Raw genomic sequence first — 57,671 nt, forward strand, 5'->3', positions numbered from 1 at the left:
CGTACACCTGCTCGCCGGGCGCAAAGCGCGGACCCCACGAGTTGCGCGTGGTGGGGTCGAACACGCCACCTGCGCCTTGCTTGTACTGGTCTTGCAGCTTGGGCAGGCGGTTTACCTCATCTACCGAAAACTGCGTGCGGTAGCTGATGCTGGTAGCACCTGCCCGGCCGCGCTTGGTGGTAATGATAACGGCGCCATTGCCGGCGCGCGAGCCATAAAGTGCCGCGGCGGCTGGGCCTTTCAGCACCGTCATGCTTTCAATATCCTCGGGGTTGATGTCGGCTGCCCGGTTGGTGGAGGCTACCGAACGACCTAGGATGCCGTTGAAGGCCGAGCCCCCGCCCGGCGCCGTCGACTCCACAAAGGAGGAGTTATCCATGATAATCCCGTCGATAACGAACAGCGGTTGGTTGTCGCCATCAAGCGAGTTGCCACCCCGGATTACGATGCTGGCGCCTTCGCCGGCGCCACCGCCCGAAGAGGTAATCTGCACGCCGGCCACCTTGCCCTGCAGGGCGTTTACAATGTTGGTCTGGCGCGTTTCAATGATATCCTTCGAGGTTACCTGCTGCGCGGCGTAGTTTACCTCGCGGCGCTCCTGCTGAATGCCGTAGGCCGTGGTAATTTGTACTTCCTGCAGGGTAGTGGAGGAGGCTTCCAGGGATACGTCGATGTTGCCATCGGCCCCCACGGTGCGCTCCAGCGTATTGTAGCCAATGAAGCTGAACACCAGCGTGGCGCCCGGGGCTACCTGCAGCGAGTAGCTGCCATCGGCCCCGGTTTGGGCACCTGTGGTGCCGCCCTTTACCACCACGTTCACCCCGGGTAGGGGCGTGCGGTCGGCCGCGGCCGTTACCACGCCGGTAACGGTGCGCGTTTGCTGGGCCTGCACCTGCTGCGCCAGCAGTACGCCGGGCAGCATGATAGACCATAAAGATTTCTTCATTGAGTGGAGGGGGGAATAGGTGGGGAAAAAGGCCAAAATGAAAAGCGCGCGACTATATAGCCGCGCGCAGGTGCGCTTCAGAACAAGCAGGTGCCGCAATACAACAAGGGATGAAAACAGCTGACATAGAGGCGAATCAGCAAGAAAATGAGAAATCAACCGTGTATAAGGCGAGTTGAAAACTGCACCCAAGAAACCCAATGCGGCACAAAAGTGGGTTTAAAGCTAAGCCCGCAGTTGGGTTAAGTCAAGGTTAAATATGGGGTTGACTCAACAGAAGTATGCAAACGGTTGCGGAGGGCACCCAAAAGCGTTTACATTACCGGCGTCTACCATCCCCCACTTCGTTATGCATCCCGTAATCACCCCCGAGCGCGTACCCGTAAGTATCTACTCCGATTCGGAGCAGGCATCGGTAGCAGTGGCCCAGCAAATCGCCGATCTTATCCGGCAGCGCCACGGCGAAGGCCGGCCTTGCGTACTAGGTTTGGCTACTGGCTCGTCGCCCACGCGGGTGTACGAGGAGCTCGTGCGCATGCACCGCGAAGAGGGGCTGTCGTTCCGCAACGTCATCACCTTCAACCTCGACGAGTACTACCCCATGCAGCCCGATTCGCTGCAGAGCTACGTGCGCTTTATGCACGAGTACTTGTTCGACCACGTCGACATTCCGGCCGAGAATATCCACATCCCCAACGGCACCATTCGGCAGGAGGAGGTAGCCGAGTATTGCCGCCGCTACGAGGCCGATATCGAAGAAGCTGGCGGCATCGATTTGCAGCTGCTAGGCATTGGCCGCACGGGCCATATCGGCTTCAACGAGCCGGGCTCGGGAGCTAGCTCGCGCACCCGCCTTATCACGCTCGACCACATTACGCGCACCGATGCGGCCTCCGATTTCTATGGCGAGGAAAATGTGCCGCGCCGCGCCCTCACGATGGGTGTAGGCACCATCCTGGAGGCGCGGCAAATTGTGCTAATGGCCTGGGGCGAAGGCAAAGCCGCCGTAATCAAGCGCATGGTCGAAGGCGAACCCACCGACTCGGTACCCGCCACTTACCTGCAGCGCCACCCCGCCGTGCAGGTGGTGCTCGATGAGGCCGCCGCCGCCGAGCTGAGCCCCCGCAAAACGCCGTGGCTGGCGGGCATTAGCTCGAACTGGCAACACGAAGCCACGGTGCGCAAAGCCGTAACCTGGCTGGCGCGCCACCTGCAAAAACCCATTCTGAAGCTCACCGACGAGGATTACAACGAAAACGGCCTGTCGGATTTGCTGGCCGAATCGGGCCAAGCGTACGGCATCAACATTCGGGTGTTCAACCAGCTGCAGCACACCATTACCGGCTGGCCTGGCGGCAAACCCAACGCCGACGACTCGCACCGGCCCGAGCGAGCTACGCCGTTCCCCAAACGCGTGCTCATCTTCTCGCCGCACCCCGACGACGACGTAATTTCGATGGGCGGCACGTTGCTGCGCCTCGTCGACCAGGGCCACGACGTGCACGTGGCTTACCAGACCTCAGGCAACATTGCCGTGTTCGACGACGAGGCTATTCGCTTTGCCGAGTTTGTGGCCGATTACGACGCCGCCCTAGGTTTGCCCGGCGAGAAACCAGCCGAGAGCTTGTACAAGCGGGTGGTTGATTCGCTTCGCCAGAAAGCGCCCGGGCAGGTAGACACCCCTGAGGTGCAGCAGATTAAAGGCTTGATTCGGCGCGGCGAGGCTAAATCGGCGTGCCGCCTGGCGGGCATTCCCGACGAGAATGCGCACTTCATGGATTTGCCTTTCTACGAAACCGGCCGCGTGCGCAAAAAGCCCCTAGGTGAAGAAGACATTCAGCTGACCATCGACCTGCTGAACAAGATTCAGCCGCACCAGATCTACGCCGCCGGCGACTTATCTGATCCGCATGGCACGCACCGCGTGTGCTTGTCGGCCATTTTCCAGGCCGTGGAACGCCTGAAAGCCGAAGGCACCGAGTGGCTAAAGGATTGCTGGGTGTGGCTGTACCGCGGCGCGTGGCAGGAGTGGGACATCGACCAGATTGAAATGGCCGTACCCATATCGCCCGAAGAGCTAACGCGCAAGCGCCGCGCCATCTTCAAGCACCAGTCGCAGAAAGACCGGCCGTTGTTTCCGGGGGCCGACCAGCGCGAGTTCTGGCAGCGAGCCGAAGAGCGCAACCGCACCACCGCCAAAATTTACGACCAGTTAGGCCTGCCCGAGTACGAAGGCATTGAGGCCTTTGTACGCTGGAAATACTAGCCCCGCTGGGTGCCCCTACGCAGTAGCTCAGCAGCCCCTAGGTGCCCACCCAGCAGTGCGGTACCTAGGGGCTTTGCTCTGAAGCCGGTAGCGAAGTTACAATGCCTTGTTTAGCTGGGTTTTGGTAGCGAAAGGCCGAGCTTTTCAGTTGGTTTATTCATAATCGCAATACTTGTATTTTAAATAGGTAAAATATTATAAATTGACGGAGAGTAGCTTTTCATTCCCACACCATACTCCCTGTCAACTATGCCCAACACCTACTCGCTTTCGAGGCGGCCTCTGCTGTGGAGCTGGCTCGCAATATGCCTATTGCTCTGCCTAGGTACTACCAGCCAAGTCTACGCTCAGCAGCAGACATATACCCTGCAAGGCCGCGTTACGGATGAGCGCGGACAGGGCCTGCCCGGCACCACGGTGTTGGTGGGCGGCACCACGCAAGGCGCCTCTACCGATGCCGACGGCAATTACAGCTTCAGCGCGCAGCTGGCGCCGGGCAGCTACAGCCTCACGTTTTCGAGCATTGGCTACACGGCCCAAAGCCGCTCGCTTACCCTAGGTAGCACCACCAGCATCACCACCAACGTAACCATGCGCGAGGCCCGCCAAAGCCTCGACGACGTGGTAGTGGTGGGCTCCACGGTAAGCACCAACCGGCGCGAGTTGGGCAATGCCATCAGTACCGTATCGGGGCAGGAGCTAACGCGCAGCGGCACAGGTGCGGTGCTGAACTCGCTGCAGGGCAAAGTGCCCGGCGCGCAAATCGTGCAAAACTCCGGCGACCCATCGGGCTCTATTTCGGTGCGCCTGCGTGGCATTAAGTCGCTGTCGGGGCCTTCCGATCCGCTGTATGTAATCGATGGTGTTATCATCAGCAACAACAGCACCAACGTGTCGCAGCTGGCCTTGTCGAACGACGTGGGCACGGCGCAGGTGGGCCAAAACCGCTTGGCCGATTTGAACCCCAACGACATCGAGAGCATCAACGTCATCAACGGAGCGGCGGCGGCGGCCATCTACGGCTCGCGTGCGGCCAACGGGGTAGTGCTGATTACGACCAAGCGGGGCCGTACCGGCGAGGTGCAGGTATCGGCCTACGCCAGTGTCAACCTAAACGAGCTGCGTAAATCGGTGCCCGTAAATACCTTCGGCAAGCAATTTGGCTTCCGCGATTTGCGCCTCTACACCATTGGCGGCGTAACGCCGGCGCAAGTAGCCGCCAACCCCGGCACCACCACCATCGGCATCAACCGGGCGGGCGTAACCACGCAGCTGGCCTCTAATCTGGTAGATGTGCAGCGTTACGACTACTTCAATGACATTTTCCGCCGGGGCTACGGTACCGATAACGGGGTGTCCATATCGGGCGGTACAGAGAATACGCAGGCTCTTGTGTCGCTGGGATATTTCCAGAACCAGGGCATCATCGAAGGCACCAACTTCAGGCGCTACAACATTCGGGCACGCCTGAACCAACGCATTACCAAGTGGGCCAGCCTAACGGCCGGGGTAGCTTACAACAACAGCGACGCCGACGAAAAAGCCAACGGCAACGTGTTTTACAGCCCCATCAACTCCGTTAACATCACCAACAATATCTACGACATCAACCAGCGCGATGCCAACGGCAACCTGCAGGCCGTGGAGCCCACCCGCGTAAACCCGCTCTCGACCATCGAGGACATGACTTTCACGCAGCGCGTGAACCGCACCATCAGCGACGTGCAGCTGAAACTGACTCCTTTTAAAGGCTTTTCGGTGGACTACCTGATTGGGGCCGATGTGTACGGGCAAGCGGGGCAGAGCTACATTCGGCCGTACCCGTACCAAGCGCAAGCCGGCCTGCCACTGGCGCGCTACCCCTTCGGTTTTGCCTCGAATGCCCAAGCCAACTCGGTGCAGATCAACTCCGACCTGAACCTGGCTTACGACCGGCAAATAGGCGAACAATTTAAAGCCACCATCCTGGCCGGATACAACTACCAGTATACCAAACTGGAGCTGACGCAAGCCCGGGGCCAGAACCTTACGCCGTTTATTGGTACCATCAGCGGGGCTGCCAACAACACGCTGCAGTCAACTTTTGGCGTTCCAGAGCAATTCAGCCTGAACGGCGTTTACGTGCAAGGTACCCTGGGTTTTCGTAACCTGGCCTTTATAACTGCCGCCGTGCGGCGCGATGGGTCGTCGAAGTTTTCGCCTTCCGAAACCAACCAGTACTACCCGAAAGTCAGCGGTTCGCTGGTACTCTCGGATCTGGCGCTCTGGCAGAACGCCAGCTACGCCAAGGCCTTTAACACGCTGAAGCTGCGCGCGAGCTATGGGCAGGCGGGTAACTTGTCCGGCATCGACTCTTACGCCCGGTTCTATCAGTTTAATCCGGTGCCTTTTCTGGGGCGGAGCACGTTTCTGCCGAGCTCCCGACTCGCCAACCCCCGAGTGCGGCCCGAGCGCCTGACTGAGCTGGAAATAGGCGGGGACCTAGGGTTTTTGAACGACCGTATCGGGCTGGGCGTCACGGCCTATTGGCAAGAAACACAGGAGCTGTTGGCCAACCGCAACGTGGCGCCCTCTTCGGGCGGCCTTACCATTACAACGAACGTAGCCAGCATCGAGAACAAGGGCGTGGAGCTGCAGCTTACGGCCACGCCGGTACGCACGCCCAACTTCCGCTGGGATGTTACGGCCTTGTTTAACCGCAACCGCAACAAAATCGTGGATTTGCCCGGCTCGGGTGGGCTGCAGCAAGCCATTTCGATTGATAACGTAGCCGGGGCGCCCGTGTACCTGCTGGCCGGGCAGCCGGTGGGCGTTTTCTACGGCTCGGGCTATGCCCGCAACCCCGATGGCTCGTTGCTGCTCACGCCGCAGGGCTTTCCGCAGGACGAGCGCACCCGCGGCCAAGCAGTGGGCTCCACCACCTTCGACCCAGCCCGCGAGGGCAACGGGCAGCCCAGCTACGCCGCCGGCACGGCCATTGCCAACATTGTAATCGGCAACCCCAATCCCAAATGGACAGGCTCGTTCAGCACCAACGTAGCCTTCAAAAAGCTTTCGGCCCGCATACTGCTCGATGCAGTGCAGGGCGTGGATGTGTTTAACGCCGACTACCGCACGCGGCAGGGGGTAGGCCTAGGTGATTTGGCCGAAAAGGAGCTGCGGGGCGAGCTACCGCGCGGCTACATTTTCGCGGTGTACAACACGCAGGAGTTTCGTATTGACGACGGCTCGTTTGTGAAGCTGCGCGAAGCTTCGCTGAGCTACGACTTGCCCACGTTTACGCCGCTCATTCGCAGCCTCAACGTGTCGCTGATTGGGCGCAACCTCGTGTCGTGGGATAATTATAATGGCTTCGACCCCGAAACCAGCGCCGGCGGCACCAGCGACCTGCTGCGCGCCATCGACTTTGGCAACGTGCCCATTCCGCGCACTTACCAGCTCCGGGTTTCGGCCTCGTTCTAACTCCACCTCATTTGGCTCTTCGTCATGAAAAAATACATTCTGCTGCTGTCGCTGCTGTGCTTTGGCCTGGGTAGCTGCGACAAAGAATACCTCGACCCCAGCGCCGCCCGCCAGCAAGACGTGCTGGCTTCGTCCGACGGCCTGATTACCGTGTGCAACGCCTTGCAATACCGCTACACCGTGGGCGGCGCCCTGAGTGTGCTCTACAACAAAGTGGCCGCCGGGGGGCTCACCACCCGCGAGCTGGCCATCCTGAATGTGGGCAACATTGAGGAGTTTAACGTGAGCGAGGGCAACACCAGTTTGCGCACCGACAACGGCGTGGTGCGTAACCTCTGGAGCCAAACGCAACTGGTGCGCTCCAACGCCGATTTGGTGCTGGCCAATGCCGGCAACGCCGGCGACCTAGGCACGCGCAGCGGTATCGTGGCGTATGCGTCTATCTTCCGGGCGCTGGCCCTAGGTACCCAGGCGCAGTTTTTCGAGCAGGCACCCCTAACCACGGGCAACAATGTGCCCTTTGTACCGCGGCAGGAGGTGTTGCAATCGGCCATTACGCAACTAGAGGCCGCCGCTACCCAACTGGCTGCCAACCCCGTTTCGGCCGATTTCAACAGCAAAATTGTGCCCGGTATCGACCTGGCCAATACCCTGCAGGCGCTTATTGCCCGCTACAGCCTAATGGCCGGCGACTACGACCGCGCCATAGCAGCTGCCGGCCGCGTTTCACCTACCAGCCGCTCGGTATTCAACTTTGATGAAAACACCCGCAACCCGTTGTTCGAGGCGGCTTTTGGTAACCGCAACGTGTTCGAGCCCACCGATGCCAACCTGGGGCTAACGGGCGCGCTGGCCCCCGAAGCCGGCGACCGGCGCATTCCGTTTTATGTGCGCCTCAACCCCACGGCTACCCAAAACCGCGGCTTGGGTTTTTACACGGCTGCCAGCGCGCCCATTCCGGTGTATGTGCCCAACGAGATGCTGCTGATTCGGGCCGAAGCCTACGCCCGCAAAGGCGACCTGACCAACGCCGTAACCGAGCTCAACCGCGTGCGCACCAGCACAGCGGCCACGCAGCTGAACTCCAACAACCAGCCGATAGCGCCTCCGGGGGCCGGGCTGGCGCCTTACTCGGGGCCAATTACCCAAGAGGCCATACTGCTCGATATCTACCGCAACCGCTTAATAGAGCTGGCTTTTCAGGGCATGCGGTTCGAAGACAGCCGCCGCTTTGGGCGGCCTGGGCCTGGCGCGGCCAACACCGAGCGCAACCGCAACTTCTTCCCGTACCCGCGGGTGGAGCGCGAAAACAATTCGGCCACGCCCAACGACCCGAATATTTAACCCAGATGCCTTTGGCAACAACGGCCCGCCTGAACCTAGGCGGGCCGTTTTATTGTGGGCGGAGTAACAATCAGCAACCAATTTGTGGCACTCGGCCGCTGCTGCCGAAGTAGCCTTGGTTACCCCAACCTAGGCCCGAAACGTAACGGCGAAGCTGGAGCCCACATCGAGCTGGCTTTCCACGGCAATGCTGCCGCCAGCGTTTTCTACCAGCCGCTTCACGATGTAAAGCCCTACACCCGTGCCATCGACGTGCGTGTGCATGCGCTGAAACAGGCCGAACAGCTGACTTTGCTGTTGCTGGCTCATGCCCAGGCCGTTATCCGCAATGGTGAGCACCACGGCTTTCGGCCGCCGCTCGGCGTGCACACGCACTTGCGCCTGCCGGCTGGGCGAGCAATATTTAACGGCGTTGCTAATCAGGTTGTAAACGATGCTGCGCAGGTTGGCCGGATGAAACAACACGACCACATCGGGCGCTACCTCAATGTGGAGTTGCGCCGCGTTGGCCTTTAAGGCCGAGCCTAGATCTTGGCACACATCGGCTACTACTGCGGCTAGGTGCACCGGCTCGGTGGGGCCGGCATGCGCAAGCTGCAGCTTCGAAACATCGGTTAGCTGGGCAATGGTGTTTTGAAACCGCGCCACCGTGCTCTTCATCATATCGAGCAGCTGTGCTACCCAGGTATCTTGCTGCACAGCTGGGGGCAGCTGCTCGCGCAGGGCTAGCAAAATGCCTTCAATGTTGGCTATGGGCGCTTTTAGGTCGTGCGAGGCCGTGTACACGAATGTGTCCAAATCAACATTGGAGCGTGTAAGCAGGGCGTTGGTGTCCTGCAGCTCGTCGTTGGTGGTGCGCAGCTCTGCGTTTATGCTGGCTAACTCTTGATTTAGGGCATGCACTTGTTGCCGCGCCAGCACTTGCTCGGTTACCTCGGTAGCCACCACCGTAATGGCCGCTTCCTGGTTGTGGTCGTTCTGGTGTAGCGGCTGGTACACAAAGTTCCAGTACACCAGGTCGCGGCGGCCGTGGCGGTTGATGTAGGAGGGAAGCTCGTTGGCTACGTAGGGTACGCCGGTGGCCATTACCTGGTCGAGCAGCTCCTCAAAGCCTTGGCCGGCGGCTTCGGGCAACAGCTCGAACAGCGGCGTGCCTAGGGCTTGCTCCTGCGTACGCCCCCAAATAGCGCACACGGCTGGGTTGGCCAGCTCAATTATGTAGCGCGGGCCCCGAAAAATGGCAATGGCCACCGGCGCTTGCTGAAACAGTTCGTTCAGCTGTTGCTGGCGTTGCTCCCGCTCGCGCCGTGCCATTACACGTTGGGTTACGTCGTAGGCGTACGTCACCAAACCATCTATCTGGCCTTCTTCGTTGTGGCGGGCCTGGTAGGTGAGGTCAAAATAAGTGTCCTCCACGGGGCCACCGGCGGTATGGGCCAGCGGCACGAACACTTCCCGGCCTTCAAAGGTTTGGCCAGAGCTGTACACTTGCTGCAGAATCGCTCGGAGGGGATGGTCGGCGAATTCGGGCAGCGCATCAACCAATCGCATTCCGAGCAACTCGCGCCCCGTAAACATTGCTTGGTATACGGGGTTCACAAACTCAAACACAAACTCTGGGCCCTGCAGAATGCAGATGGCCGCCGGTGCGCGCCTGAACAGCTGCTCCCACTGCCGGCGCTGGCGCTCGGCTTCGGCCCGGGCAGCTTGCGCCTCGAGGGTGCGTTGCTGCACATGCACCTCCAGCTGCTGGTTTAGCTCTTGGGCTTGCTGGCGCGCCAACACCTGCGCAGTAACTTCGGTGCCCAACGACAAAATGCCGATAATGCTGCCATCGGAGCGGTACCGGGGCTGAAAAACGAAGTTCCAGTACACGCTTTCGCGCCGGCCATTGCGTTCGATGTACGTAAGTTGCTCCGACGACGAGTAGTGTGCGCCCGTGGTGTATACTTTATTGAAAATGGCAACGACATCGTCGGTGGCGGCTTCGGGCATCACCTCGAACACGGGCCGGTGCTGCACATCGGCTAACTGCCGGCCCCAAATGGCTAGCGCAGCGGAATTAGCCAGCTCCACGCGGAAGTCGGGGCCGGTGTACAGCACCACCGCGGCCGGAGCCTGCTCCACAAAACGCAGCAGCTCGTTGCGCTCGTGTTCAATTTCTTGCTTAATGGTTCGCTCGCGGGCCTGGCTTTCGCGCAAGGCTTTTTCCACGGGGGTGCGGTCGTGCTCGGAGGTGTCGGTAAAGCTTACCACCAGCACTTCGCCGCTGCGCTGGGCCTGCAAGTGGTAATAATTGTCGAGCCCATCGGCTTGGTAATTTACTTTGTAATGCTGCTGCTCGCCCGATTGAAAAGTGCGCTGGTAAAAACCCAGGATGCCGCAGGCCGCGCTGTACGGAAAGCGCGACATCACCGTGCCGCCCGGGTGCTCGGGCAATCCTACCATGCGCTGGCCGGCTGGGTTTAGGTACTCCAGCGCGAAATCCACGATTTCGGTGCTGGCTTCGTTGTAGATGGGACGCACTACGTGCAAGGCACTAAGCGACACCGCCACCAAAGCCGGCAGCATATCGGGGGCTAATACGTAATTAGTAGGAGGCATAGGCGCGGTAACTACGATAGTACGTGAAAGTACGCACTCAGATGTGCCAGTCTTGCCATGCGCCGCGGACGAGGTATTTAGCGGAACTCAAAAACGAAGGATATAGATAGCCGATGCTTATAGCCAAGGTAGCTACAAGCCAAGGTTGGCACCTGCCCAATGGCAACTGTGCTTGGTACAACTCCTAAGTGCCGCAGTACCCAAGGGCGGTGTGTGGCAGCAGTACCTAGGCCCAAAGTTTTGGGGTAACAAAGTCAGGGTTGCCGCAGCTTCGGCTAAGCTAATTTTCGTTCTTTACAGTATGCAAACCACCACCCAAGCCGCCCTCGATACCACCCATACCCAGCCGCTGGCCGAGGCGTCGCAGCCGGGCCGGTTGGTGTCGCTCGATGTATTTCGGGGCATCACTGTAATGGCGATGATTCTGGTGAACAACCCCGGCGACTGGGGCCATATCTACGCGCCGCTCGAGCACGCCGCCTGGAATGGCTGTACCCCCACCGACCTCATCTTCCCGTTTTTTCTGTTCATCGTGGGCGTGTCATTGGTGTATGCCCTCGATGGCGTGAAGCGGCAGGGCGGTCCGCTTGGGGCTACCACGCTGCGGGTGGTGCGGCGCGGTGCGGTGCTGTTTGCCCTAGGGCTGTTTTTGGCGCTGTTTCCCAAGTTCGAGTTTGATACGGTGCGCATTCCGGGCGTGCTGCAGCGCATTGGCTTGGTGTTCATTTTGTGCAGCACCATTTTTCTGTACACCGGGCGCCGCACGCAGCTGGGGTTGCTGGGCGCCATTTTGGTGCTCTACAACGTGCTGCTGCAGTTAGTGCCCGCGCCCGGCCTAGGTGCCGCCTCGCTGCTGCCCGGCCAAGACCTAGGCGCCTGGCTCGACCGCACTTTGCTTACCGAAGCCCACCTCTGGAAGTCGAGCAAAACCTGGGACCCCGAGGGCCTGCTGAGCACGCTCCCCGCCGTGGGTACGGGTTTGCTGGGCGTGATAACCGCCCAGTGGCTACGCCGCCGCGACGTACAACCCGCCGAAAAAGTAGCCTGGCTATTCGTCGATGGGGCCTTGCTGATTGTGCTCGGGCTGATCTGGAACGGCTGGTTCCCCATCAATAAAAGCCTCTGGACGAGCTCCTACGTGCTTTACACCGGCGGTATCGCCATCAGCGCGTTGGCCGCCCTGTACTGGATTTGCGACGTGCAGGGCTGGCGCGGCTGGATTAAGCCCTTCCTGGTGTACGGCGTCAACGCCATTACCGTGTTCTTTCTGTCGGGGCTGATACCGCGCATTCTCAACCTCATCAAGCAGCCCTTGCCCGGCAGCGGCAAAGAGGTGGGCCTGAAGGAGTGGCTGTACCAAACGTTGTTCGTGCCCAACTTCGGGGTGCCCGAAAATGCCTCGCTCGCCGGCGCCGTTACGCTTATCCTGATATGGCTGGGCATTTTGTGGTGGATGTACCACAAGCGCATCATCATTAAGGTCTGATGCCATAAGCTCCAGTAAAAAGTCCGCTCCACGTCCTGGGGCGGGCTTTTTTGTATCTAGGTGGTCCGGAATCCTCAGGCCCTAAAAGCAAAGCGGGCGGCCCGAAACGAGCCGCCTGCTTCACCATTTCACTCACTATTCGGGAGCGACTCCTAGAGCCGGTCCCACACGGTGCCGCCCGCCTCTACGAAGCGCACGACGCCGTATTCCTTGGTATAGTAAACCCGTTGCACCTGCCAGGCCGCGGCGGCTTGGTTGGCCGCTGGCTGCAGGGTGGGGTACTCCAAAACGTTATTAAAAATGCGGCCTCCTGCGGTTAGGCTCGGTAGCAGGCGCACACCCGCGGGCAGTGTCTGCTGGTTTTCGAGCTCGGCCACGGGCAGCGGCAGTTGTAGGTTGCCCCACTGCAGGGCGGCCTCCAAGGGCTGCTGCCCAGCGGCGGCACCTAGGGTAAACGAGGCTGCAAAGCGGGCGGCATCGGCACGCTCGTAGTACGCCGAATCGACGCGCTCGAGGCGGGTGCCTACCTCTTGCTGGTAGTACTGCACGCGCGCGCCTTTGCTGGCCATGCCCGGTTGGTCTTTATCAGAGAGGCCTTTTACCTGGTAGCGGCGCTCGTAGCCGGCTTGGTTTACAAAGCGCCACTCTTCGCCTAGGCGATAGGGCGTCGTCCAGGCTTGCTCTTGCTGGCTCAGCGTGTAGTGCGTCGGCTCCTCGCTCTCGGCACCCGGCATTACGCTGTCGCACGCGCCGAGCAGCAGCGTAAGCATCAGCGAGCCAAGCAGAGGCAGGCGTTGCACAAGGGGGTAGAGCAGGGGCATGGCTGGATGTTGAGGAAGGCGAGAAGCAGGCGAGCGGACGCGGGTAAAGCAACGGTACAAACATCGGCCACAAACGCACACGAGTAAATCGCATATGCATGTGAGCAAGCCAGAAAGCACAGCCGGGGTGCGCGAACGGGAGCTTGTCATGCGCCGTCAGTAAACCAGATGCTGAACCGGGGGCAAAGGTTGCTTAAGGTACTTAGCAATTGTTGAGCTTGCTACCACTTTCGCAATTGTTTGCGCCAAAAGGCTGTCCGGATTTGAAAGTTGTAGTGCTCTTAAGGATACGTACTTAGCCGCGATGCAAAGCCGCCTCTGGCACCTAGGAAAATACTTAGCAGCATGGCCGCCCTTGTGGCGTTCTGCGTAGTAAGTACCATGAAACAGCTTTTGATTCTCGCCGCTGGCTTAGTGCTGGCCGCGCCGGCCGCACTGGCCCAGACCACGGCACCGGCCCCGAGCAGCACCGCTACGGCGGCTGTTTCGGCCGGGCAGCGCAAAGCCGCCGAAGACCTGATGCTGGCCATGCAGATGGAGAAGAATACTAACTCGGCCCTCGACCAAATGCTTACGGCCCAGCTGACCCAGCGCCCCGAGCTCAAACCCGTGGAGCCCGAAATGCGCAACTTCCTGACAAAATACATGGGGTGGGCTTCGCTGAAGGAGGACATGGTGCAGCTGTACGCCAGCGAGTTCAGCGAAAAGGAGCTAAAAGACCTTACGAAGTTCTACAGCTCCTCGACGGGCCAGAAGTTCATCGGCAAGCAAAGCGCCCTAATGATAGCTGGTATGGAACTCAGCCAGCGCCGCATGCAGGAAAACCTGCCCGAACTGCAGCGCAGCATCGAGGCCAAAATGAAAACCACGCAGCAGTAAATTGCCCTAGGTGCGCACCGCTGCCAAACGCAAAACGCCCGGCCATTTGGCCGGGCGTTTTGCGTTTGGCAGCGGTAGATAAACTTACTCCTCTACCGTAGTTTCCACCTTAGGGCGGGCTGATTGCACGGCTTCAATGGCCGTTTGCAGCAGGTTCGAGCGCACGCTCATTTCGGTAATCTTATTGTTGCGGCGCGTGGGGTTCACGCGGTTCGTCAGCAGAATCACCATCAGGTCGTACTGCGGATCGACCCAGAAGTAGGTGCCGGTGTAGCCCGTATGGCCGTAGCTCAGCTGCGAGGCACTTTTGGCCGAGTTTACCGAGGGGTTGGCGGCGGGGCGGTCGAAGCCGATGGCGCGGCGGTTGTCGGGGCAGTTTTGGCATTTGGTGTACTCCTGCACGGTTTCGGGCTTGAGCAGCTGCTGGCCGCCGTACTTGCCGTTCCATGCGTAGAGCTGCACCAGCTTGGCCAAATCGTTGGCTGAGCCGAACAGACCGGCGTGGCCCGAAAGGCCGCCCAGTAGGGCGGCGCCTTCGTCGTGCACGGTGCCGTGCAGCAGCTGTTTGCGGAACAGCGAGTCGTACTCGGTGGGCACAATGCGCTGCTTGGCAAAGCGCCGCTGTGGGTGCAAACCTAGCGTGGTAGCACCTAGGGGGCGGTACAGCTCGTCGCGCAGGAACTGCTCGAACGGCTTGCCGGTTTGCTGCTGCACCAGCTGCGGGTAGAGGTAGAACGACAAATCGGAGTACACGTAGCCGGGCTTCTCGTTCAGCGGCGACTCGGCAATGGATTTCTTCAGGCGCTCCGGCATATCCTTACGGGCCCACATTTTGTCGGCTACCTGCAGTGGGAAGCGCGCCGACGAATCAGGCCGGAAGAAGCGGCGGCTCATTTCGGGCACTTCACTGGCTTTCAGCTTCAGCGGCTCGTGTGGGTACTTGGCAAACAAACGGCTGAATACACCTTTGGGGCGCGTGTAGCTCTGCCAGAACGGAATCCAGGCCTTAAGGCGAGCTTGGTGCGTCAGCACGTCGCGCATCTTCAGATCCTTTTTGTTCGAGTCTTTCAGGAAGTCGAAGTACGAGCCCATCGTTTGCTCGGGGCTGAACTTGCCTAGGTCCTGCAGCTTCATCAGGGCGGGGGTAGCGGCTGCCACTTTCGTTACCGAAGCTAGGTCGTAGAGGTCGGTGTTGCGCACGGGGCGGGCTTTGGCATCGTAGGTGTGCGTGCCGTAGCTTTTGCGCAGCACCACGGTGCCTTGACGGGCAATCAGCACCTCGGCGCCGGGGAAAGCCTTGGCCGCCAGCGCCGCGTTAATCATCGAATCGACGCGGGCTTCCAGGTTGTTGTTCATGCCCACGGCCTCAGGCTGGGCGTAGCGCAAACGGATACCGCCTTGCGTAGTCAGGCCCGTGCCAAAGCCGTAGCGTTCCGAGGCCGAAACCGGCAGCTTGCCCGTAGCGCCCACACCGCCAAAAATCACCTGCGCGGCTAGTTCCTGCGCGTTTTTGCTTTCCTGGTAAGCCAGCACAATGGCATCGGCGGTGTTCACGTCGCGCAGCTTCGACACGGCGTACGCGCTGCCAAACACCGATACCACCATCTTCTTTTTCAGGGCGGCTACTTCGCGCATCAGCACGTTTTCTTCGGGCGAAATCCCGAAGCTGGTAGCCGGGTTGCGCCCAAGGTTTTGCAGGCCTACCAGCAATAGGTTGTAGGGGCGCAGCTGCTCGCGCAGCTTGGCCAAGTCGTCGAGCGTGGCGTTGGCCGGAATGGAAAAGTGCGTTGCCGGGGCGTAGTCGGCCACCATGCGCTGGAAATCGGTGGTGTCTTTGGTACCTAGGGTTACGGTGGCGATGCGCAGGGTATCGAGGCGCTGCAGCGGCAGCAAGTTGCGCTGGTTGCGCAGCACCGTCATGCTCAGCTCCTGCAGGCGCTGCGAAACGTGCTGAGCGTGCGGGCTGTTGAGGTCGGCGGTAATGTTCTTCAGCTCGATGGGTCGGTATTTGTTCAGGCCCGCCCACTGCTTGAGCGCCAGCACGCGGCGGCACCGAATGTCGATGTCGGCCTGCTTGATGCGGCCTGAATCGATGGCGGCCCGTACCGATTGCAGGGCCTTGGGTACGTTTTTGGAGAATTCCAGAATATCGTTGCCGGCCAAAATGGCGCGCACATCGGCTTCGCCGGGCGGGTACTTGCTCGTCACGCCCTTCATGTTCATGGCATCGGTAAAGATGATGCCTTGGTAGCCCATCTGCTTCTGCACCATATCCGTTACGATGCGGCGCGACAGGGTGGAGGGCGTGCCGGTGCTATCGAGCGCCGGAATGTTGAGGTGCGCAATCATTACGCCGCCCAGGCCGCGGCTCATGAGCGAGCGGAAGGGGCGCAGCTCCAGCGAATCGAGGCGGCGGCGGTCGGCGCGGATCAGCGGCAGGGCAAAGTGCGAGTCGGCGTCGGTGTCGCCGTGGCCGGGGAAGTGCTTGGCCACGGCCATGATGCCCGCGTCCTGCATGCCCTTCATGTACTGGTAGCTTTTCTCGGTTACGTTGCCCTTGTTTTCGCCCCACGAGCGGAAGCCGATTACCGGGTTGTTGGCGTTGTTGTTCACATCGACCACCGGCGCAAAGTTTACGTGCATGCCCAAGCGGCGGAATTGGTACGCTACTTCCTGCCCCATTTCGTAGAGCAGGTGGTTGTCGCGCACGCCGCCTAGGGTCATTTGGTACGGAAAGCGCACCACGCTATCGAGGCGCATGCCCACGCCCCACTCGGCATCCATGGCCACCAGCAAGGGCACGCGGCTTTGGGCCTGGTAGCGGTTCAGTAGCTTGCTTTGGCGCACCGGGCCGCCCTGGAAGAAAATCAGCCCCCCGATGCCGTTCTGCTGGATCAGCGCCGAGATGGAGTCCTCATCCACGCGGGTACGATTGGAGTACGCGGCCACCATAAACAGCTGCGCCACGCGTTGGTCGGGGGTAAGCGTCTTCATCACCGAATCGACCCACGGCGAGTGCAGGTACTGCAGAAAGGCCGGAGTCTCGGCCGCCGGTTTGGCTTGCGTGGGCTTCTTGCCATTGGCAGTGGCTTTGGCGCTGCTGGCGGGTTTGGCCGCCGGAGCAGCTTTGCCAGCCGGGCGCTTGGCCGAAGTGTGAGTAGCAGCGGGTTTCTTTTTGGCGGAATGCTGCTTGCGGTGTTGCGCGGTGAGGGCCAAGGGCCCAAGCACCAACAGCATCAACAGGAGAAATCTGTGGAGGCGCAAAGCGGAGTGGGAAAGTGGTACGGTGCGAAGTTAACCCGAATGGTGCAGGTAAAGGTTGCCTTGGGCCCTAGGTGCCTGGCTTACCTTGGGTATATCAGAGGCAAGGCGAGGTAAACCAGCAACCCAGACCAGATTTTTCTGCACTGCAGAACGGGCATGGCGCCGCCAATTGCCCTCGGGCTTGCGTGCTCGGTGGTGAGCCGCGCTTTTTCTCCGCCCAAAAGCAACCTAGCATGTATGTTTGTTGCTCATAGATCATGAATGGTTGCGTCTGGGTTGAGGCCGAAGCAATTAGCCGCTAGCCAAGCGGCCGGCGCATCTTATCACGAATTGCTTTTCTGTTTGCCGCAGCCTGCCGATTGCCAATGAAGAAACCTTTACTTGCCAGCTGCACCCTGCTTACGCTACAGCTGTGCAGCAATTGGGTGTTTGGCCAAACAGCAGTAGCCCCACCCGACACTACGCTGCTCACTTCGGCCATGGAGCACATGCACCTGCGCTACCGCGAAACCGTGGGTAGCAGCGCGGCCCTTTACAGCGGGCAGCAGTACGTAAACTACGCCTCGGGTACTGCTCAAGGGCACCAGTTTTTCAAATCGAAAAACGACTTGCCCGGCAGTGTGTTCTACGACGGGTACGAGTTTACTGGCTTGGCCATGCAGTACGACGCCAAGCAGGACGCCCTGCTCGTGAACAGCTACAACAGCCCGGCCAAGTTTCGGTTGGTCGACGAGCGGGTAGAACACTTTGTAATTGATGGTCACCGCTTCGTGCGCATCGTGGCCGACTCGGCTGCTGCCGATGTAGTGACTACGGGGTTTTACGAGCTGCTTTACGAGGGCGGGCCGCAACTGCGGGTGCTGGCAAAGCACAGCAAGAATTTGCAGATTCGGATGGGGCAGCGGATGAGCTACCAGGAGTTTATCGATATCGACCGCTACTATTTGCAGAAAGGCAACCGGTACTACCCCGTCAGCAAGAAAGGCTCGGTGTTGGCCCTGTTCAGCGACCGGAAAAAGGAGCTGAAGAAATACGCCGCGGAGCAAAAGCTGAGGTTCTCGAAGGAAAAGCGCGCCGAGGCCATTGTGCAGCTAGCTAAGTACTACCACGGCTTAACCCAAGCGGCTGCCCGATGAGCGTTCAAAACAATTTCAAGCCGAAGCGCACCGCTAAGGGGTGGCTGGCTAGTATTGGGCTGCTGGCAGTGTTGCTTGGCAATGCCGCGCCCAGCCTGGCGCAGCAAGCGCCTCCGCTAATTAATGGGCAATTCAGTAACGCGCCCTTCGAGCAGTTTGCGCGCGAGGTGGAGCGCCAAACGCCCTACCGCTTTTACTTCGAGCCCAGCGCCGTCGACAGCATTCGGGTAACCCTAGGTGCCAGCAACCAGCCGTTGCCCGAGGTACTGGAGAGCATCCTGAAGCCGCGCGAGCTTTTTTATGCCATCGATGGGCAACAGCGGGTATACATCACCTCGGGGCAGCCCATTCAGACGGAGCTGGCCGCGAACTATTTCCGGCAAAACGAAACCAACGCCACTGCCGCTGGCTCGCCCGGCGACGACGACCCGCTCGACGGCCTGAACCGGCCCAAATCGCGGCGCCAGGCCGAAAGCCAGGTATACGCAATTGGGCAAGGCAGCAACCCCAGCGGCAAAGCCACGGTGGCCGGGCACGTGCGCGAAAGCAAAACGGGCGAGCCGGTGCCCGGCGCTACGGTGTACGTGGAGTCGCCGGCCGTTGGGGGCTCTACCGATCAGTTTGGTTACTACTCCCTTACGCTGCCCCTAGGTCGGCACACCGTTTTGGTGCGCGGCATCGGCATCAAGAACACCAAACGCACCATTGCGCTGCGCAACGATGGCAAGCTGGAGATTGAAGTAGAGGAGGACATTACGCCCCTGAAGGAGGTGGTAATTGAGGCCGAGAAGGACAAGAACGTGGCCGGCATGCAAATGGGCATGGAGAAGCTGGATATCAAAACCATCCGGCAGGTGCCCACGGCTTTTGGCGAGGCCGATATGCTGCGCGTGGTGCTGACGCTGCCCGGCGTGAAATCGGTGGGCGAGGGCAGCACCGGCCTGAACGTGCGCGGCGGCGCGGCCGACCAAAACCTGATCCTCTTCAACGATGCGGTGGTGTACAACCCCTCGCACTTGTTCGGCTTCTTCACGGCCTTCAACCCCGATATTCTGAAGAACGTGGAGCTGTACAAAAGCGCCATTCCGGCCAAGTACGGCAGCCGCCTCTCGTCGGTGCTCGACATTACTACTCGCGACGGCAACCGTAAAAAGTTTGGCGGGGCGGGCGGCATTGGGCCGCTCACCAGCCGCCTCACGCTCGAGGGGCCCATTCGGCAAGACAAAGCCTCGTTTATCGTGAGCGGCCGCTCGTCGTACTCCGACTGGATTTTGCACCGCTTGCCCAACCGCAGCTACCGCGAAAGCTCGGCCTCGTTCTACGACTTGAGCGCACACGTCAGCAACGACCTCAACGACAAAAACTCGCTCTACGCCACCGGCTACATCAGCCGCGACCGGTTCAGGCTGGCTTCGGATACCACTTACGAGTACCGCAACCAGAACGCGAGCCTGAAGTGGAAGCACATCTTCAACAACCGGCTGTACAGTGTGGCTACGGCTACTTACAGCCGCTATGGCTACGACATCAGCAGTCGCAAAATTCCGGTGAATGCCTCGGCACTGGCTTTCGACCTAAACCAAACCACGGCCCAGCTCGATTTTAGCTACTTCCACAACCCGCGCCACACTTTTGAGTTTGGCGGCAGCACGCAGCTCTACCGCATTGCGCCGGGCAAGCTGCAACCCCTAGGTGGCGAGTCTCTGATTACCCCGGAGGTGCTGCAGCGCGAGCAGGGACTGGAAAGCGCCCTGTATGTTTCTGACCGCATCGAGGTGTCGCCGCGTTTCTCGGTGTCGTTGGGCTTGCGGTACTCGCTGTTCAATGCCTTAGGCCCGAACAACGTGCGGCAGTATGCGCCCGCAGGTCCCCGTTCCGATAACACCCTGACGGATACCGTGCGCTACCGCGCGGGGCAAGTGCTGGCAACTTACCACGGGCCGGAGTACCGGGTATCGGCCAAGTACGCCCTCACCGAAAACTCCTCCGTGAAAGCCAGCTATAACCGCACGCGCCAGTACATCAACATGCTGTCGAACACGGCTACCATGGCGCCTACCGACATTTGGAAGCTGAGCGACGCGCACATTCGCCCGCAAGTGGGCGACCAGGTAGCCCTAGGTTTCTACCGCAATTTTAAGGACAACACCATCGAAACCTCGGTAGAAACCTACTACAAGCGGCTGCACGATTTTGTTGATTTCCGGAACGGCGCGACGTTGCTGCTCAACCCGGCCATCGAGCAAGATGTGGTAAACGCCGAGGGCAAGGCTTACGGCGTGGAGGTGATGGTGCGCAAGCTTACGGGCAAGGTAAACGGCTGGATCAGCTACACGTACTCCCGCTCCTTGGTGCGCGTAAACAGCGGCACTACCGCCGAAATGATTAACGGCGGGAGGTATTACCCGAGCAATTTCGACAAGCCCCACGACGTGACGATGATCGGCAACTACCGCTTCAGCCGCCGCTTCAGCACCTCGCTCAACTTTACCTACAGCACCGGCCGGCCCATTACGCTGCCGCTGGCCAAGTACTACGTGGGCAACTCGATGCGCGTGCTGTACTCCGACCGCAACGCCTACCGCGTGCCCGATTACTACCGCGCCGATATTGGCCTGAACATCGAGGGCAACCACAAGGTGAAAAAGCTGGCCCACAGCTCCTGGACGGTGGGCGTGTACAACCTGACGGGGCGCCGCAACCCATTCTCGATCTACTACAAATCCGTGAATGGCAACATCAAAGGCTACCAGCTGTCGGTCTTTGGGCAGCCCATTCCTACCATCACCTACAACTTCCGCTTCTGACATGACAAGCCAACAAAGCTACTTCCGACGCGCCTTTGCCTGGGCGCTGCTGTGGGTGCTAATGGGCGGCTGCATCGACCCGTTCGAGCCCGACATCGACGAGGTGGAAACCAACTTTGTGGTGGTTGATGGGTTCATCAACAGCCGGGGCGTGAGCACCATCAAACTCTCGCGCACCTTCAAGCTCAGCACCGAAGGGCAGCCGCCCGCCGAAACGCGTGCCCGGGTGCTAATTGAGCAGGAGGGAGGCAGCAGCGTAACCCTAACGGAAAGCGCGCCTGGTACTTACACCTCGGCTCCGCTAAACCTAGGGGCCGGCACGCGCTACCGCCTGCATTTTTACACCAGCAACGGCAAGGAGTACGCCTCGGCTTACACCCCGGTAAAGATTACGCCTGCTATCGATACCGTGGAGTGGCGTCTGGGTGGGCAAGGGGTACAAATCAGCGTGAGCACCCAAGACGCGACCAACCAAAGTCGCTACTACCGCTGGGGGCTGGAGGAAACCTGGGAGTTTACCTCGGCTCACCGCTCGATTTTGGAGTTTGTCAATGGCCGAATGCAAACCCGACAAGAGGATATCTACCGCTGCTGGGCCAACTCCGTTGGCAGCAACATTCGCCTGTTCAATACAACGCCCTTAAGCCAGGATGTGGTGTCGCGGCAGCAACTGCTGGAAATTCCGCGCACCGATACCCGCTTGCGTCTGAAGTACAGTGTTTTGGTGAAGCAATATGCTCAAACGCCCGAAGAATACGCCTATTGGGATGAACTGCGCAAAAACACTGAAAGCATTGGTACGCTCTTCGATCCGCTGCCTTCGCAGGTAACCGGCAACGTACGCTGCCTTTCCGACGCCAGCGAAACCGTACTGGGTTTTGTAGGTGCGTACTCCGTAGCCGAAAAGCGCATCTTCATCAGCCACGAAGCGCTGCCCAACGAGTGGAGGATTTACTACAAAACCGGCTACGAGAACTGCATGTTGCTCGATACTTTTTTGGTGCGCGATGCCGATGCGGCCTTTTCTAATCCCGCCGTGCAACCTGTAGAGCCCGTGTACAACGACCGGGGCATTCTCATAGCCTACACCGCCTCGGCCCGTAAATGCATTGACTGCCGCGAGCGGGGCGTGAACAAACGACCAAGCTTTTGGCGCTAATGAGCACAACAGGGCACACACTGCACCTAGGGCGCTGGCGCGCCGCCGTAGCAAGTGCCATACTTGGTATGGCTGCCTGGCACGGTGTCCAAGCACAAACAACGGGCGCAACCAGCATCCGGCAGGCATTTGAGAACTACAGCAAGCTCGATGCGCATGAGAAGCTGTTCCTGCACCTCGACCGCGCCACCTACGTCAGCGGCGACATTATGTGGTACAAGCTGTACGCTGTGGAGGGTACGCGGCAGCGGCCCTTGCCGATGAGCCGCGTGGCTTACGTGGAGGTGCTCGACGGCCGTAAAAAGCCCGTGCTGCAAACCAAAGTCGCTTTAAAAGATGCCGTTGGGCACGGCTCGTTTCAGTTGCCGGCTACGCTGCCGGCGGGCCGCTACACGGTGCGGGCTTACACCAACTGGATGAAGAACTTTGGGGCCGAGTACTTCTTCCACAGTACCGTAACGGTGGTAAACACCTTTGCCGCCAAGCTGCCCGCCGATACCACCAGGACCGCCACACACGATGTGCAGTTCTTCCCCGAAGGCGGCAACCTAGTAAAGGGCCTGCCGAGCACAGTAGGCTTTAAGGTTACCGACCACACGGGCCGCGGCCTGGCAGCCGAGGGCGTACTGCTCGATAAGCAGGGCAAACCGGTGGCACGCTTTGCTACGCTGCGGCACGGCATGGGGCAGTTTTCGTTTACGCCCGCCGAGGCTGGTAGCGGCTATACGGCCGTGCTAAAGCTCGCCAACGACCAGAGCCTAACCCGTGCATTGCCTGCCGTGTACGAGCAAGGCTACGTACTCAGCGTTGCCCGGTCGGGTTCTGGGCAGCTCAGCCTATCGGTAGCCGCCAACACGCCCAGCGCCGCTAATGAAGAGTTGTACGTGCTGGGGCACGCCGGGCAACAAGCCTTTTTTGCGCAAAGCGTACGCTTGGCCAACGGGCACGCCCAAGTCGTGCTCGATAAAGCCGCTTTGCCCGAAGGCGTGCTGCACTTTACCGTATTTAATGAGCAGCGGCGGCCCATTTGCGAGCGGTTGTACTTCCACCGGCCCAACAGCCGCTTGGTTATTGATGCCGCCGCCGACAAGCCGCAGTATGCCACCCGCGACAAAGTAAGCCTGCGGCTAGCCACGGCCGATGGCGCTGGTCGCCCAGCCGCCGCCGGCCTTTCCATGGCCGTGTACCGCCTCGATTCGCTGGCAGCGCCAGGTTCGGCTACTGATATTCGGTCGTACTTATGGCTTACTTCGGCGCTGAAGGGCCACATCGAAAATCCTGGCTACTACTTTCAATCGGCAGAGCCCGAAGCTGATGCAGCGGCCGACAACCTGATGCTCACGCAAGGGTGGCGGCGCTTTCGGTGGGAGGCAGTATTAGCCGGCACGCTACCTGCCATGCCGCACGCTCCCGAGCTGAACGGCCACTTGATTGAGGCGCGGGTACTGAACAAGCAAACCGGCGCGCCGATGGCTGGTATTCCGGCATATTTGGCCGCTCCTAGCCGACAGGTGCGGTTGTACAACGGCATCAGCAACGCCGAAGGGTTGGTGCGGTTTGAAGCGCGCGAGCTATACGGAACCAAAAATCTGGTGCTGCAAACCAACTTCAGGCAAGACAGCACCTCCCGCTTCGAGCTGCTTAATCCGTTTGCTACCAACCACGCCGAGCAACCGTTGCCGCCTGTGCGCTTATTGGAGCAACACCGAGCCGATCTAACCCAGCGCCATGTGCAGGTGCAGGCCCAAAATGCCTATTTCCGTAAGGCGCTGAGCCCCTATGCGCAGCCGCTCACCGACAGCTTGGCCTTTTTCGGGCGCGGCGACGAACGTTACCGCCTCGACGATTACACCCGATTTAAGGTGATGGAGGAAGTAATGCGCGAGTACGTGCCCGGCGTGCAGGTGCGCATCCGCAAAGGCAGTTTTCATTTTATGGTAGTCGACAACGGCCACCGCACCATCTTCAGCGACGAGCCCATGGTGCTCGTGGATGGGGTGCCGTTTTTTAACACCGATCGGGTAATGAAGGTTGATCCGCTAAAGGTGCAGCGCCTGGAGGTGGTTACCCGTGGGTACCTGCACGGCCCGCTTACGTACAGCGGCATTGTGAGCTACATCAGCTACAAGGGCGATATGGCCGGTGCCCAACCCGATGCCCGCGCCTTGGTGCAGGAGTACGAAGGGCTACAGTGGGAGCGGGAGTTTTACGCCCCGCGCTACGAAACGGAGCAGCAGAAGCAAAGCCGCCTGCCCGACCTTCGGCAGTTGCTGTACTGGAACCCCAACATCAGTACCAGTGCCGGGCAGCCGCAGCAGCTAAGCTTTTACACCGGCGACGAAGGCGGTAAGTACCTAGTGGTAGTGCAGGGAATTTCGAATACCGGGTTAGCCGGCAGCAGCATCTTTACCTTTGAGGTGAAACCTGCCGCGGTAGCGCAAGCCCGCTAGGTAGTTGGTAATCAGAAGACACGCTTTCATCAATTCAGCCTGCTTATGTCGATACCTAATCGTGTTGCTTACCTAGGGCTGTTGTGTGTGGCGCTGCTGCTTAGTGCTTGCAGCGGCCTGCAAAAAGAGCCCGTTGCCTTCGAGCTTTACGCGGGCAACCCGGCGCTGCCACCGCCCCACCAAGGCATGAGCGTGATCCAAGGCGTGGTGCAGCCCGAGCTTATTCAGCTTACCTACCGCACCTCCGATGGAGAAGGCGAAGAAAGCGGCGAGATGGTGCTGCGCGGCGAGGAGCGCCAGCAATGCCTGCAAATGCTGCGCCGCACCAAACTGCAACCCGCCAACGCGCACAATGAAGGCGCGGAGCCCCTTGAGGTAACGCTTACCGATGCCGCGGGCCAGCAGCTGGCAGGCGTACCCGCCAACCGCAACGAATGGCTAGCATTTGCCAGGCAAATTGCCGCCCAGCGCGAGGCAAGCCAGGCGCCGGCATTGTAGCGGCAACAACGCACCGGGGCGGCCCTCCATCCTGAAAACAGGAGGAAGGCCGCCCCGGCATTTTTTATCAGGCTTACTGGCCTAGCACCAGCGGCTCATCTTGAAGCCGGGCGAGGCAGGTTGGGTGCGTTCGGGAGCGGTTTCGGGTTCGGCCTGGCCAGGCTGCTGCGAACGGCGCGGACGCGGCGAGCGAAGCGGATCGGCAGGGCGGGCAGGGGGCAAGCCCACGTGCGAGTCGGAAGCAGGATGAATCGGATGGTTGATCATAGCGGTAAGTAGTAAAGGCAGATACCCGGCGAGCCAAGTGGGTGGCTGCGAACTAGGTATACGCAATTGCTCGGCAAATGGTGCACTTTAAGTAGGTTAATTTGGACATGCCAACCCGCCCCGCGTAAGCCACAGCTCATCGTTTCGCGTACACGCCCTAGGTGCATCACACCTGCTTGGTAGCATTGCCCATGGAACTTCGCCCTGCAGACTCTTCATCGGGCTGGCGGCGCACGGCCTACAGCGTCATCTTCGAAGCCGATACCCCCGCGGGGCGGGCGTTCGATGTGGCGCTGTTGTGGGCCATTTTGCTGAGCGTATTAGCCGTGATGCTGGAGAGTGTGCGCTCCATCAATGCCACCTACGGGCAACTGCTGCGCGCCATCGAGTGGTTTTTCACGGGCATTTTCCTGATCGAGTACTTAGCCCGGCTGATGGTGGTGCGCCGGCCGCTGTCTTATGCACTCAGCTTGCTCGGTGTTATCGATTTTCTGGCCATTGTGCCCACGTTGCTCAGCCTCGTAATTGTCGGCAGCCAATACCTATTGGTTATTCGCACGCTGCGGCTGCTGCGGGTGTTCCGCATCTTCAAGCTCGGGCACTTTGTGGGCGAAGGCGAGTTTATCGTAGATGCCCTGAAGGCCAGCCGATTCAAGATCATGGTGTTTCTGACGGCCGTTGTCACCATTGTAATTATCGTGGGCACGCTGATGTACGTGATTGAAGGAGGCAACAACGGTTTCACGAGCATTCCGCAAAGCATTTACTGGGCCATTGTAACGGTTACCACCGTGGGCTACGGCGACATTTCGCCGGTAACCATGCTAGGCCGCACCCTGGCCTCGGCGCTCATGATTATGGGCTACGCCATTATCGCGGTGCCTACGGGTATTGTATCGGCCCAAATGGCTAGCGCGAGCCGCCCGGCCGCGCAGCCGCCCGCTTTTAAGCAGGTAGTATGCCACGTATGCCAGGCCGGGGAGCACCGCCCCGATGCCGAGTTTTGCTGGCGTTGCGGCGAGCATCTGTAAATGCCTTGCAGGCAACCCGCCTGGGTGCCGGGCAGGGTTTTGCAGCAAGCTACCTAGGGCCAAATGGCAGAGCGTTGCGCGGGGTGGCTGTATTTTTGCAGCACCGGCGCATGTTTTCAGGGCAAGCCGTCGTTGTAGCAAGCGCCTATTCAGTTCTCCATCAACAACCGTTCGCAGTTTTGGCTTCATCTCATTTCCTCACGGCGGTATTTGGCCGGTTGCTTTCGCACGTAGGCTGGCTTATAGCTGGTGCACTGCTCGCTTTGTTGCTTGCCCTAGGTGCCGTGGCGCCGGCGCAGGCCCAATACATCATTCGCGGGGTGGTGGTGGATAAGGACACCCAAGAGCCGTTGCCCTTCGTGAGTATCGGCGTGAAAAACTCCACCAAAGGCACCGCCAGCAACGTAAGCGGCGAGTTTCAGCTGAACGTATCGAAGCTGCCTCAAACGCTGGTATTCAGCGAAATTGCCCACGTGCGCGACACCGTGCGCGTTACCAGCACCGATCAGCCGCTGAAGGTGTCGCTGGCCACTACAGCCATTACGCTGCCCGAGGTAAAAGTGGGCAGCTACGCCTATCAGTTGGTCGACAGGGCTTTCCGGCAGATGCAGCGCAACTACGGGCAGAAGTACTACGGCCAGGCTTTCTACCGCCAGATTACGCGCATCGATAACGCGCCCACCGAGCTGCAGGAGGTAATCTGGAACGTGAAAACCAACCCGGCCCGCATCGAGGGTACGGCCATTGCGCAGGGGCGCTTTGCCGGCAAGCAGGCGGCCATGAACTTCAGCAACTTCTCGCTCTATACCAAGTCGTTTGGCCTGTACGACCCGCGCGCCGATAGCACCGTGAGCCTGGCCTTGTTCAGCCCCAACGTGGTGAAGAACTACAACGTGGAGCTGGTGCGCGTGCTCGGCGACGACAGCAGCGGCGTGGCCGAAATCAACTTCGAAACCCGCCCCGAGGTAAAAAAATACAAGGCCGAAGGCACCGTGTGGATCGACGTGGAAACCTACAAGGTGAAGCGCTACAAATTCAGTACGCCCAACTTCACCACCACGCTCAGCAACCCCAGCTACAAGGTGGATAACTCCAAGCTGAGCATTGATATGGTGTTTCAGGACACCGACGAACCGGTAGCCGCCCTCGACCACATGCAGGTAAACCTCACTACTGACCTGGTGCGCCCCAACATGCCGAAAGCAGCCATTAATGTGGAGTCGTTTACGTTCTTCTACGACACTACCGAGAAGCCTACCAACGTGCGCTACGCCCGCGTAAGCGCCAACGAAAACGACCTGCAGGCCATCCGGAGCGTGAAGTACGACCCGGAGTTTTGGGCCAACAACCCCGTGGTGCAGCGTACCCCGGTGGAAGACGAAGTAATTCAGTCCTTCGAGAAAGCAGGGGCGTTTGGCACTATGGTTACCAAGCCTGCCAAGCCCGCCCAACGCCGCTAAGCACCCAAGGCAACATTCCAGCGCAAAAGCCCGGCCAACGCACAGGCCGGGCTTTTGCTATTATGAGGTGTTAATGAAGGAGTTGGCTGTGTTTTCGGATGGGCCAAGTGCCAGCTAAGGCACGGTGCCTTCGCGGGGTTGATGGCCCTGTGGTTGCATCGGGCCCGAAACAATAGCTGCGGGGGGGCGGTAGTGCACCTGTTCCGCATCTTATCACGCTACCAGCACATGCACCACCTCACCGCCGCCGATATCCAGGCTTTCGACAAAATCTACCGGCTCAACCTCGTCAACAGCATCACGGGTTACAAGCCGGCCAACCTCATCGGCACGGCCGATGCCAGCGGCGCTACCAACGTGGCCATTTTCAGCTCGGTGGTGCATCTGGGCTCCGACCCGGCCGTGCTGGGTATGGTAACGCGCCCCACCACCGTGCCGCGCCACACCTACGAGAACATCCGGGCCACGGGCTGCTACACCATCAACCACGTGCACGAAGGTTTTGTGGGGGCGGCGCATTACACCTCGGCCAATTTCGCCCGCGAGGAGTCGGAGTTTGCCGCGTGTGGCCTCACGCCCGTGTACCGCGACGATTTTCCGGCGCCCTACGTGGCCGAAAGCCACATTAGCGTGGGGCTGCGGCTGCAAGAGGAGCTACCCATCCGGCTAAACGGCACGGTACTGCTCATCGGCAGCGTAGAGCACGTGTACCTGGCTCCCGAGGTGTTGCAGCCCGACGGCTCGTTGCACCTAGGGGCTGTGGCCGATGTGTGCATCAGCGGCCTCGATGGCTACCACCGCGTAGAGCCGCTGGCGCGCTACGCCTTTGCCCGCGCCGGCCAAGGCCCACAGCCCATCGGTTGGACGGTAGAAAGCTAATTTGGCACGGATTTTAGCTCAGCCATTAGCCACACGGCCGGGCTCAGCCGTATGTTAGCACCCATGCACGCTAGCGGCGCCTTTGGGCGTTGTAGGAGCGGAGCGCCCTTATTCTTCTATGTCCCAACGCTTTTCCTTGGTTTGGATGCGCTTTTGCTTGGTTGCCCTAGGTAGCCTGGCCGTGCTGTGCGCACAAGCGCAGCAACGGCCCGCCGACACTACCAAGCAACGCGAGGCACCTATCCGCAACATTCAGCTCGAAAACGTGGAGGTGTCGCCCAGTGCTATCAACACCAAAAGCTGGCTGCTGCTCGACAAGGAAATCCAGCTGGAGCTGGACGGAGCCGTGCGCAACCTCTACAACTTCAAGTACGACAAGGCCGAAAAGCAATTCCGCTCGTTGCGCCGCCGCTACCCCGAGCACCCCATGCCGTACTTTTTGCTGGGCCTGAGCCAGTGGTGGAAAATTGTGCCCAGCAACGTGCAAACCAAGCAGTTCGACAAGGTCTTCTTCGCCTATATGGATACCACCATCAGCAAAGGCGAAACCTTGTATAAGCAGGACAAACAAAACTACGAGGCCTGCTTTTTCTTGTCGGCGGCTTATGGGTTTGCGGCCCGCCTGAACGCTGAGCGTGCCAACTGGCGCAAGGCCACCGTGTACAGCAAGCAGGCCCTCGATTACCTCGCGCTCAGCCAAGAGGCAAACGGTCTCAGCCCGGAGTTCTTGTTTGGCCAGGCCTTGTTCAACTATTACCAGGTGTGGATAGCCGAAAACTACCCGTTGCTGCGCCCGGTGATGCTGTTCTTCCCGAAGGGCAACCGCGACCTAGGGCTGCGGCAGCTGCGCAACGTGGCCGACAATGGCTTTTACACCGGCACCGAGGCCAAGTTCTTCCTGATGAAGATCTTGTACAACGATGAAAACAAGCCCGAGGAAGCCCTGCCCGTTTCGCGCAGCTTAGCTACCAACTACCCCGACAACGCCTACTTTCAGCGCTTCTATGCCTTGGCTTGCTACAACCGCGGCGAGTACGATGAGTGCGAGCGGGTTAGCCGCGACATCCTTGAGAAACTCAACAAAGGCATGCCAGGCTACGAAGCCATCAGCGGCCGCTACGCCACCTACTTTTTGGGCTGGCTGATGGAGCACCGCTACGACAACTCCGAAAAGGCTGCCGATTACTTTCAGCGTTGCATTGTGTTTGCCGAAAGCACCGGCGAAACCGACCAGGGCTTTTATGTACTGGCGCACCGGCACTTGGCCCGCATTGCCTCCGACCGCTCCGATGTAGCTACTGCCCGCCGCTATTACAACGTAGTAAAGGACAAGGCCCCGCGTAACTCGCCCGAGTACCGCGAAGCCCGCGAGTACCTGAAGCAGCACAAAAAGTAGCAGCGCCTAGGTGCGCTAAAGCTATTAACTACAAAAGCCGAAAGGCCCCCTGCAATGGATATGCAAGGGGCCTTTCGGCTTTTGTAGTCGCTTCCACTATTTACCTCTATGCAGGTTGGGTAATGCTTTTACTGTCGCCGGGTGGCGGAATAATTATGCAATACCTAAGAGCGTGTTGGGACACTATGCGCCTAGGTATTTACTCATGATACGCGGGCAGAGAGGGGCTGCTAGGGCTGCCTTGGAAGTGCTAGCCTAGCAAATTTTTTTGGGTGCAAAAGGAGCTTTTGCAACTGATAATCAAAGCTGTATAAGCAGGGGTCAATATGGTTGTAAGTAAATAACTCACTGATTATCTGGACTAAGTAAAGAACGTGACATGTAATAATAATAGACTAATATAATATTTGAATATATAATTAATAAATATAACGTAAATAGTTTGTAATCCTATTTGTGCATCCAATAATAATACATAGCGTAACAGGCACCAAATGCGAAAGCATAAAACCCTGAGAACATGAAACACTTCAACTGCATGTTTTCCCAAAGCCTGTACTCACATGAAATCCACCATACTCTACCTTTCTTTTCTTCTGACTTCCGTTGTTGGCGCTACCCAGGCCCAAGCCCAGTGCACCTACACCTCCAAACCGGGTGGGGGTAAGTGGAGCGACCCGAACACCTGGGTTATTTCGGGTAAATCAGACGGCAGCCTGACGCCAACCAACAGCCAACAGCGCAACGGCCAAGATGCCAGCGACAACATCATTGTTATCAACTCGGCCGTTGAGTTGGATATCGACTACAGCATAACCGGCGACAACGCCAAAATGGTGATTACCAGCACCGGCTCGCTCACCGACAAAGCCAACGCGCACAACTTGTATTTCGGCGAGCAAACCGGCCCCGACATGACGCGTCTGCAGCTCGATGGCACCCTCGACGTGTACAGCGTAAGCTTTTACAAGGCCGATGCCCAGCTAGGCTCAACGGCAAACCTGAGCACCGACTGCAACATTTCGCTCGCCAACCAATCCGACCTGATGGTGGCCCCCGGTGCCGAAATCGACATCGACGGCAACCTAATGGTGACGCAAGGCAACCCCCGCATCATGGGCACGGGCACGCTCTCGATAAGCGGCTGCGTGCTCACCCAAGGCAACGGCGGCCTCAACGGCCTGTTTGCCCCCGGCCTGCGGGTATGCGTGCAGGGCCAACCCAACGATTGCGCCACCGAAGGCATGAATTGCAACCCGCGCGTGCAGGAGTACATTACCGTGAATGCCTGCGCCAGCACCCCATTGCCCGTAGAACTGGCCAGCTTTAATGCCCGCTACACCAACAAACAGGTGCAACTGCAGTGGGTAACGGCCTCAGAAAAAAACTCGGCCAACTTTGCCGTGGAGCGCTCCAATGATGGCAAAAACTTTGACGTAGTAACCACCGTGCGCGCCGCTGGCAACTCGAGCGCCCGCCGCGAGTACAACGCCGTGGATAACAACATGCGCCCCGGCCTAAACTACTACCGCCTCAAGCAAACCGACCTTGATGGCACCGCTACCACCTCGCAGGTAGTGGCCGTGCAAGCCGGCGCTGCCGAGCAGGAGCTAAGCGCCTACGGCACGCCCGGCAACTTAATTGTGGAGATGCGCACCGACGCCGTATGTCGCGCCATTCGCGTAATGGATAGCATGGGCCGCGTACTGCACACCGAAGTAATGCCCGACGGTGCTACCGGCTTGGTTTCGCGCCAGATTCCGCTGCGGCAGGGCGTTGGCGGGGTGTACATTGTGCAGGCCGTGACCAGCAACGGTACCTTCACGAAGAAAACCATGCTACGCGACTAGAACCCGGAGAAGGGCCTAAGCTGGCCTGCTTAAAAGCCCGTGAGGTATTGCCTCACGGGCTTTTTTGTTGTGCGTACCCGGCAGGTACCTAAGGCCAGAAGCGAGGGTAGATAAATTGCTGACACGCGGATATGAAAAACCGCTTTCGGCACGCCAGAAAGCGGTTAGATTTAGGCGCTATTTCTCCTCCTCTCCAATGAACAAACGTACGATAGCGGCCAGCGTGCTGGCCGGTGCCTTGCTGATTGGCTGTTCTCAGCAAACCCAGAAAGAAGCCCAGGTAGGCGGCGGCGAGCAAACTGCCTCGGCCGAAACCAACAACCTAGGTTCGGTATTCGACCGCTACTGGGAAGAAAACTCCAAGCTATTTCCGCTTGAGGCCACCGCGCAGGGCGACAACCGCTACAACGACCAGCTGCCCAACGACGGCACGGTGGCCTTTCGGCAAAACCTGCAGCAGTTCTACCAGAAGTACCTGAGCGAGCTGCAGCAGTTCGACCGCGAAAAGCTCTCCGACAACGACCGCATCAGCTACGACATCTTCAAGTACGACCTCGAAACCAAGCTCGAGGGGCTAAAGCTGAACACCTGGATGATTCCGTACCAGCAGTTCTGGGGCTTACCGCTCACCATGGGTCAGTACGGCTCGGGCGAGGGCGTGCAGCCCTTCAAAACCGCCGAGGATTACGACAACTGGCTGGGCCGCGTACGCGGTTTCTCGGTGTGGGCCGATACGGCCATCAGCAACTTCCGGCGCGGCATGCGCGCCGGCGTGGTGCTGCCTCGCCCGCTGGTGCAAAAGATGATTCCGCAGATGGAAGCCATGGTGGTTTCGGACCCCAGCAAGAGCTTGTTCTATGGGCCCATCAACAAGTTTCCGGCGAGTGTTTCGGAAGCCGACCGCAAGCGCATTACCGAGGCCTATCGTGCCGCCATCAGCAACGAGCTGGTGCCCACGTACCGCCGCCTAGGTCAGTTCCTGAAAACGGAGTACCTGCCCAAGAGCCGCACCAGCACCGGCATTGCGGCCGTGCCCAACGGGCCCGACATTTACCGGTACTACGTAAAGTCCTGGACGACCACCGACAAAACACCCGACGAGATTTACCAGACCGGCTTGGCCGAGGTGAAGCGCATTCGGACGGAGATGGAGCGCGTGAAAAACCAGGTGGGCTTTAAGGGCGACCTGAACGCGTTTTTCAACTACATGCGCACCGATAAGCGCTTTACGCCTTACAAAACGCCCGAAGACGTACTGAACGCCTTCCGCGGTATTCAGGCCAAAATTACCCCGAACCTGCCCAAGCTGTTCGGCCGCACGCCTAAAACGCCGTTCGAGATTCGCCAGACCGAGGCCTTCCGCGCCGCTTCGGCATCAGCCGAGTACAACCCCGGCAACCCCGATGGCTCGCGCCCCGGCATCTTCTACGTGCCCATTCTGGATGCCAAAACCTTCAACACCACTTCGGGCATGGAGTCGCTGTTTCTGCACGAAGCCATACCGGGCCACCACTACCAAACGTCGCTGCAGCAGGAAAACGACCAGATGCCCAAGTTCCGCCGCTTTGCGTGGTACGGCGCCATGGGCGAAGGTTGGGCCCTGTACACCGAAAGCCTAGGCAAGGAGCTAGGCCTCTACACCGACCCCTACCAGTACATGGGTGCCCTGGGTGATGAGATTCACCGCGCCATCCGGCTGGTGGTGGATGTGGGCATGCACCACAAAGGCATGACGCGCGAGCAGGCCATTAAGTACATGATGGATAACGAAGCCATCAACGAGCAGGGCGCCGTGGCCGAAATAGAACGCTACATGGCCATTCCGGCTCAGGCCTTGTCGTACAAAACCGGCTCGCTCAAAATTCAGGAGCTGCGCCGCAAGTATGAGCAGCAGCTGGGCGCTAAGTTCAAGATCAGCGACTTCCACGACGAACTGCTGAAGGACGGCGTGATGCCGCTGGCCGTACTGGAGCGCAAAATGGATGCCTGGGCTGCCAAACAGCAATAGCACCTAGGCCAACGAAAAAGCCCTGCACCAGACTGGCGCAGGGCTTTTTCATGCTTGTGGGTGAGACTGAAGGAGCGGGTAAGTTGCGCTGCCTAGGTAGGCGTGGCTTACAAAGTATCCCAGGAGTTGTCGGGGCGCTCGGGGCCGCGCTCGTGGGCGTGGCGCGGATCGTGGCTTGTGCGGTTCTGGCGCGAGTAGCGGTAGCCGTGGCAGCGGTTGTGGCCCGACTGGTTCCCGGTTGAATGCAAACGCTGCCCTGAGGCGGAACCCCGGTCGCTGGCCGAAGGAACCCGATAACGTGAGTACTGCATGGTGGTTGGAGGTGCGTTGGTTGTGGAGGTTTACAATTGCTTGTACGTAGCTCAACTATATTTGAGTTCTTGAATTGACACGTATTTTTGCATATTTATACTTAGAATATTTACATGATATTACCTCCGTATTTTCTTTCTGGCACTCCGGCATTTTGTAGCTGCTAACGACAGATGCGCCTGCCGGGCAGCCCCAGCAAGCGCATCTGTCCTCACCTCATTCCCGATGTGGCTCTGTACCTAGGTAGTAGAGCCGCCCGTAGTGCTGCCTCCGGTGGTAGTACCGCCGGTAGTCGAGCCACCGGTTGTGGTAGTGCCGGTTGTGCTGCCGCCTGTGGTAGTGCTGCCACCAGTAGTTGTGGTGCCGGTGGTGCCGCCTGTTGTTGTACCTGTAGTTGTGCCGCCGGTAGTGCCTCCGGTTGTGGTGCCACCCGTTGTAGTACTGGTAGTACCGCCAGTGGTGGTGGTTGTACCTGTGGTTGAGCCCGTGGTGCTACTGGTGGTGCCGGTTGTGGTACCCGACGTGGTGGTGCCCGAAGTAGTGCCCGAAGTTGTACCGCTGGTAGTGCCGGTTGTACTGCCAGATGTGGTTCCGGTGGTGGTTGTGGAGCCCGAGGTGGTGCCATTGTCTTCATCTTCGTCGTCGCAGGCGGTGAGGGTTACAGCCGAAGTAAGTGCCAGCCCGAGTACGAGCAGAAACCATTGCTTTTTCATTGCTTATCGCTGATGAGAATTGAAAGAATCGGGTTTGGCTGGATTATACGCCGCGCTTTCCGCTCTCAACGTCGTGTGTAGCAAAGAATAAATGCTGATTTTCAACTGCTTACCGGGTTGTTTTTCGCGGAACATCGGGGGTTATACCCGAATGCTTTGGTAGGAAGTCACAAAAAAGCCGCCCGCCAAACCCTTAGGTTCGGTGGGCGGCTTGTAGCGGCAAGGCAGCCGGAATTACTAATCGCGGTTATCCTGCTTGCTCGTGTTGCTGTTTTCACGGTCGGTGTTGCGGCGCGGGCCACCGCCTTGCACGCCCTGCACCGAAGCGTTTTGCGGCGTAGAGCGCGGAATGTTGTTGAGCGAGCCGCGGCCCGACGTAGTGCCGGCTTGCGGCGGGTTGTCGGTGGCAGGTATTTCGGAGTCGCGGGTGCCGCGGCCCGTGAGGCTACGGCCGCTGGTAGTGCTGCTGCCGTCGGTGGTGCCGGTTTCGGTGTACTTGGAGGTATTGGGGTCGCCGCCGGGCTGCGAGCTTACGGCCTCGGCTACGGTGCGGGCGCCCGAGGTGGTGCCCACCGGAGTATATGCTTTGCCGCCGCCCGAAACGCTGTCGCGCTCAGTATCAACGCGGGTAGCATGCGGGGCACGGTCGAATGAGTCTTGAAATTGATGGTCGATGCCGGGTTCCATAGAACGGTCGCAGGCAACAAGCGCCGAGAGCAGCAGCAAGGCCGTGCCTAGCGCGTACGGGGTGCGGGACATAGCAGAGGCAGTGTTTTGGATGAGAGAATTCGGAGTATGCGGTTGTATACGCACTAACACGTTCTTGCGGCTAACTGCACCTAGCGCCGCGCCCCGAAAAGCCCGAATTCGCATCTTTGCATCAGTAAACCACCATTCGCCTTGACCAACGCCGTACTCAGCTGGAGCGGGGGCAAAGACTCTGCCTTGTGCCTGCACCACGCTTTGCAGAACCCGAACCTGCGCCTCACGCACTTGCTTACCACCCTCAATGAGCACTACCGCCGCGTAGCCATGCACGGCGTGCGGGCCGAGCTGCTAGAGGCGCAAGCCGAGCGCATTGGCTTGCCCTTGGTGCCGGTGTGGCTGCCCGAAATGCCCAGCATGGAGGTGTACGAGCAGCGCATGTCCGAGGCCCTAGGTTACCTGGCCACGCAAGGCATAAGCACCACTGTGTTCGGCGATTTGCACCTGCAGGATTTGCGCGCCTACCGCGAGCAGCAGCTGGCGCGCGTGGGTTGGCAGGCCGAGTTCCCCATCTGGCACAAGCCGGCTGCCGACGTGATGCGCGAGTTTATCGACCTAGGGTTTCGGGCCGTGGTGGTGTGCGTCAACGATCAACACCTCGACCAGAGCTTTTGCGGGCGTGAGCTCGACGAACAATTCCTGCGCGATTTGCCGGCCGGCGTCGACCCGTGTGGTGAAAACGGCGAGTACCACAGCTTCGTGTACGATGCGCCGTACTTCAGCCAACCCATTGCCATTGCGCCCGGCGAGCAGGTGCACCGCACCTACCGCCCAGCCACCGACCCCGATACCGCCAACAACGACTGCTACCGCAACGAGCCCAATCCGTTTAGTGCAGGCTTTTGGTACCAGGATTTGCTATTAGCAGAAGGACATTCCTAGGTGCTATGGCAACTCCAACGCAAGGCGGCCCCGGCAATACCTATTGCCGGGGCCGCCTTGCGTTGGAGTCAATTCTGCTAAATCGGATGATAGGGGTTATACTCGCCTTCGTCGGTAGGCGCGAACGGATCAATCACCCCGCTGGCGTAGGCTTCGGGGTAATCGAGGTGGTGCCGGCGCATGCGGTTTTGCTTACGGCGCTTCAGGTGCTTGTTGCTGCCGTTGCGACGCTGCGTGAGAATGGCGTACGCGGCCAAACCAACCACCGCGGCGGTAGCGCCTACCAGCAGCGGCGTGCGCGGGCTGATTACGGGCGGCGGCACCGACACCACGCCCGATTCGTCGGTTTGGGCAGGCTGGTGCACGTAGCGGCCGTGCGCCGGTACGGCCAAGCGGTTGAATTCGCGGGCCAGTTGCTCCAGCTCTTGCTGCAGGGCGTCGCCGCGCATCGGTACGCCGTGGCCAGTGGCGGCAATGGCCGGTTTCAGCTGGGCAAGCGTTTCCACCGAGTTGCGGGCGGCATGCCAGTCGCAGGTAAAGTATTTAGGTGGGCCGTGCACTTCCTGGCGCTGCTCCCACACGGCAATGGCCGATTCCTGCTCCACCGTCACAAAGGCGTCGCCGGCAATTAGCAGGCGGTCGGAGTCGCGGAAGAACGACACGTGGCCCGGCGTGTGGCCGGGGGTGTGCACCCAGCGCCAACCCGGCAGGTTTGGCACCGAGCCATCGGTGGGCAGCTCGTGCGCGCGGTTGCCTAGGTCGTACGGCGTTTTGGGATACAGCACCGACATCAGGGCCATAGCACCACCGCCCACGGTGGGGTCGGGTGGGGGGTACGAGGAGCGGCCCGTTAGGTACGGCAACTCGAGGCGGTGCGCATACACGGGCACATCCCAATGTTCGGCCAGGGTTTTGAGGGCGCCCGCGTGGTCGAAGTGGCCGTGCGTCATGATAATTGCCTCGGGGCGTGCGCCTTCGCCAAACAGCGTTTCGGCCGCGTGCCGAATTTTGCCTGCTGCGCCGGGCAAGCCGGCATCAACCAGCACCCAGGGGCCGGAGCTAGGCTCGGGGCGCACAAAAAACAGGTTGACGAACACGTTGCGCAAGGCCCATACGCCGGGTGCCACGTACTGCAAATCGGGCGTGGTGGCGCGGTTCGGGCGCGATTTCAACACATCCAGATGGTGATTGGTCATAGGGTAGGGGTTGGAATGGGGTGGGTAGATGGGGCGTTGCCGCTAATACTCGCAGCTGCAAAGCACCTCGCGCTTCGGCTCCGATACCTTGTAGTTCGGCAACGACACTTCTTTCATGTACACCACATCGAGGCGCTTCAGCTGCGGGTTGCGCGGGTTGAGGTGCCAAATGCGCAGCATGTAGTTGCAGTAATACGGCCGCATCCAGGAGTTGTCTACAAACAGGTAATTCTCGGAGTACTTGCGCCACCGGTCGTTTTTGTGCAGCGCCATTACCGAGTACGGCTTTTCGTAATTCACGGGGCGCCCGTTGCGGTACAAATCGTAGGTGCGGCCGTTGGTGGCCTGGCCTTCCAAAATGTACCAACCGTCGTCTTTGAACACGGCCGGCGCAAACATGCCCCAGTGCTGATCGGTGCGGAACTGGTAGCCAAACCAGCGCAGCGGCTCGCTCATGGTGTATTTGGGCGCAATGATGCCGTCGAGGTTCCACCAGATGGTGTAGCCCACGAGCACGTACAGCACGGTTTCGCCCAGCATGGGCAGTATCTCGAGGCGGGGCTTGCGTGCCCGAGGTTGCCAAGTGGCCTGCAACTGCACCTGCAAGGGCAGCTGCCAGGCGGGCAACCGCTGACGCAAGCTGCCTAGGTAGCCCGAGCAACGCTGCGTGGCAGGGCCTAGCTTGCACTCAAGCCAGTTTAGCACGGGCTTGGGCAGCAGGCCCATCAGCGAGGCGAAGTTGATGATGAAGAACAGCCCCACGAACAGCGTAAGGCTGATGCCGGCGTGAAAACCGAACAGCACCACCACAAACAGCGTCCGGAAAAACGCGGTGCCCACCGGAATAAACAGCAGAATAGGCAGCAGCAGCTCGGTGTAGTAAGTGAGGTGCGTGAGCCAGCGCATCAGCTCGTAGTGCGGGTAGAGCAGGCGCCCGCCCGGCATCAGCACCTGGTCGAGGCTAAGGGCGTAGTAAATAGCCGTGCCTTCGGTGGTCCACTCGGGGGCGCTTTTCAGGAAAGCCGTGCAGATGTATACCAGCGCAATTTGCACCACGTAAGCCACCGTGGCCGCGCTAAAGTGCGTGTAATCGTCGGGGGCAGGCTGGCTTTCGGCATCCTTGCTCCACATGCGGCCCCAAGGCAAGAAGATGCCCCAAAACAGCAGCATGCGCAGCAGGTCGTCGCCGCCTTGCGCAATCATGGGGTTGCGGTTTTGCAATGACACAAGCATCACCCACGAGAGCACCGTCATGAGCTTGGTGCGCCAGCCTAGCAGCAGGCCCACGGCAAACCCGGCCGCCGCCAGAAACAGCAGCGCCTGCACCTGCCACAGGCCGCTCATGTTGTGGATGGAAAACTCGTAGGGGTTCCAAGCCCGCTCGAAGAGCACGTGCAGCGGCAGTACCCCTAGGTTGGTGTAGTGGGCTTCGAGGTCGGTGCTGCGGATGCCCAGATCGAGCAGGATTACTGCAGCCACGGCCATGCGCATCAGCGCCAAGGCCCGGATATCGACCTCGAAGGGACGGCGCAACAGGGCCAACAACCGATGGCCGGGCCCGCTGCCGTGCGAGGGAGGCGGAGGCGCAGAAAGGGCAACCTCCTCGGTGGGAAGTTGCCCTTGCGCCCGGTCAAGCTGTTCGACCGAAGTTTGCAAAGCCGTCAGGAATTAGCGGGTGGTTGAACCGGATGTAGAGCCCGACGTGGTGCGGCCCGATGTGGTACCCGAAGTAGTACCCGAGGTGGTGCCACGAGTAGTTGAGCCCGAGGTGCTGCGGGTGGTTGAACCGGATGTAGTGCCGCTGGTAGTACCCGAAGTGCTGCGCGTGGTGGAGCCGGAGGTAGTACCCGAGGTAGTGCCACTGGTGCTCATGGTAGTGGAACCGCTGGTGGTACCCGAAGTGGTGCCGGAGGTAGTGGTGCTGCCGCTGGTGGTGCCACTGGTGGTACCCGAGGTGCTCATGGTGGTGCTACCGCTCGTAGTGCCCGACGTAGTACCCGAGGTGCTCATGGTAGTAGAGCCGCTGGTGGTACCCGAGGTAGTGGTACCCATGTCGCTGCCCATTGTAGTGGTGCCCGAAGTGGTGCTGCTGGTAGTGGAACCCGAGGTAGTACCCGAAGTAGTGCTACCGCTGGTAGAACCCGTAGTGGTGCTACCCGATGTGGTGGCAGGGGTAGTAGAGTCGTAGGTACCCGAGGTGGTGCCGCTGCCCGATGTGGAGCCCGAGGTAGTAGCCCCCGAAGTGGTTTCGCGGTTGCAGCCCGACAAGGCAACCGACACGCTCAGCACGGCGGCCGAGAACAGGTAAAGCGGAGAACGAAGCGACTTTTTCATAGCTGTAGGGGTGAATGGTTGTGAGAAGAATTAGAACGAGATGGCTGAAGGACGAAACTCTACAGCGGGCATGGGTAGCGGCCTCAACGCCAAGCCAGCCAATACTCTACGTAGCTCGCCAAAGAAGAGCTACATTGGCTCGGTTTTTTTGGCAGAGGAGCTTAGGGTAAAGGGCAGAAAAAAAGGACAACCACAAGCGTGACGTCCTTTTTCTCCCTCCTCTTTCCAATATGTGAGCGTGTAAGTGAAGTCTGGTTTTAGTTGGTGGTACTACCGCTGGTTGTAGAGCCGCCGGCTCCGGAGTTGCCAGTGGTGCCACCGGTGGTTGCTTCGTTGGTGGTAGCGCCGCCGCCCGTTGAGCCCGCCGTGGTGCCCGCCGTAGAGCCTGCGCTTGAGGTAGTGCCGCTCATGCCGCCGCCCGTGGTTACGCCGCCGCCCGTGGTGCCCGATGAGGTGCTGCCCGTAGTGCCCGCGCCGGTGCCGGTGCCCATGGTATCGGTGCTGCCCATGTCGGTGGTGGTTTCGGTGCTGGTAGCCGAGCCGGGCTCGGAGCCAGTGCCATCGGCCCCCATGCCGGAGCCGGCGTTGGAGTTGCCATCGTTGCCACAAGAGCCTAGGGCCAGAAGCGCACACAATGCGCCCGACATGCACCAAATGCGTGTACGGTTCATAAGGGTGTTGTTGGTTTGGTTGGTGGTATTGGCCTGATAGTGCGGCGAATACAGGAGGCATATACGCCCAGAAAACAGGATTAGCTGAATTTTATCAAGAAAATTTTGTGCACGTTTTTTGCTTTACCCAAAGGTGTCAACCGGGATGCCAGAAGCCTATCGTATTTTGTTCGGCGGCACAACCCAACCGCGTTTCGTTGGTTTCGTACTGGCAGTGCACCTTCGTACCAACTTTCGCTACCATGACACCGGGCCCCTCCATCATTCTCTTCGACGGCGTTTGCAACCTGTGCCACGGCTTGGTGCAGTTCATCATCGCGCGCGACCCGGTCGGTAGGTTTCAGTTTGCTTCGTTGCAGTCAGAAGTTGGCCAACGCCTGATGCCGGGCGGCATCAACCCCGATCCTGACAACCCCGACTCAGTAGTGCTGATTGAGAACGGCCGCGCCTACACCCACTCCACGGCCATCCTCCGCATTCTGCAGCACCTAGGCGGCGGGTGGCGCCTGCTCTCGGTGGGTATGGTGCTGCCTCGCTTTCTGCGCGACGCGGCCTACCGCTTTGTGGCCCGCAACCGCTACCGTTGGTTTGGCAAGCAAAACGAATGCTGGCTGCCCACACCCGAGCTAAAGGCGAGGTTTATCTAGCATTGAGCCGCATTGGGAATATTCAGCAATACCAAAACCGCCGGGGCGGTTGGCCGCAGCAGGGGCACATCCTACTGGCCAACCGCCCCGGCGGCTGTATTAGCGCATTTATTAATGCTTAAGCCGCCGATGAGGCCGCTGCATCTGCGTTGTTATCAGCCGATGGCAAAAGGCCTTGCAGGGCTTTTACGAGCGAGCCGGCACCCTGCCCGAAAAACTGCTGATCGAACTCCTCCAGCGCCCACGCGGCCCGCACCACCGTTTTAAGGCCGGCGGATGTCAGCGACAAGCTGCGGGCGCGGGCATCCTGCTCGTTGGTAGGGCGCTGAATCAGGCCTTTTTCCTCCAGCGTGCGTACGATTTTGCTGGTGGTCATTTTGTCGTAATGGGCGTATTGGGCTACCGAGGCTTGCGTAACCGGCGCTTGCTGCTGACCTAGGCGCTGCACCGCCGCCAGCAACAAAAACTGGCTCGGCGAGAGGCCCATAGGCTTCAGCACTTCCCCTAAGCTGCGCTGCCAGTGGGCAGTAGCTTGGGCCAGCAAAAAGCCCGGGTTCACATCGGGTCCTTCGAAGGTAAAGAGCGGATCGAGCGGAAGTGCCATAGGAATTTTGGTAGGTTGCGCGCCCAAACACATGGGCCGGGTAGGTTTTCGGCTAAACGCAATTCCTGTAAACAGGTTTACCGTAACCTTGCTTACTATCAGCATTTATCCTTTGTAGCCGCACCGTGCGGCCTTTTTTTTCATTATGAAAGCTCTTGTTCTCGATGGCGTAGGCCAGCCGCTGCAACTGCGCGAGGTAGCCACGCCACAGCCGCAAGCCGGCGAAGTATTGGTGCGTTTGCAAGCCGCTGCGCTCAATCACCGCGACGTTTGGATTCAGAAAGGCCAGTACGCGGGCTTGCGCTTTCCCATTATTTTGGGCTCCGATGGCGCAGGCACCGTAGCCGACCTAGGCGAAGGCGTGCCCGAAAGCTTACGGGGGCAGGAGGTAGTTATCAACCCAGGCCACAACTGGGGCGACAACCCCAAGGCCCAGGGGCGTGCGTTTACCATCCTGGGCTTGCCCCACGATGGCACCTTTGCCGAGTACGTGTGCGTGCCGGCGCGTTACGTGCATCAGCGCCCCGCGCACCTTACGCCTGCGCAGGCTGCCGTGCTGCCCCTAGGTGGCGTTACGGCTTACCGGGCGCTGTTTACCCGCGGAGGCTTGCAAGCGGGCGAGCGGGTGCTCATCACCGGGGTGGGCGGTGGTGTAGCCCTCCTGGCCTTGCAGCTGGCACTGGCCGGCGGCGCCGAAGTATGGGTAACCTCGGGCTCCGACGACAAACTTGAGCGCGCCCGCGCCCTAGGTGCCCGCGGTGGCATTAGCTACCGGCAAGAAGGCTGGGGGCCAGCCCTGGCAAAGCAAGCCGGAGGCGGCTTCGACCTCATTATCGATAGCGCTGCCGGCCCTGGCGTGGTGCAACTGCTCGAAGCCGCCGCTCCTGGTGGCCGCATCGTGTTTTATGGCGGCACCACGGGCGCTATTACGCAGCTGCCACCGGCCCGCATTTTCTGGAAGCAGCTAAGCCTGCTGGGCTCGACTATGGGCACCGAGGAGGATTTTGCCGGCTTGCTGCGCCTCGTCGAGGACACGCAATTGGTGCCCGTTATGGATGAGGTTTTCCCGTTGGCAGAGGGCGAAAAAGCCATGCGCCGCATGGATGAAGGCCAACAGTTTGGTAAGCTCGTGCTGCAGATAAATTAAATTGTAAATAGCTGAAAAACAGGTTTAATAAATTGCGCTTGCAAGCGGTAAAATGGAATGTGCGGCAGCCCCTAGGTGTTCTATTCATGACACTGAAACAGCAGCTGATACTGACATGAAAACACCCGCTGAATACCTCGACGCGCCGGTTTTTTACCTTACGTATCCGACGGGTGAAATAGCCGAGCAAGTGCCTGTAGTAAGCTACGACGACGCCCTGCGTGCCGTAGAAACTGCCTTGGCCGATGCCGAAAAATACCGCTACCTGCTGATGCGTGCCCTGCGCCGTACCCAGGAGCTCGAAGATGCTGTGCCCTTCAGCCCGGCCGGTGCCGACGTACGCCCCCTGTACCCCGACATTGCCGCCTAACCTAGGGCGCAGGTCCATAAAACCTGGATATACTACCGGCGGCTCCTCGTACCGAGGAGCCGCCGTTTTTTTTTTGACCGTTACGTTCCACAACTTTTTAGCCCACTTGCGGTAGCTACTTGGGTAAGGGATTGGTAACGTATGCGTTGGCCGCTAACGATAGCAGCGCTGATTGGAGTGGGGCTGCCCGCGCAGCCTCGGGCGCAGCGCTTTGCTGCCATCGGCGACTACGGTACCGCCGGCCAGCCGGCCCGGGATGTGGCCCAGCTTGTGCACAGCTGGCAGCCCGATTTCATCATCACCCTCGGCGACAACAACTACCCGTACGGCGACTCCACCACCATCGACCAGAACATTGGTCAGTATTACCACGCGTACTTGCACCCGTACCGCGGCCAATACGGTGCTGGCGCCGCCGAAAACCGTTTCTTTCCGAGCCTCGGCAACCACGATTTGCACACCGCTGCGGGCAAGCCTTACCACAAGTACTTTACCCTGCCCGGCAACGAACGGTACTATGACTTTGTGCGGGGCAACGTGCACTTTGTGGTACTGAACAGCAACCGCGCCGAGCCCGATGGCATCGACAGCACCTCGCGGCAGGCGCAATGGTGCCGCCAGGTGCTGGGCAGCTCCACCGCGCCCTGGAGGGTGGTGTACTTCCACCATGCGCCGTACTGCTCGGGCCAGCACGAAGCCCGCGACTTGCGTTGGCCATTCAAGCAATGGGGCGCCTCGGTGGTGCTTACCGGCCACAACCACCTTTACGAACGGCTCGAGGTGGGTGGGCTCACGTACATAGTCAATGGCCTAGGTGGCACGCCGCAACGCTTTCGCTTCAGGGTGTTGCCTATCCGGGGCAGTCGTGTGCGCTACCGACGCAACTACGGAGCTTTGTTGGCCGATGCGACGGCCACGCGCTTGCAGCTACAGTTTATTACGCGGCGCGGGCATGTTATCGACACCTTTTCGCTAACTCGGCCGTAAGGAGCAAAATTTACCACTGGGGCTGATGCAGGGAGGTATGTAGGGCGCAGCGGTAGTAAATTGCTCCCTCATAGCTCACTCCGAATCACTTACTAGTAAGCAAGTGTCTTCGCGTTCGGAACCGATGCCTGCTTTATGCTTGCTTTTTACGATTTGTTGAAATACCGCTTGCTAAGCTTAGTGCTGGTGTGCTTGCTGATTGCCGCACCCAGCCAAGCGCAACGCTTTGCCGCCATTGGCGACTACGGTTATGCCGGTACGCCCGAGCGCGACGTGGCTGCGTTGGTGAAAAGCTGGAACCCACACTTCATCATCACCCTCGGCGACAACAACTACGACTACGGCGACTCCACCACCATCGACCAGAACATTGGCCAGTACTACCACGAGTACATAGGCTTTTACAAAGGGCGTTTTGGGCAGGGCTCGTCCTTCAACAGGTTCTTTCCGAGCCTAGGCAACCACGACCTCTATACGGCCAACGGCATTCCGTTTCTGCACTACTTCACGCTGCCCGGCAATGGGCGCTATTACGAGTATCGGCGCGGAAACGTGCACTTTTTTGTGCTGAACAGCGACCCAGCCGAGGCCGATGGAGTATCGAGCACTTCGGTGCAGGCGCAATGGCTAAAGCGGCGCTTGGCGGCGGCTCGCGCCCCCTGGAAAGTGGTTTATTTTCACCACGCGCCGTATTCCTCGGGCCAACACGGCAACACCCCCTCTATGCAGTGGCCCTTTAAGGAGTGGGGCGCCTCGGTGGTTCTCACCGGCCACGACCACCACTACGAGCGCCTGATCGTGAACGACTTTCCTTATTTCGTGAACGGCTTGGGCGGGCGTAATATCTACAACCTGAACCCACAGCGCACGGCTGCCGGCAGCCGGGTGCGCTACAACGCCGACTACGGCGCCATGCTGATGCAGGCCTCGGCCGACACGTTGCGGCTGGAGTTCTACACCCGCCGCGGCCAACGCATCGACTCGTATACCTTGGGCAAAGGCTTGCCTCTCGAAGGCACTTTGTACCCTCCGGCTCCGAACCCGTTTAGCGGCTCAACCGAGTTGGCGTTTGCCGTGCCCGAGCCCGGGCGCGTGCAGATCAGGGTGCTGAACTTGCTTGGCCAGGAGGTTGCCAAATTGTTTGATGCCAATGTAAGAGCCGGCAAACGCCAGCTTACGTGGTACCAGGGTGCCCTGAAAGCGGGCATCTACCAAGTGGTGATGACCAGCCCCAGCGGCAAGGTTACGGTACGCGCCGAAGTGCTATAGCCTGCTCGGGGTGGTTGCCGGCCAGGCGTTGGGCCAGCACTGCGGCCAAATCGGCGGCTTGTTGCCGCAACTCCGGCACCGCCGTCGACTCGAACCACAAGGGGCGTAAACTTGGGCCTAGGGTAAACAAATGTTCCGAAGCAGTGCCTGCACTATCGAGCAAAGCACCTTCGGCAGAGGTTTGGATACCCAGGCGCATCGAGTCGGGTACGAGCAGACCAGCGTGGCGCAACTGCACAATCAGCGGGTCGTTGAGCTGCTGATAGTCCATTAGCGGACCGGTGCAGAGCACTACGTGGTCGGCCTGCAGCCATTTGTGGTCGTGGTTGTGGCGGATTTGCACGGCCAATTGCTCGCCGCGGCCTTCGATGTGGCGCACACGGCCCTTCTCGATCTGCAACCGCCCACTGCCGAGCAGCTCGGCCAGCGCGGCGGCGTTTTGCGGCGGGTTGCGGTGCCGCAGCGTCGACCAAAGCGTAGCCAAATGGCGCATGAAACGCTGCTGCTCCGGCTTAGGCCAAGCGGCCCAGATGTGCCCTAGGTCGGGGCGCAAGGCATCGAGCACGGCTCGCCAATTGTAGCCCTCGGCTTCGCCTTGGGCCACGTGTCGGCGCACCACGCGCAGTACTTCGGCCACGGTGCGTAAGCCGGCTAGTTCGCTGGCGTAGTAGTTGGGGTAGGGGCTAACGGCGGTTTCGGTGTGGGCCACTGGCCAGCGCCCATGACGCGATACGGCCAGCAACGGACCGCGGTGCCCATCGGCCCGCAACGCCATCAGCACATCAACGGAGGTGAGGCCGGTGCCAATCAGCATCACCGACTCATTGGGGCCAATGTTGCGCAGCGCGCCAGGTGCCCACGGGTTGGCATGGAAGTGTGGGTGATAATGGTAGCCCGTATCGGGCCGCACCGGCATGCTGGGCGGGAAGTTGCCTAGGGCCAGCACCACCGTGTTGGCCTCAAGCGTGCGGCCGTTCTCGAGCTCAACACGCATCAGGCACCCACCCGCGGTAGGGGTGGCCGCCACGGCCCGACTCGATTGCCACTGCACGCGCACTCCGTTAATGGAGGTATTCTCTAGGGCCGTTTGCACCAAGCTTTCGATGTAGCGACCGTAGGTTTGGCGGGGGCAGAAACCATAGTCGCCCTCCGGAATACCGTTTTGATGCAGCCACTCCACAAAATGATTGGGCTGATCGGGAAAAGCACTCAGGCCCTGGCTGCGCACGTTGAGCAGCCACTCGGGCCGATCGTTGGTGTAGGCGGTGCCGGGGCCGAGCCGCTCGCGCGGCTCTACCACCACTACATCGAGCGGCCACGGGCCGCCGGGTAGGCGCGTGAGCTGCACGGCCAGCAAGCTGCCAGCAACTCCGCCTCCAATAATGACTATGGTACGCCGCGTCATACAGAGCCTTGTAAGTCCAAGATTATCTTGGGCATGGATCCGAAAAAAGGAAATTTTCCGGACTCTGCCCACCTAGGGCTCACAAGCTGCGGGCGCGGCGGTCCGTCCTACAGATACGCGTTCGGCACCAAAAAGTCGCGCACGTACTCGCTAATGCCGTCTTCGAGGCGCGTGAAGGGCCGCGCGTAGCCAATGCTGCGCAGCTTGCTCATGTCGGCCTGCGTGAAGTATTGATAGGTGTCGCGGATGTCCTCGGGCGTATCCTTGAACTTGATGTCGGCCGTTTTGTCAAGCGCGGCGAAGGTGTTCAGGGCTAGGTCCAAGAAAGTGCGGGCCTCGCCAGTGCCTAGGTTGTAGATGCCCGAGTTGCGGCGGTGATGCATCAGGAACACGCACACATCGGTAAGGTCGCGCACGTAAATGAAGTCGCGCATTTGCTCGCCGTCGGCAAACTTGGGGTTGTGCGAGCGGAACAGCTCCATCGAGCCCGTGCGCTGCACCTGCTGAAAGGTGTGGAATATCACCGAAGCCATGCGGCCCTTGTGGTACTCGTTGGGACCGTACACGTTGAAAAACTTCAGGCCCGCCCAGAAAAACGGTTTCTCTTCCTGCTGAATAGCCCAGTTGTCGAAGTCGTTTTTGGAGTCGCCGTAGGGGTTTAGCGGGCGCAGCAGCGGCAGCAGGGCTTCGTCGTCGGAGTAGCCGAGGGTGCCCGAGCCGTAGGTAGCCGCCGAGGAGGCGTACACCAGCGGCAGGTTGTAGCGCACGCAAGCCTGCCACATCTGCTTGCTGTAGTTCAGGTTCAGCAAATCGAACACGGCCTTGTCTTGCTCGGCTGTGTCGGTGCGGGCGCCTAGGTGGAAGATAAACTCCACCTGCTCGTGATTCTTGTCGAGCCACTCGAAAAACTCGTTGCGGTCTACGAACTCGCGCAGGCGCTTGCCTTTCAGGTTCGGCATCTTCTTCTCCACCGAGAAGTTATCCACCGCTACCACGTCGTTGAAGCCATCGGCATTGAGCCGGCTTACCAAGCAGCTGCCGATAAAGCCCGCTGCGCCCGTCACGATAATCATAAGCTCAGAGTCGTTTTCTGTGGCGCAAAGGTAGGGTTACCGTTGGCAATGATGGGCTGCCCACCTAGGCTTGGTTGCAAAAGCATTGCTTCAGCCGGAAGAAGACTAAAAAAGCCTGCCACCGCGCGCAGCGGTAGCAGGCTTGCACAGCAATTTTAGAAGCAGCTTACCCTAGGTAAGCGCCGTACATCCACACCTCTTTCTCCTGCTGGCGAATGTAGTCGCTCATGAGGGCGCCCGTGCCTTCGTCGTTGGCCTCGCCGGCCAGCTCAAACAACTCACGCTCGAGCGAAATCAAAGCCTGAAAGTTTTGCAGCACCGTTTGGATAGCCTCTTTCCCACCCGAAATGTTGGTGGCCTCTTTGATGGTGGCCGTGTTCAGGTAATCGGTAAACGAGTGCAGTGGGCGGTGGCCCAGCGTAAGAATACGCTCGGCGATTTCGTCAATTTTGGTGAGGGCATCGGTGTAGATTTCCTCAAACTTGGCGTGCAGCTCGAAGAACTTTTCGCCTTTAATGTTCCAGTGAAAGCCGCGGGCGTTGATATAAAAAATCTGGTAGTTGGCCAGCAGCTTGTTGAGTCCGGTGGCGAGTTCTTGAACCTGGGCGGTGTCGAGGCCGATTTGGTTTTTAGTGCTCATCGTGTTTGGAATGGATTGGTCGATAAGAAGTGCAGTGGCGGCCGGTAAGCAGGCCGAAACGCCTGGCTGCGGCGCCGCGTGCTTTAGGGCTACAAGTGTGAAACGGGCTGTTTGGTTATTGCTGAAGGCAGTTGTACAAGCGTACGTTGGCCCAGCAAACAACGAAATGCTCTACGCTGCGGCGCACCGAGAGTTCCGGCCGAGCTCGGCATGCGCGTAAGCCGAGCGGCCCGAAGTTTCCGCTACCTTTGGCCCACTGTTTCTTGGTTGAGTTTACAACCAAACAGCGGCAGGTGCCCGGCCCTAGGTCGGGCTTAAAAAGGGAATCGGGTGCAACTCCCGAACAGACGCGCTACTGTAAGTACCCGCTAGCCAAGTCTTTTCGAGCAAGCCATTGCCCCGCACCTAGGGGCGAGAAGGCCGGAAGGATGGTACAAGTCAGGAGACCTGCCCGCCGCTGCTTGGGTGACGCCTTCGCGCCTACAAGGCCGTCATCAGGTAAGGAGAGCAGCCGCCATGCGCTGCCGTGCAGCTTTTTGCCGAAGCTGCACCAGCGCCGTTGGGTGCCTTGCCTGTTGGCTATTTGAGGAAAGCGGAGCGCACGGCAAACCAACTGGGCGGCAAGTGTTCGGTGGCCTTTCGGCCAGCCCTTTTCTCTGTTTGATGACGCCTCTTTCCCTAGGTTCCAACTTGTTTGCGGTGCCCGTGCCGCCTCTGGTGCCGGCCGGTAGCACGCTGCCCGCCGCTGTGCAGCACCGCATCGATGCCAAAACCAAACCCTTGGGTGCCCTAGGTCAGCTCGAAGACCTAGCTCAGCAAATTTGCCTTGTGCAGCAAACCCTTACGCCCACGCTGCAGCGGCCGCACCTAATAGTATTTGCCGCCGACCACGGCATTGCCGCCGAAGGCGTAAGCCCGTACCCCGCCGAAGTAACCGGCCAAATGGTGCGCAATTTCGCCGCGGGCGGTGCAGCCATCAACGTGTTCTGCCGGCAACACGGCTTGGCGCTGCAAGTTGTAAACGCCGGCGTAGCCACCGCCCTGGCCGATGTGCCCGGTGTGCGCAATGCGAGGGTAGGAGCCGGTACGCGCAGCTTTCTGCACCAAGCGGCTATGTCGGAGGCCGAGTGCCAGCAGGCCCTGAACGCCGGTGCAGCCATCATTGATGAGCTGCACGCCGCCGGCTGCAACGTAGTAGGCTTCGGCGAAATGGGCATTGGTAATACTTCCTCGGCGGCGGTGCTGCTGCACGTGCTCACGGGGCTGCCGCTGGCGCAGTGCGTAGGCCGCGGTACCGGCCTCGACGATGCCGGCCTGCAGCGCAAGCTCGCGGTGCTTACCCAAGCCGTAGCCGCCCACCCCGAAGTATCGGCCGATAACCCCTTGCAAATGCTGGCTACGTTCGGCGGCTTCGAAATAGCGCAGCTTTGCGGCGCTATGTACCGCGCCGCCGCCCGGCGCATGCTGGTGCTGGTCGATGGCTTCATCGTGAGTGCCGCGCTGCTGGTGGCGACCCGCCTCGAGCCAACCGTGCTCGACTATTGCGTGTTCTGCACCCAATCGGCCGAAGCCGGGCACCGCCATTTGCTCGCGGCCCTAGGTGCCCGCCCGCTGCTGCAGTTGGGCTTGCGCCTGGGCGAGGGCACGGGCTGCGCGTTGGCGTACCCGTTGGTGCAGTCGGCGGTAGCATTCCTGAACGAAATGGCTTCCTTCGAAAGCGCCGGCGTAAGCACGGCCACCGCGGAGGTACCAGCTGCCGAAGCTCGATGAAACAGTGGCTCCGCACCCAAGTAGAGCTGCTGCTGACGGCCGTAATGTTCTACACCCGTATACCCTGCCCAAGCTGGATTGGCCACTCCGAGGAACTGCTTAACCGCTCCACCATTTACTTCCCGCTGATTGGCTGGCTGGTGGGCGCCGCCTCGGCCGCGGTGTACCTAGGCGCGGCTTACTTGTGGGGCTCGGCCATCGGCTTGCTCCTGAGCATGGTGGCTTCGGTGCTGATTACCGGCGCTTTCCACGAAGACGGCTTTGCCGACGTGTGCGACGGTTTCGGCGGAGGCTGGACAAGCGGCCGCATCCTCGAAATCATGAAGGATAGCCGCGTGGGCACCTACGGCGTAGTGGGCTTGGGCTTGCTGATGGCGACCAAGTTTGGCGCTTTGTATCAGGTCGGCAGCGCCGAGTCGGCTATCCGGGCCTCCATCCCCTTGTTGCTGCTGGTAGCGCACCCGCTAAGCCGCCTTACGGCGCTCAGCTTCGTATTCACGCATCAGTACGCCCGCGAAAACGACGACGCCAAGGCCAAGCCCGTAGCCAAAGCCCTCGACCTAGGTCGGCTGTTGACGGCCAGTGCCTGGGGCTTGCTGCCGTTGCTGGTGTGGGTGGCCTACGCCCAAAACCCGGGCATGCTGCTGGTGCTGTTGCCGCTGGCTATCCTGCAAATAGTGCTGGGCCGGTGGTTTCAGCGCTGGATTGGCGGCTACACCGGCGACTGCCTCGGGGCTACTCAGCAGTTGGCCGAAGTGCTGATCTACTTGTTTTTCACCGCCCGTATTTGGTTTTAATGGCTGCTCCGCTGCTCGATGTTTACCTGATCCGCCACACAGCAGTAGCCACGCCCGGCCTCTGCTACGGCCACCACGATGTGGGCCTGGCCGACAGCTTTGCCGATGAGGTAGCCGCGCTTCAAGCCAAGCTGCCCGTAGCACCAGACCGGGGCTATCGGGCATTCACCAGCCCATCGTCGCGCTGCCAGCAACTGGCGCACACCGTTGCCGGCAGCGCCACCCCCGACGAACGCCTGCGCGAAATGCACTTTGGCGCTTGGGAAAACCGCATGTGGAACGAGCTGCCCGAGGCCGAGCTCACGCCCTGGATGGCCGACTACGTAACCGTGGCGCCGCCCGCCGGCGAAACCTTTCAGCAGCTGCAAGACCGCGCCACGGAGTTTTTGGCCGAGCTGCCGCAACTCTCTCCCGAGGCCGGGCCCGTGCTGGTGTTTACCCACGGCGGCGTAATTAGGGCTATGCTGGCGCACTGCCTGGGCTACCCGCTGCGCAATGCCTTTCAGGTTACTATCGATTTCGCTTCGGTTACGCAGCTTACCCATCAGCATGGGCGCTGGCAGGTGCGCACCGTCAACCGCTAAACAGTACCTAGGGGCAAGGCTTTGCTTGCCGCTCACCTTCACTTATCTGCGCTCTACCTTTGCTAGCCATGCGCTATCTGTACTCGCTGTTGCTCGGTCTTTCGCTGGCAGCTTGCTCCCAAGCTCCTGATTCGGCCAACGCATCCAAAACCGCTGCTGCGGTGCCCGCGCGCATCACCGTCACCGACGACCTAGGCCGCACCGTCACCATCCCGTCGCGCCCGAAACGCGTAATGGCCCTAGCGGCCTCCATGACGGAAATGCTCTTCGCCGTAGCCGACAGCAACACCATCATTGCCCGCACCCAAGCCTGCGACTATCCGGCCGCGGCGCTGCGCAAGCCCAAAGTCAACAGCTACCCCGTCGATTTTGAAACCATTGTTGGCATGCATCCCGATGTAGTGTTCACAATTGAGGGCATGACCAGCGCCGCCGATGCCGCCCGCCTGCAGCAGTTGGGCGTGCCGGTGTACTACCAGCGTTACCGCCGCGTCGAGGACATCTTCCGCGGCCTCCGCGACCTAGGCCGCATCCTGGGCCGCGAAGCGCAAGCCGAATATCTCACTGATTCGCTTACCCGCGAACTGGCCAGCTTGCCTACCACTGCCGGCCCCAAGCCGCGCACCTTGGCCATAACCTGGATCGACCCCATTTACGCCTACGGCCGCAATACCCTGTTCACCGACAAAATCCGGCTGGCCGGTGGCCAAAACGCCCTGCAGGATTCGTTTCCGCAGCCTTACCCGGCGCTTACCCGCGAATACATTCTCAAGCTGAACCCAGATGTGCTCATCGGCGGGCGGTTTGGCAAGCTCGATAGCACGTTTTTCCGCATGTACCCCGAGCTGCGCCGCATCAAGGCTTACCAAACGCGGCAGGTGTACCCCGTTGATGGCGACCTGATGGCCCGCCCCAGCCCGCGCGTTATCCAATCCGTACGCGAGCTACACCGTTTGCTGCACCCCAATACATGAGCCGTCGTGCGCCGCTGCTTTTTGGGTTTACCCTAGTAGCCGCCCTTGGGCTGCTGCTGATAGGTATGCGCCTGGGCAGCATCGAAAGCGCCGATTATGCCACGCTCTGGCAAGCCCTGCAGCGCTACGATGCCGACAACCCAGCGCACTTGGTGCTCATCGAACTGCGCTTGCCAAGGTTGTTGCTGGCCCTGCTGGCTGGCGGAGGCTTAGCTCTGAGCGGCTACCTCATGCAAGCCATGGTAAACAACCCACTTGCCGACCCGTACTTGCTCGGCACGGCCTCGGGCGCCTCCTTAGGTGCATTGGTGGTGAGTGTGTTGTTGCCGGCCGCTAGCACCATCACACCCTGGATTTTGCCGATTGGTAGCTTAGCCGGAGCCGCGGGCGCCACCCTGCTGGTCATCGGCATCGGCTCGCGGCGCGGCCGCCTCATTCCCGCGCAATTGCTCCTAGCCGGGGTAGCTGTAGCCTCCATGCTCAACGCCCTAGGTGGCCTCATCATATTTCAGGCCCAAACCGATTCGCAGCTGCGCGCGGCCGTGTCGTGGGCATTTGGAAGCCTGGAGCGTGCTGGCTGGGCATTGCTTACCGGGCCAGCCATTGTGGTAGTCATCGGCCTAAGCTTGGCTTGGGTGCTGCGGCGTCACTTGAATATCCTGATGTTAGGGGAGGAGCGGGCCGCTGCCCTAGGTCTTGATGTGGGCCGCACCCGCTGGACCTTACTCCTGGCCGCCAGCGGCATTACGGCCGGGGTAGTGGCGCTGTGCGGGCCGCTGGGCTTCGTGGGCCTGATTGTACCGCACATCACCCGCGGGTTGCTCGGTGTTACGGGCCGACTCAACGTGGCTTTCTGTGCTTTGCTCGGCGGCACGTTTTTGCTGGCCTGCGATTTGCTAGCCCGCTGGCTGTACCCGCCAGCCGGTTTGCCGGTTGGGCTGATAACGGCCCTGTTCGGCGTACCGTTCTTCGTATATTTGCTGCGGAAAAAGGGAGCTTAAGGAATTGCGCACCCGGCGCGACTTGGTAACGACGTACTAGCACGGCGGCTGAGTGTTCCGGCTCCCCCGTCTCTAAGCGCCTCCCAATGATTTACCTCAGCCGCCAGGAGCACTTCAACGCCGCTCACAAGCTCTACAACCCCAGCTGGAGCGAGGAGCGCAACAAGGAAGTGTTCGGGCCTTGCGCCAATACCAATTGGCACGGACATAACTACGACCTCATCGTTACGGTAAAGGGCCAGCCCGACCCCGAAACCGGTTTTGTGGTCGATTTGAAAGCCCTCAGCGTGCTCATCCGCGAGCATATCGTGCGCCACGTCGATCATAAGAACCTGAACCTCGACGTGCCCTTTATGGCTGGCAAGCTGGCCAGCACCGAAAACCTGGCTCTGGCTTTCTGGGAGATTCTGCAGCGCGAGTTACCGAGCATCACCAGCACGGCGCAGCTCCACTGCGTTAAGATTTACGAAACGCCCCGCAACTTCGTCGAATACTACGGCGAGTAACCAATTCTGGACGCTGAATTATGGATTCTGAGTCAATCAGGATTCTGCCTAGGCCATCAGAATTCAGAATTCATAATTCAGAATTCAACTACGTGAAGTACTACCTGATTGCCGGCGAACGGTCCGGCGACTTCCACGCCGCACGCCTCATGCGCGCCCTGAAGCAGCAAGACTCTACCGCGGAGTTTCGCTGCTGGGGTGGCGATATGATGAAAGAAGCCGGTGGCGAGCTGGTGCACCACTACGATGAAATGGCCATTATGGGCTTCGTAGAGGCAGCAACCAGCGTGTTCAAGTTTCGACGTTTCCTGAAAGAAGCTGAGCGGGATTTGCTAGCCAATAAGCCGCACGTGCTCATTTTAGTCGACTACGCCGGCTTCAATATGCGCGTGGCCAAGTTTGCCAAAGCGCACGGCATAAAGGTTTTCTATTACATTTCGCCGAAGATCTGGGCCTGGAACCAGAGCCGCGTGCACAAGATCAAGCAACTGGTCGACCGCATGTTCGTAATTCTGCCCTTCGAGCAGGAGTTCTACAAGCGCTTCGATTATGAGGTTGACTACATCGGCAACCCCACCGCCGATGCTGTGCACGAGCACCCCGCACCAACCGACTTCCACCAGCGCAACGGCTTCGACCCGCAGCGGCCCATTATTGCGGTGCTGCCCGGCTCGCGCAAGCAGGAAATCGAGGAGATGCTGTTCGAGATGCTGCGCATTCTGCCGCCGTTCCTCGATTACCAATTTGTGGTAGCTGGCGTTTCGAACCTCGACAAAGCCTACTATCACCACTTTGAGCGCAACAACGTGCGCATCGTGTTCGAGCAAACCTACGATTTGCTCCGCCACGCCAAAGCCGCCATCGTGACCAGCGGCACTGCCACGCTCGAAACGGCTTTGTTTGATGTGCCGCAGGTGGTTTGCTACCGCACCAGCACTATTTCGTACCGCATCGGTAAGGCCGTAATCAAGGTGCCCTACATTTCCTTGGTGAACCTGATTGCTGGCCGCCAGGTGGTGAAGGAGCTAATCCAAGGCGAATTCAATGCCCGTAACCTCGTGGCCGAGTTGCATCGCCTGCTCGAAGACGAGGCATACATTTCCGAGGTGAAAACCGGCTACGGCGAAATCCGCGAAAAGCTGGGCCGGCAGAACTCCGCTCAAAAAGCTGCCGAGCTGATGGTTGGCTATTTGCTTACGCGCTAGGCTCTTAGCCTCCTAGGTGCCGAAACAAGAAGGGCTCCGGATCAACTGATCCGGAGCCCTTCTTGTTGGTAAGCATTTGCCAACCTAGGCAGCACGCAACTGCTTCAGCGGCGACTTCTCAAATTTCTCGTGCGCGTAGTCGAGGTCGATAACCAATTCGGTTGTGTCCGTCACCGAAGGCATGTCGAACATGGCGTCCGTCATGATGCTCTCGCAGATGCTGCGCAGACCACGGGCACCTAGGCGGTACTCATCGGCTTTGTCTACGATGTAGTCCAGCGCCTCGTCGGTGAAGGTCAGATTAATGCCCTCCATTTCGAACAAGCGGTGGTATTGCTTCAGGATGGAGTTCTTGGGCTCCGTCAGAATCATGCGCAGCGTGGCCTTGTCGAGCGGGTTCAGGTGCGTGAGCACTGGCAGGCGGCCAATCAGCTCCGGAATCAGGCCGAACTGCTTCAGGTCTTGGGCCGTGATGTAACGCAGGAAGTTGTTGGTATCCACCTTCTCCTCCAGCATCGTCTTGGCAAAACCTAGGGGCTTGGTGTTCAAGCGGCTTTTGATGATGCGGTCGATACCTACGAAAGCGCCACCACAGATAAACAGGATGTTCTCCGTATTCACGGTAATCATCTTCTGCTCGGGGTGCTTGCGGCCACCGTGCGGGGGCACGTTTACGGTAGTGCCTTCCAGCAGCTTCAGCATAGCCTGCTGAACACCCTCGCCGCTCACGTCGCGCGTGATGCTGGGGTTGTCGCTCTTGCGGGCAATCTTATCTACCTCGTCGATGTACACGATGCCGCGCTCAGCCGCTTCTACGTTGTAGTCGGCGGCTTGTAGCAAGCGTGTCAGGATGCTTTCCACGTCTTCGCCTACATATCCGGCTTCCGTCAGCACGGTGGCATCGGCAATGCAGAAGGGTACTTGCAACACCGAAGCCAGCATTTTAGCCAGGAAGGTTTTGCCCGTGCCGGTTTCGCCCACCATGATGATGTTCGATTTCTCAATCGTTACATCGTCCTTGCCGGTGGGCTTCTGCATCAGGCGCTTGTAGTGGTTGTATACGGCTACACTCAGCACCTTCTTTGCTTCAGCCTGGCCTACCACGTATTGGTCGAGGTATTCCTTCATGTCGCGGGGCTTCACGAGGTTGAACTTCGGCGCCTTCGCACTCGAACGAATCTTGTTCTCTTCGTTCAGTATTTGCTGCGCCTGCCCAACGCAACGCTCACAAATGTGGGCGTTGATGCCGGAAATCATTATGGAAACCTCGCGCTTGCTTTTGCCGCAGAACGAGCAGGTGATATCTGCCATTGTCGAAGGAAAGTCGAAAATCTAACTGTACAGCCTTAATAAGGAGGATACAGACTCAAAGGTACGAATTCGGCAACGCCCCTTGTACACGGAAAAGTGCCGATACAAGTAGCTTCTATAAAAAGAACAACCGTCTCAGCCTGAAGTTGCAATTCAGAATGAGACGGTTGCATGAAGTTCGTCGGATTTCGCAAAGCAACGAACCTAAGCGGGTAGCGAGGGGTGCCTAGGTGGCGCAACCCGCACGTCCGAGCTGAAGCAATTACTTATCCAGCTTGTGGCGCTCGAGTACCTCGTCGATGATGCCGTACTCTTTGGCTTCATCGGCGCGCATCCAGTAGTCACGGTCGGAGTTGTCGTGCACTTCTTGGTAGGTTTTGCCGGTGTGCTTAGCCAAAATGTCGTACAGCTCTTTCTTGAGCTTCAGAATCTCACGAGCCGTGATTTCAATGTCCGACGACTGGCCTTGCACGCCGCCGGAGGGCTGGTGAATCA

47 protein-coding genes and 1 riboswitch (2 of these 48 running past the window's edge) are annotated in these 57,671 nt (G+C 59.6%); of the genes, 30 read left to right on the forward strand and 17 right to left on the reverse strand.

What is annotated here, in order from left to right; translation table 11 throughout:
- Window positions 1-946 carry the start of a SusC/RagA family TonB-linked outer membrane protein gene (locus ASU33_RS20620; protein WP_059072672.1) on the reverse strand. Its footprint begins 2,180 nt before the window's first position, so only the first 946 of its 3,126 coding nucleotides appear in the window; it begins with the start codon at window positions 944-946; its stop codon lies off the left edge, out of view.
- A gap of 349 nt (window positions 947-1,295) precedes the next feature.
- Here ASU33_RS20620 and nagB point away from each other — a divergent pair, with 349 nt between their 5' ends.
- From nagB to ASU33_RS20635, 3 genes are all read left to right on the forward strand, one after another.
- Complete coding sequence (nagB, locus tag ASU33_RS20625; protein ID WP_059072673.1) at window positions 1,296-3,212, forward strand: glucosamine-6-phosphate deaminase; 1,917 nt, start codon at window positions 1,296-1,298, stop codon at window positions 3,210-3,212.
- 249 nt (window positions 3,213-3,461) lie between these two features.
- Entirely contained in the window at window positions 3,462-6,674 is a 3,213-nt protein-coding gene (locus ASU33_RS20630; protein ID WP_059072674.1) for a SusC/RagA family TonB-linked outer membrane protein, read from the forward strand.
- 24 nt (window positions 6,675-6,698) lie between these two features.
- Entirely contained in the window at window positions 6,699-8,018 is a 1,320-nt protein-coding gene (locus ASU33_RS20635; RefSeq protein ID WP_059072675.1) for a RagB/SusD family nutrient uptake outer membrane protein, read from the forward strand.
- A 129-nt stretch (window positions 8,019-8,147) separates the two neighbouring features.
- Here ASU33_RS20635 and ASU33_RS20640 read toward each other — a convergent pair whose 3' ends face one another.
- On the reverse strand, window positions 8,148-10,622 hold the full coding sequence (locus ASU33_RS20640) for a PAS domain-containing sensor histidine kinase (protein WP_078063298.1): 2,475 nt from the start codon (window positions 10,620-10,622) through the stop codon (window positions 8,148-8,150).
- Between the two features lie 301 nt (window positions 10,623-10,923).
- Between ASU33_RS20640 and ASU33_RS20645 the strand changes: the two genes are divergently transcribed.
- Complete coding sequence (locus tag ASU33_RS20645; RefSeq protein WP_078063299.1) at window positions 10,924-12,108, forward strand: acyltransferase family protein; 1,185 nt, start codon at window positions 10,924-10,926, stop codon at window positions 12,106-12,108.
- 152 nt (window positions 12,109-12,260) lie between these two features.
- Here the strand turns inward: ASU33_RS20645 and ASU33_RS20650 are convergent, their stop codons facing one another.
- A complete protein-coding gene (locus tag ASU33_RS20650) occupies window positions 12,261-12,929 on the reverse strand; it encodes a hypothetical protein (protein WP_059072677.1) in 669 nt (222 codons plus the stop codon).
- A gap of 381 nt (window positions 12,930-13,310) precedes the next feature.
- On the opposite strand from ASU33_RS20650, the gene ASU33_RS20655 reads away from it, so the two are divergent.
- A complete protein-coding gene (locus ASU33_RS20655; protein ID WP_160328250.1) occupies window positions 13,311-13,808 on the forward strand; it encodes a DUF2059 domain-containing protein in 498 nt (165 codons plus the stop codon).
- An 84-nt stretch (window positions 13,809-13,892) separates the two neighbouring features.
- Here ASU33_RS20655 and ASU33_RS20660 read toward each other — a convergent pair whose 3' ends face one another.
- Window positions 13,893-17,072, reverse strand: coding sequence for a serine hydrolase domain-containing protein (locus ASU33_RS20660; RefSeq protein ID WP_286130705.1), 3,180 nt, complete (start codon window positions 17,070-17,072; stop codon window positions 13,893-13,895).
- 365 nt (window positions 17,073-17,437) lie between these two features.
- Here ASU33_RS20660 and ASU33_RS20665 point away from each other — a divergent pair, with 365 nt between their 5' ends.
- Genes ASU33_RS20665 through ASU33_RS20685 form a run of 5 tightly spaced genes read left to right on the forward strand, consistent with a single transcriptional unit; the run spans window position 17,438 to window position 25,122 of the window.
- The gene (locus ASU33_RS20665; protein ID WP_059072680.1) at window positions 17,438-18,208 is read left to right on the forward strand and encodes a hypothetical protein; all 771 of its coding nucleotides are present in this window, start codon (window positions 17,438-17,440) and stop codon (window positions 18,206-18,208) included.
- Window positions 18,205-21,015, forward strand: coding sequence for a TonB-dependent receptor (locus ASU33_RS20670; RefSeq protein ID WP_059072681.1), 2,811 nt, complete (start codon window positions 18,205-18,207; stop codon window positions 21,013-21,015). Before ASU33_RS20665 ends, ASU33_RS20670 begins: the two co-directional genes overlap by 4 nt.
- A 1-nt stretch (window position 21,016) precedes the next feature.
- Window positions 21,017-22,174 (forward strand): DUF4249 domain-containing protein, encoded by a 1,158-nt coding sequence (locus tag ASU33_RS20675; RefSeq protein ID WP_059072682.1) that lies wholly within the window; start codon window positions 21,017-21,019, stop codon window positions 22,172-22,174.
- Window positions 22,174-24,624, forward strand: a complete 2,451-nt coding sequence (locus ASU33_RS20680; protein ID WP_160328251.1) for a hypothetical protein — start codon at window positions 22,174-22,176, stop codon at window positions 24,622-24,624. Before ASU33_RS20675 ends, ASU33_RS20680 begins: the two co-directional genes overlap by 1 nt.
- A gap of 45 nt (window positions 24,625-24,669) precedes the next feature.
- Window positions 24,670-25,122 carry a hypothetical protein gene (locus ASU33_RS20685; RefSeq protein WP_149867338.1) on the forward strand — a complete coding sequence of 151 codons (453 nt, stop codon included), beginning with the start codon at window positions 24,670-24,672 and terminating at the stop codon, window positions 25,120-25,122.
- An 81-nt stretch (window positions 25,123-25,203) separates the two neighbouring features.
- Here the strand turns inward: ASU33_RS20685 and ASU33_RS20690 are convergent, their stop codons facing one another.
- Complete coding sequence (locus ASU33_RS20690; RefSeq protein WP_059072685.1) at window positions 25,204-25,389, reverse strand: hypothetical protein; 186 nt, start codon at window positions 25,387-25,389, stop codon at window positions 25,204-25,206.
- 191 nt (window positions 25,390-25,580) lie between these two features.
- On the opposite strand from ASU33_RS20690, the gene ASU33_RS20695 reads away from it, so the two are divergent.
- From ASU33_RS20695 to ASU33_RS20720, 6 genes are all read left to right on the forward strand, one after another.
- Complete coding sequence (locus ASU33_RS20695) at window positions 25,581-26,420, forward strand: ion transporter (RefSeq protein ID WP_059072686.1); 840 nt, start codon at window positions 25,581-25,583, stop codon at window positions 26,418-26,420.
- Between the two features lie 179 nt (window positions 26,421-26,599).
- On the forward strand, window positions 26,600-27,880 hold the full coding sequence (locus tag ASU33_RS20700; RefSeq protein WP_160328252.1) for a carboxypeptidase-like regulatory domain-containing protein: 1,281 nt from the start codon (window positions 26,600-26,602) through the stop codon (window positions 27,878-27,880).
- Between the two features lie 228 nt (window positions 27,881-28,108).
- Window positions 28,109-28,759 (forward strand): flavin reductase family protein, encoded by a 651-nt coding sequence (locus tag ASU33_RS20705; RefSeq protein ID WP_059072825.1) that lies wholly within the window; start codon window positions 28,109-28,111, stop codon window positions 28,757-28,759.
- Between the two features lie 118 nt (window positions 28,760-28,877).
- Entirely contained in the window at window positions 28,878-30,155 is a 1,278-nt protein-coding gene (locus tag ASU33_RS20710) for a tetratricopeptide repeat protein (protein ID WP_286130708.1), read from the forward strand.
- Window positions 30,156-30,718: 563 nt separating this feature from the next.
- The gene (locus ASU33_RS20715) at window positions 30,719-32,005 is read left to right on the forward strand and encodes a hypothetical protein (RefSeq protein ID WP_059072689.1); all 1,287 of its coding nucleotides are present in this window, start codon (window positions 30,719-30,721) and stop codon (window positions 32,003-32,005) included.
- Between the two features lie 196 nt (window positions 32,006-32,201).
- On the forward strand, window positions 32,202-34,013 hold the full coding sequence (locus ASU33_RS20720) for a DUF885 domain-containing protein (protein ID WP_059072690.1): 1,812 nt from the start codon (window positions 32,202-32,204) through the stop codon (window positions 34,011-34,013).
- 107 nt (window positions 34,014-34,120) lie between these two features.
- Here ASU33_RS20720 and ASU33_RS20725 read toward each other — a convergent pair whose 3' ends face one another.
- From ASU33_RS20725 to ASU33_RS20735, 3 genes are all read right to left on the reverse strand, one after another.
- Window positions 34,121-34,261 (reverse strand): hypothetical protein, encoded by a 141-nt coding sequence (locus tag ASU33_RS20725; protein ID WP_160328253.1) that lies wholly within the window; start codon window positions 34,259-34,261, stop codon window positions 34,121-34,123.
- 303 nt (window positions 34,262-34,564) lie between these two features.
- Window positions 34,565-35,038, reverse strand: coding sequence for a hypothetical protein (locus ASU33_RS21555; RefSeq protein WP_160328254.1), 474 nt, complete (start codon window positions 35,036-35,038; stop codon window positions 34,565-34,567).
- A gap of 237 nt (window positions 35,039-35,275) precedes the next feature.
- Complete coding sequence (locus ASU33_RS20735) at window positions 35,276-35,797, reverse strand: hypothetical protein (RefSeq protein WP_059072693.1); 522 nt, start codon at window positions 35,795-35,797, stop codon at window positions 35,276-35,278.
- Window positions 35,798-35,938: 141 nt separating this feature from the next.
- Between ASU33_RS20735 and ASU33_RS20740 the strand changes: the two genes are divergently transcribed.
- Window positions 35,939-36,685: a Dph6-related ATP pyrophosphatase gene (locus ASU33_RS20740; RefSeq protein WP_078063303.1), complete on the forward strand. Its 747-nt coding sequence runs from the start codon at window positions 35,939-35,941 to the stop codon at window positions 36,683-36,685.
- Between the two features lie 77 nt (window positions 36,686-36,762).
- On the opposite strand, the gene ASU33_RS20745 is transcribed toward ASU33_RS20740, so the two are convergent.
- Together ASU33_RS20745 and ASU33_RS20750 are read right to left on the reverse strand one after the other, a co-directional pair.
- On the reverse strand, window positions 36,763-37,881 hold the full coding sequence (locus ASU33_RS20745) for an MBL fold metallo-hydrolase (protein ID WP_078063304.1): 1,119 nt from the start codon (window positions 37,879-37,881) through the stop codon (window positions 36,763-36,765).
- 42 nt (window positions 37,882-37,923) lie between these two features.
- Window positions 37,924-39,537 carry an HTTM domain-containing protein gene (locus tag ASU33_RS20750; RefSeq protein WP_286130709.1) on the reverse strand — a complete coding sequence of 538 codons (1,614 nt, stop codon included), beginning with the start codon at window positions 39,535-39,537 and terminating at the stop codon, window positions 37,924-37,926.
- A gap of 19 nt (window positions 39,538-39,556) precedes the next feature.
- Between ASU33_RS20750 and ASU33_RS21560 the strand changes: the two genes are divergently transcribed.
- Window positions 39,557-40,069 (forward strand): hypothetical protein, encoded by a 513-nt coding sequence (locus ASU33_RS21560; RefSeq protein ID WP_059072695.1) that lies wholly within the window; start codon window positions 39,557-39,559, stop codon window positions 40,067-40,069.
- A gap of 403 nt (window positions 40,070-40,472) precedes the next feature.
- Here ASU33_RS21560 and ASU33_RS20760 read toward each other — a convergent pair whose 3' ends face one another.
- A complete protein-coding gene (locus tag ASU33_RS20760) occupies window positions 40,473-40,886 on the reverse strand; it encodes a hypothetical protein (RefSeq protein ID WP_059072696.1) in 414 nt (137 codons plus the stop codon).
- 242 nt (window positions 40,887-41,128) lie between these two features.
- Here ASU33_RS20760 and ASU33_RS20765 point away from each other — a divergent pair, with 242 nt between their 5' ends.
- Window positions 41,129-41,533, forward strand: coding sequence for a thiol-disulfide oxidoreductase DCC family protein (locus ASU33_RS20765; protein ID WP_059072697.1), 405 nt, complete (start codon window positions 41,129-41,131; stop codon window positions 41,531-41,533).
- A gap of 118 nt (window positions 41,534-41,651) precedes the next feature.
- Here ASU33_RS20765 and ASU33_RS20770 read toward each other — a convergent pair whose 3' ends face one another.
- Window positions 41,652-42,137 (reverse strand): MarR family winged helix-turn-helix transcriptional regulator, encoded by a 486-nt coding sequence (locus tag ASU33_RS20770; RefSeq protein WP_160328255.1) that lies wholly within the window; start codon window positions 42,135-42,137, stop codon window positions 41,652-41,654.
- Window positions 42,138-42,282: 145 nt separating this feature from the next.
- Here ASU33_RS20770 and ASU33_RS20775 point away from each other — a divergent pair, with 145 nt between their 5' ends.
- From ASU33_RS20775 to ASU33_RS20790, 4 genes are all read left to right on the forward strand, one after another.
- The gene (locus ASU33_RS20775; protein WP_059072699.1) at window positions 42,283-43,284 is read left to right on the forward strand and encodes a zinc-binding dehydrogenase; all 1,002 of its coding nucleotides are present in this window, start codon (window positions 42,283-42,285) and stop codon (window positions 43,282-43,284) included.
- 115 nt (window positions 43,285-43,399) lie between these two features.
- The gene (locus tag ASU33_RS20780; protein ID WP_059072700.1) at window positions 43,400-43,654 is read left to right on the forward strand and encodes a hypothetical protein; all 255 of its coding nucleotides are present in this window, start codon (window positions 43,400-43,402) and stop codon (window positions 43,652-43,654) included.
- A gap of 141 nt (window positions 43,655-43,795) precedes the next feature.
- The gene (locus ASU33_RS20785) at window positions 43,796-44,641 is read left to right on the forward strand and encodes a metallophosphoesterase family protein (protein ID WP_059072701.1); all 846 of its coding nucleotides are present in this window, start codon (window positions 43,796-43,798) and stop codon (window positions 44,639-44,641) included.
- A gap of 135 nt (window positions 44,642-44,776) precedes the next feature.
- The gene (locus tag ASU33_RS20790; RefSeq protein ID WP_059072702.1) at window positions 44,777-45,910 is read left to right on the forward strand and encodes a metallophosphoesterase; all 1,134 of its coding nucleotides are present in this window, start codon (window positions 44,777-44,779) and stop codon (window positions 45,908-45,910) included.
- On the opposite strand, the gene ASU33_RS20795 is transcribed toward ASU33_RS20790, so the two are convergent.
- From ASU33_RS20795 to ASU33_RS20805, 3 genes are all read right to left on the reverse strand, one after another.
- Window positions 45,885-47,315 (reverse strand): FAD/NAD(P)-binding protein, encoded by a 1,431-nt coding sequence (locus tag ASU33_RS20795; protein WP_078063306.1) that lies wholly within the window; start codon window positions 47,313-47,315, stop codon window positions 45,885-45,887. The two genes, ASU33_RS20790 and ASU33_RS20795, sit on opposite strands and share 26 nt — an antisense overlap.
- 107 nt (window positions 47,316-47,422) lie before the next feature.
- Window positions 47,423-48,388: an ADP-glyceromanno-heptose 6-epimerase gene (gene rfaD / locus ASU33_RS20800; RefSeq protein ID WP_059072704.1), complete on the reverse strand. Its 966-nt coding sequence runs from the start codon at window positions 48,386-48,388 to the stop codon at window positions 47,423-47,425.
- Window positions 48,389-48,554: 166 nt separating this feature from the next.
- Complete coding sequence (locus ASU33_RS20805; RefSeq protein WP_059072705.1) at window positions 48,555-49,028, reverse strand: Dps family protein; 474 nt, start codon at window positions 49,026-49,028, stop codon at window positions 48,555-48,557.
- Window positions 49,029-49,302: 274 nt separating this feature from the next.
- A riboswitch (cobalamin riboswitch) is annotated at window positions 49,303-49,497 on the forward strand.
- A 194-nt stretch (window positions 49,498-49,691) separates the two neighbouring features.
- Between ASU33_RS20805 and cobT the strand changes: the two genes are divergently transcribed.
- The 7 genes from cobT to lpxB all read left to right on the forward strand — a co-directional run bounded on the left by cobT (window position 49,692) and on the right by lpxB (window position 55,865).
- Complete coding sequence (gene cobT / locus ASU33_RS20810; RefSeq protein WP_078063307.1) at window positions 49,692-50,798, forward strand: nicotinate-nucleotide--dimethylbenzimidazole phosphoribosyltransferase; 1,107 nt, start codon at window positions 49,692-49,694, stop codon at window positions 50,796-50,798.
- Window positions 50,795-51,595, forward strand: coding sequence for an adenosylcobinamide-GDP ribazoletransferase (locus tag ASU33_RS20815; protein WP_059072706.1), 801 nt, complete (start codon window positions 50,795-50,797; stop codon window positions 51,593-51,595). Before cobT ends, ASU33_RS20815 begins: the two co-directional genes overlap by 4 nt.
- A complete protein-coding gene (cobC, locus tag ASU33_RS20820; protein ID WP_059072707.1) occupies window positions 51,595-52,179 on the forward strand; it encodes an alpha-ribazole phosphatase family protein in 585 nt (194 codons plus the stop codon). The genes ASU33_RS20815 and cobC overlap by 1 nt, the downstream gene beginning before the upstream one ends.
- A 68-nt stretch (window positions 52,180-52,247) precedes the next feature.
- Window positions 52,248-53,153, forward strand: coding sequence for an ABC transporter substrate-binding protein (locus tag ASU33_RS20825; RefSeq protein ID WP_059072708.1), 906 nt, complete (start codon window positions 52,248-52,250; stop codon window positions 53,151-53,153).
- Complete coding sequence (locus tag ASU33_RS20830; protein WP_059072709.1) at window positions 53,150-54,154, forward strand: FecCD family ABC transporter permease; 1,005 nt, start codon at window positions 53,150-53,152, stop codon at window positions 54,152-54,154. The genes ASU33_RS20825 and ASU33_RS20830 overlap by 4 nt, the downstream gene beginning before the upstream one ends.
- A gap of 86 nt (window positions 54,155-54,240) precedes the next feature.
- Complete coding sequence (locus tag ASU33_RS20835; RefSeq protein WP_059072710.1) at window positions 54,241-54,660, forward strand: 6-pyruvoyl trahydropterin synthase family protein; 420 nt, start codon at window positions 54,241-54,243, stop codon at window positions 54,658-54,660.
- A 20-nt stretch (window positions 54,661-54,680) separates the two neighbouring features.
- Window positions 54,681-55,865, forward strand: a complete 1,185-nt coding sequence (lpxB, locus tag ASU33_RS20840) for a lipid-A-disaccharide synthase (protein ID WP_350308185.1) — start codon at window positions 54,681-54,683, stop codon at window positions 55,863-55,865.
- 84 nt (window positions 55,866-55,949) lie between these two features.
- Here lpxB and clpX read toward each other — a convergent pair whose 3' ends face one another.
- Both clpX and ASU33_RS20850 read right to left on the reverse strand, forming a co-directional pair.
- Window positions 55,950-57,176 carry an ATP-dependent Clp protease ATP-binding subunit ClpX gene (gene clpX / locus ASU33_RS20845; RefSeq protein ID WP_059072712.1) on the reverse strand — a complete coding sequence of 409 codons (1,227 nt, stop codon included), beginning with the start codon at window positions 57,174-57,176 and terminating at the stop codon, window positions 55,950-55,952.
- A gap of 262 nt (window positions 57,177-57,438) precedes the next feature.
- Window positions 57,439-57,671, reverse strand: partial view of an ATP-dependent Clp protease proteolytic subunit gene (locus ASU33_RS20850; RefSeq protein WP_059072713.1) — the final stretch only. Its footprint extends 472 nt past the window's final position; 233 of the gene's 705 nt are visible here — the last part of the coding sequence; its start codon lies off the right edge, out of view; its stop codon occupies window positions 57,439-57,441.

This window comes from Solirubrum puertoriconensis, from assembly GCF_001483135.1.
In the GTDB taxonomy this organism is placed as follows: Bacteria; Bacteroidota; Bacteroidia; order Cytophagales; family Hymenobacteraceae; genus Solirubrum; species Solirubrum puertoriconensis.

What these genes read in the sequence shown, in the direction of transcription:
- ASU33_RS20780 (WP_059072700.1), top strand. Translation starts at nt 43,400, where the DNA reads ATGAAAACACCCGCTGAATACCTCGACGCGCCGGTTTTTTACCTTACG.
- cobC (WP_059072707.1), top strand. Translation starts at nt 51,595, where the DNA reads ATGGCTGCTCCGCTGCTCGATGTTTACCTGATCCGCCACACAGCAGTA.
- rfaD (WP_059072704.1), bottom strand. Translation starts at nt 48,388, where the DNA reads ATGATTATCGTGACGGGCGCAGCGGGCTTTATCGGCAGCTGCTTGGTA.
- ASU33_RS20835 (WP_059072710.1), top strand. Translation starts at nt 54,241, where the DNA reads ATGATTTACCTCAGCCGCCAGGAGCACTTCAACGCCGCTCACAAGCTC.
- ASU33_RS20685 (WP_149867338.1), top strand. Translation starts at nt 24,670, where the DNA reads ATGTCGATACCTAATCGTGTTGCTTACCTAGGGCTGTTGTGTGTGGCG.
- ASU33_RS20670 (WP_059072681.1), top strand. Translation starts at nt 18,205, where the DNA reads ATGAGCGTTCAAAACAATTTCAAGCCGAAGCGCACCGCTAAGGGGTGG.
- ASU33_RS20635 (WP_059072675.1), top strand. Translation starts at nt 6,699, where the DNA reads ATGAAAAAATACATTCTGCTGCTGTCGCTGCTGTGCTTTGGCCTGGGT.
- ASU33_RS20715 (WP_059072689.1), top strand. Translation starts at nt 30,719, where the DNA reads ATGAAATCCACCATACTCTACCTTTCTTTTCTTCTGACTTCCGTTGTT.
- ASU33_RS20665 (WP_059072680.1), top strand. Translation starts at nt 17,438, where the DNA reads ATGAAGAAACCTTTACTTGCCAGCTGCACCCTGCTTACGCTACAGCTG.
- ASU33_RS20795 (WP_078063306.1), bottom strand. Translation starts at nt 47,315, where the DNA reads ATGACGCGGCGTACCATAGTCATTATTGGAGGCGGAGTTGCTGGCAGC.
- ASU33_RS20790 (WP_059072702.1), top strand. Translation starts at nt 44,777, where the DNA reads ATGCTTGCTTTTTACGATTTGTTGAAATACCGCTTGCTAAGCTTAGTG.
- ASU33_RS20830 (WP_059072709.1), top strand. Translation starts at nt 53,150, where the DNA reads ATGAGCCGTCGTGCGCCGCTGCTTTTTGGGTTTACCCTAGTAGCCGCC.
- ASU33_RS20720 (WP_059072690.1), top strand. Translation starts at nt 32,202, where the DNA reads ATGAACAAACGTACGATAGCGGCCAGCGTGCTGGCCGGTGCCTTGCTG.
- ASU33_RS20785 (WP_059072701.1), top strand. Translation starts at nt 43,796, where the DNA reads ATGCGTTGGCCGCTAACGATAGCAGCGCTGATTGGAGTGGGGCTGCCC.
- ASU33_RS20765 (WP_059072697.1), top strand. Translation starts at nt 41,129, where the DNA reads ATGACACCGGGCCCCTCCATCATTCTCTTCGACGGCGTTTGCAACCTG.
- lpxB (WP_350308185.1), top strand. Translation starts at nt 54,681, where the DNA reads ATGGATTCTGAGTCAATCAGGATTCTGCCTAGGCCATCAGAATTCAGA.
- ASU33_RS20745 (WP_078063304.1), bottom strand. Translation starts at nt 37,881, where the DNA reads ATGACCAATCACCATCTGGATGTGTTGAAATCGCGCCCGAACCGCGCC.
- ASU33_RS21555 (WP_160328254.1), bottom strand. Translation starts at nt 35,038, where the DNA reads ATGAAAAAGCAATGGTTTCTGCTCGTACTCGGGCTGGCACTTACTTCG.
- ASU33_RS20645 (WP_078063299.1), top strand. Translation starts at nt 10,924, where the DNA reads ATGCAAACCACCACCCAAGCCGCCCTCGATACCACCCATACCCAGCCG.
- cobT (WP_078063307.1), top strand. Translation starts at nt 49,692, where the DNA reads ATGACGCCTCTTTCCCTAGGTTCCAACTTGTTTGCGGTGCCCGTGCCG.
- clpX (WP_059072712.1), bottom strand. Translation starts at nt 57,176, where the DNA reads ATGGCAGATATCACCTGCTCGTTCTGCGGCAAAAGCAAGCGCGAGGTT.
- ASU33_RS20705 (WP_059072825.1), top strand. Translation starts at nt 28,109, where the DNA reads ATGCACCACCTCACCGCCGCCGATATCCAGGCTTTCGACAAAATCTAC.
- ASU33_RS20760 (WP_059072696.1), bottom strand. Translation starts at nt 40,886, where the DNA reads ATGAACCGTACACGCATTTGGTGCATGTCGGGCGCATTGTGTGCGCTT.
- ASU33_RS20805 (WP_059072705.1), bottom strand. Translation starts at nt 49,028, where the DNA reads ATGAGCACTAAAAACCAAATCGGCCTCGACACCGCCCAGGTTCAAGAA.
- ASU33_RS20710 (WP_286130708.1), top strand. Translation starts at nt 28,878, where the DNA reads ATGTCCCAACGCTTTTCCTTGGTTTGGATGCGCTTTTGCTTGGTTGCC.
- ASU33_RS20690 (WP_059072685.1), bottom strand. Translation starts at nt 25,389, where the DNA reads ATGATCAACCATCCGATTCATCCTGCTTCCGACTCGCACGTGGGCTTG.
- ASU33_RS20675 (WP_059072682.1), top strand. Translation starts at nt 21,017, where the DNA reads ATGACAAGCCAACAAAGCTACTTCCGACGCGCCTTTGCCTGGGCGCTG.
- ASU33_RS20775 (WP_059072699.1), top strand. Translation starts at nt 42,283, where the DNA reads ATGAAAGCTCTTGTTCTCGATGGCGTAGGCCAGCCGCTGCAACTGCGC.
- ASU33_RS20815 (WP_059072706.1), top strand. Translation starts at nt 50,795, where the DNA reads ATGAAACAGTGGCTCCGCACCCAAGTAGAGCTGCTGCTGACGGCCGTA.
- ASU33_RS20770 (WP_160328255.1), bottom strand. Translation starts at nt 42,137, where the DNA reads ATGGCACTTCCGCTCGATCCGCTCTTTACCTTCGAAGGACCCGATGTG.
- ASU33_RS20630 (WP_059072674.1), top strand. Translation starts at nt 3,462, where the DNA reads ATGCCCAACACCTACTCGCTTTCGAGGCGGCCTCTGCTGTGGAGCTGG.
- nagB (WP_059072673.1), top strand. Translation starts at nt 1,296, where the DNA reads ATGCATCCCGTAATCACCCCCGAGCGCGTACCCGTAAGTATCTACTCC.
- ASU33_RS20640 (WP_078063298.1), bottom strand. Translation starts at nt 10,622, where the DNA reads ATGCCTCCTACTAATTACGTATTAGCCCCCGATATGCTGCCGGCTTTG.
- ASU33_RS20655 (WP_160328250.1), top strand. Translation starts at nt 13,311, where the DNA reads ATGAAACAGCTTTTGATTCTCGCCGCTGGCTTAGTGCTGGCCGCGCCG.
- ASU33_RS20650 (WP_059072677.1), bottom strand. Translation starts at nt 12,929, where the DNA reads ATGCCCCTGCTCTACCCCCTTGTGCAACGCCTGCCTCTGCTTGGCTCG.
- ASU33_RS20825 (WP_059072708.1), top strand. Translation starts at nt 52,248, where the DNA reads ATGCGCTATCTGTACTCGCTGTTGCTCGGTCTTTCGCTGGCAGCTTGC.
- ASU33_RS20695 (WP_059072686.1), top strand. Translation starts at nt 25,581, where the DNA reads ATGGAACTTCGCCCTGCAGACTCTTCATCGGGCTGGCGGCGCACGGCC.
- ASU33_RS20680 (WP_160328251.1), top strand. Translation starts at nt 22,174, where the DNA reads ATGAGCACAACAGGGCACACACTGCACCTAGGGCGCTGGCGCGCCGCC.
- ASU33_RS20735 (WP_059072693.1), bottom strand. Translation starts at nt 35,797, where the DNA reads ATGTCCCGCACCCCGTACGCGCTAGGCACGGCCTTGCTGCTGCTCTCG.